We start from the raw sequence: 42,641 nt of genomic DNA on the forward strand, positions 1-42,641 counted from the left end.
CGGCTGCGCATTTGGTGGCGACTCCCGTCGGGGGTGGGTGGGGTGGTGGGCCGGGGCGGCGGCCCCCCCCCCCCGCCGCCCGCGGGCGGGGCCCCCGCCCCACGGCGTGGGGGTGTGGGCCGGTCAGCCGGCCGGGGGAGCCTGCGGGGCCGGCGGCTGGGCGACCGGGGCCGCCTGCGGGGCCGGGGCGGGCTGGGCGTAGGGGTTCTGCGCCGCGTTCGGGTTGTACTGGGCGTTCGGGTCGTACGGGGCCTGGTAGGCCGCCGGCTGCGGGGCCGCCGGGGCGTTGCTGCGGGCGACCAGGGCCTTCACGGCGTTGGCGATCAGCAGCACGGGGAGGATGAACGCCTGGAAGAACATCCGGTACTCACCGCCCTCGAAGACGAACGCGAGGTAGTACGCGTAGCCGGCGAACGCGATGCCGGCGATCACGTTGATGACCCGCCAGCCGCCGCTCAGGCCGCCGCCGACGTTGACGGCGCCGAGCACGACCATGGCGATGCCGCTGATGGCCAGCAGCACGACGTACCAGGAGAAAAGCGGGTCAACGGTGAAGTCGAGATTCACGGAGTCAATTCCTGTGGGAGGTGAGAGAAAGAAATCTTTGGGGACGAGTGGGCACAGTACTGGACCCCGCGGACAATCGCCGCCACGTTTTCGTCACGACCTCGTATACCGGCGGCGCCCCCACCCGTGGTTGGGTGGGTGAATGACTGACTATGAGGTCCTTCGGGTCTTTTGCGGCCCCGACGGCGGCCACGGGAACCCGCTCGGCGTGGTCCGCGACGGCGCCGCTGTTCCCGGTGCGGCCGACCGGCTGGCCGTCGCCCGGCAGCTCGGTTTCAGCGAGACCGTCTTCGTCGACGACGCCGAGCGCGGTGTGATCGACATCTACACGCCGAGCCTTCGCCTGCCCTTCGCCGGGCACCCCTGCGTCGGTGCGGCCTGGCTGCTTGGCGTGGACCGGCTGGTGACCGCCGCCGGCGCCGTCGGGGTGCGCCGCGACGGCGAGTTCACCCGGATCGAGGGCCGCGCCGCCTGGGCGCCGGGCCGCACGCTGAGGCGGTACGGGTCCGCCGCCGAGGTGGACGCGCTGGACGTCCCGCCGCCGGGGGAGTGGATCTACGCCTGGGCCTGGCAGGACGAGCGGGCGGGTACGGTACGGGCGCGCGCCTTCCCCGGCCGGGGTGACGGGATCGACGAGGACGAGGCCACCGGCGCCGCCGCGATCCTGCTCACGGCCGAGCTCGGGCGCGACCTGATCATCACTCAAGGCGTCGGCTCCCAGCTCGTCACCGGCGTCCGGCCCGGCGGCCTGATCGAGGTCGGCGGCCGGGCGCGGCGAGCGGCGTGACAGCCGTCACCCGGCGTTCGTCCCGGCGACCGATACTCCTTCACGAATGGTCCACACGTTCGGATATGATGCCGCCGTTGCTGGAGGTTTGGGGGCGAAGCAGCGGGACGGACATGGCCTGCGACGAGGTTCCCTCTCAGTCCAGGCGACCCATCGTCTGCCGGGCTCGGCCCGCTCTCCTCCGTGAGGTCCCCTTGCGCACTCAGCACCGCAGTCTCCTCGCTCTGGCGGCCACAGCCACCCTGGTCTCCGGCACCGCCGTCGCCGCCGCCCCGGCGGCGCTCGCCGCCCCCTCGATCACCCGGCACACCCAGGGCACCCTGGGCGCCCAGGCCCAGAACGGGCCCGTGTCGATCACGCTGAGCGGCCTGCCCGGCACCTTCACCGCCGGTGCGGCGCCGGTCGAGTTCACCGCGACCCTGAAGAACTCCGCCGACCACGCGGTCGACGCCACGACCGGCTTCACCCTGGCCGACGTCAACTCCGGCATCAAGGAGACCCAGCTCAAGCTGGAGTTCCAGTCGCCCGGCGGCACGCAGTGGAAGAACGCCCTGCTCAGCCCCGGCCAGACGGTCGGCGCGGTGTGGGAGCTGGACACCTTCGCCACCAGGATCAGCGTGCCGGCCGGTGCTTCGGTCACCTACCGGCTGCGTCTCGCCGTCACCGCCGGCGCCGTCGGCGGCACGGCCACGGCCGGGTTCCGGGCCGTGGTGTCGGACCCGACGCTGCCCCCGGAACAGCGGATCTCCACCCCCGCCAGCGAGTTCGGACGTTTCACGATCGCCCCGGTGGGCGGCCCCAGCACCCCGCCGGTGACCGCTCCCGGCCCGGCCGAGCCGAACGTCGAGGGCGTCCCCGCCTCCTTCACCACGGGCGGCGAGGCGAAGGCCTTCAAGCTGGTCCTCGCCAACCACAGCGGCAAGGACATCCGCGTCCTCCCCGAGGTCACCCTCCAGGCCGGGAGCACGCTGCCCGCCGACGCGGTCCGGTTCGAGTTCCAGACCCCGGAGGGCGAGTGGCTGGCCGCCAGGCCCCTCCCGGAGCCGGCGACGAGCAGGCTGATCCTGGGGCTCCCGTCGGGCAGCAAGGACGCCGATCTCGTGAAGCTGCACGACGGCGAGTCCCGCACGATCAACGTCCGGCTGGCCTTCGCCAAGGACGCCCCGGTCGGTGCCGCGTCCGTGCTGCTCACCGGGCACAGCATGCCGGAGGTCAGCGGGCTCGGCGTCACGACGTCCAGCCGGGCGGTCCCGTTCGGCATCGCGGCGCCGGGCGGCGCCGGTACGCCGTCCGCCACGGCGTCTGCGACGCCTTCCGCCACCGCGACCGCCACCGGGACGGCGAGCGCTCCGGCGAGCCCCGCTCCGGTGCCGACCGCGCCGTCGGCGGCCGCGGTGGTCGTCGCGCAGGTCACCGCCTCGGCGCCGAACGGCCCGGCGACCACGACCGCTCCGGTGCCGGTGCCCGTCCCCGTGCCGGACCAGGCCGCCGGGCTGGCGTCGACGGGCGGCGGTTCCTCCTCCGCGCCGATGGCGATCACCGGCGGCATGGCGATCGCGATGGGGCTGGGTGCACTGGTGGTGCTGCGCCGCCGGCAGCGCACGCAGCGCACGCAGCGCCCCGGCCGCTGACCGCCCGCCGGGCACGTCCGCTCGCCGGGCACGTCCGGCCGGCCGGGCGGAGCGAGCCGGAGCGGGCAGGCCGGTCGGAGCGGGTGGGCCGGGGAGGGCCGGGCGGATGGAGGAACCGGAGTTCGTCGCCGAGCTGACCGGCGCGGGGGAGCGGCGGATCGAGCTGCTCCGCGCCCTCCGCGCCGTGACCGGGCTGAGCCTCTGGCACGGCAGGCTGCTGCTGGACAACCTGCCCGCACCCGTGCGGGACGGAAACCTGCGGGACCTCGACGCCGCGGTGGCCCGCCTGCGGGCGGCGGGCGGGCGGGTCACGGTGCGCTGCCGGGCGTGCGGCCGGGTCGCCCCCGACGACGGGCGGCTGCTCGACCCGGGCCCGTGCGCGGTGGCGGCTCCCGGCTGCTTCTCCTGCCCGGCGAGCAGCGAGCCGCCTCAGCGGCCGTGGGAGGAGACGGGCTCCGCGTAGACGGGAGCGTGGGTCGGAGCGTGGACCGGCGTGCGAGTCGGCGTGTGGGCCGGCGCGGGGGCCCGGACGGGCGCCGGGCGGTCGGTGCCCGCGCGGCGGGGCCGGAGCAGCAGGGACCGGCAGCCGGGCACCAGGCCCAGGTGGACGATCGCCACGCCGACGACGGCGAACAGTATGTGGTCCACGTTCAGGATGTGGCCCGGGGCCCAGGAGGAGAGGAACTCCAGGGCGGTGGCCAGCAGGGCGGAGGCGCCGGTGGTGCGGAGGAAGGACGGGAGCCAGGGGGCCCGCAGGCGGCCGCCCGCGAGCGGGAGCAGGACGCCGAGCGGGGCCAGCAGCAGCAGTTCGCCGAGGACCTGCCAGGCGGTGGAGGAGCGGAGCGAGGCCAGCGGCGTCAGGTTGGCGTCGTAGACCCAGGCCACCGGCAACGGTCTCAGCACCAGCCAGCCCGCCAGGGCCAGGTGGAGGGTGAGGCCGACGAGGCCGACCAGCCGTAGGGGACGGTGGACGGCCGTCGCCGGCCCGGTCTCGGTCCGCACGCCGGAACGCTCGTCGCGTGCCCTGGTGCCATCTCGCTGCACGCGGGGAAGGACGTGAGCCGGTGGCGCGGCGGTTCCACGCCCGGCGTGAACATTCCGCCGCACGCCCGGAGCGGACCGAAACGACCCGGAGCGGTCCCGTTGGGACCCGATCCGATCGAGATGCGGCCCGGATCCCACGGAGTCGATCAGCGGCAGGTGGCCGACGCCGTCGGCGTCGGCGTCGCCACCGCGGTGAACACGTTGTCCGCCGGCGGGGTGGACGGCCCCGGGGTCACCCGGGTGACCGACGGGGACGGGCTCCCGAAGAACTTCGCCGAGGAGTGCGCGGCGGGCGGAGTCGGGCCGACCGGTGACGGTGCGGCCGGCGCCGTCGGTATCTGCGGCGCGGTCGGGCAGGCCGTCCGGCTGGCGGGCGCGCCGGCGTCCACCGGGACGGCGGTCGGGCGGATGCCGCACCCGGCGGCGAGGGCGGCCAGCGCCACCAGGGCGGCGGCGCCGAACACCCGGCCGGGGCGGGAACCACGGTCCGGGCGGGAACCGCGGCCCGGGCCGGAACCGCGGACGGCGCGGGCCCGGTCGGCCGGACCCGCCGGAACGGACGGGCGGGAGGTCACAGCGCACTCTCCTCGGAGTCGTCGGCCGACGGCGGAGGCTGGGTCCGCGGCAGCGTCAGCGTGAACACCGCCCCCACCTCCCCGTTCGCGGCCGTGATCGTCCCCCCGTGGATCTGCGCGTTGGCCATCGCGATCGACAGGCCCAGACCGCTGCCCTCCGAACGCGCCCGCCCCTTGTCCGCCTTGTAGAACCGGTCGAAGACGTGCGGCAGCACGTCCTCGGGGATGCCGGGGCCGCTGTCCGAGACCTCGACGATCACCGTTCCGACCGCCGGGCCGACCACCGGGCCGTCATCCTCCCGGCCGTCCGCCGGGCCGTCGGCCGGGCCGTCCGCCGGAGCCTGCGCGGGGCCCTCCTCCCGGACCGTCACCCGCACCGGCGAGCCGCCGTGCTTGAGCGCGTTGCCGATCAGGTTGGCGAAGACGACGTCCAGCCGGCGCGGGTCGACCACGGCCCGGACACCGCGCGGCGCGTCCAGCTCCACCGCGTCGTACCAGGCCCGGCCGTCGATGCAGGACATGATCAGGTCGGCGATGTCCACCTCGTCGGCGACCAGCTTGGCCGTACCGGCGTCGAAGCGGGTCACCTCCATCAGGTTCTCCACCAGGTCGGAGAGCCGGCGCGTCTCGTTGACCACCAGCCGCACGGCCGGCTCGATCATCGGGTCCAGCGACTCGGCCTCGTCCTCCAGGATGTCCGTCACGGCGGTCATCGCGGTCAGCGGCGTCCGCAGCTCGTGCGACATGTCGGCGACGAACCGCCGGCTCTGCGCCTCCCGCGCGCTCAGCTCCTCGACCTGCTCGTGCAGCGACTCCGCGGTGCGGTTGAACGTCCTCGCCAGATCGGCGAGTTCGTCCGAGCCCTCGACTTCGAGCCGGGTGTCCAGATGGCCCTCGCCGAGCCGCCGGGCGGCCTCGCCGAGCCGCTTGACCGGGCGCAGCACCGTCGCCGACGCGGCCTGGGCGAGCAGCGCCGAGCCGATCAGCGCCAGCAGCGTGGCGATCGCCAGCGACCAGCCGAGCGTGCTCAGGTCGGCCCGCTCGTTCTCCAGCGACTTGAACATGTAGGCCGTCGGCCCGGTCGGCACCACCTTGGTGCCGCCGATCACGAACGGCCGCCCCTCCAGGTTCTGCCGCTGCCAGTACAGGTGGAACGCGTACGGGTTGTTCTCGGTGAGCTCGCGCGGCTTCGCGACGGTGTCCCGCAGCTTGGCCGGGACGTCGGCGAGCGTGTAGGTCAGCGGGGCCGAGGAGGCGAGGCAGTCCGGGCGGGCGGGGTCGGAGACCACCACCTCGTAGCTGAGCCCGGAGCTGGCGACGCTGGCGGCGAGCTGGTTCAGCTCGGCGCAGGTGGCGTTCAGCGGCAGCTCGGAGACGTTGCGGGTGAGCGAGACCCGGAAGTCGTTGAGCGCGGTGTTCTGGGCGCGCTTGAGCACCGCGTCCCGGTTGAGCCAGTACGCGATGCCGGAGGCCGAGACGGCGGCGAGCAGCGCGACCGCGGCGAACACCGCGATCAGCCGCACCCGCAGGGAACGCAGCCGTCGCCACGGGCCCGAGGAGAAGCGGCTGGTCGTCTGAAGGTCAGTCACGGGAGCCTGTCGTTGCGGAAGATCAGGAGAGGCGGGATATCAGCAGCGGGGCGCTGCCGGGCGCGGTCACGCCGGCGGGTCCAGACGGTAGCCGACCCCGCGCACCGTGCGGATCAGGGTGGGCGCCGAGGGCACGTCCTCGACCTTCGCCCGCAGCCGCTGGACGCACGCGTCCACCAGTCGGGAGTCGCCGAGGTAGTCGTGTTCCCAGACCAGGCGCAGCAGTTGCTGGCGGGAGAGGGCCTGCCCGGGCCGGCGGCTGAGCTCCAGCAGCAGCCGCAGCTCGGTCGGCGTGAGCTGGAGGTCCTCGCCGTCCTTGGTGACGGTCATCGCCGCGCGGTCGATCACCACGGTCCCGTACGCGGAGGAGTCCGAGCTCTCCCGCTCACCGCGTCGCAGCACGGCCCGGATCCGGGCGTCCAGGACGCGCGGCTGCACCGGCTTGACGACGTAGTCGTCCGCGCCGGACTCCAGGCCGACCACGACATCGATGTCGTCGGACCGGGCGGTGAGCAGGATGATCGGCAACTGGTCGGTGCGGCGGATCCGGCGGCAGACCTCGAAGCCGTCGATTCCGGGCAGCATGACGTCCAGCACGATGAGGTCCGGCCGCTGCTCCTTGAAGAGCCTCAGACCGTCCTCGCCGGAGGCGGCGGTGGCCACTTTGTGGCCCTGGCGGGTGAGAGCGAGTTCGAGGCCGGTACGGATGGCGTCGTCGTCCTCGATCAGTAGGAGGAAAGGCACGGCCTCATTCTGGCTCACCCGGAGCGCCGAATCACCCCCCGGCACCGGTCACCGACCGGGTGGGAACCGGAACCCGAGCCACCGGCGTCCGTCACGGCGGGAGGCGATGCGGGACGAAAGCCCCGCCCCTGTGACAGCCCTGTGACAGTCGACGGACAGCGTCATCACAACCGGCGGGCAAGATTTTCCATGTCGCCGCAGGACAGCGGGCCAACTGGCCGGCTGAACGGCGGCAACAGGAACCGCTCGTACCGACCAAGGGGGCGCACGATGAACGCCAGGCTGCAGACCCGGACCAACCCGGCTGACCGCACCGCGCGTTCGTCATCGGCCACCCACCGGACCCGGTACGAGGTCAGGACCGACGAGACCTCCGGTGCCGTGACCGTGCGGGGGTGCGCGCACAGCGCCGGTGGAAACACTGTCGCCCGCCGGGTGAGCGGCGGCGGCAGGCAGGGGGAGCTGTACGGGATCGGCCACCGGGGGAACGTGGCCGACTCCGCCAACACCCTGACGCTGCGGGGGATCCTCCCCGTCCGCGTCGAGGGCAAGGACACCCTGGGGGGGAACGGGGGAACCCGGGGGATCGGGGGGAGCGGGCTGCGGAAGGTCGACTCGGGGGAGTCGGCCGGCCGCGGGGCCGCGGGGGCGACGCTGCTGCGGCTGAACCCCGCACCGACCCGCACCGCCGAGGCGGGACAGGGAGACGCGCAGGGGGAGCACCCGGCCGTCGCGGAGGACTACACCACGGAGTTCACCGCGTACGTGCGCGAGCGCCGCGCCTCCCTGTACGCCACGGCGTACCACCTGACCGGTGACCGCTTCGAGGCCGAGGACCTGCTGCAGAGCGCGCTCTTCAGCACCTACCGGGCCTGGGGCCGGATCACCGACAAGGCCGCGGTGGGGGGCTACCTCCGCCGCACCATGACCAACCTGCACATCTCCGCCTGGCGGCGCCGCAAGGTCAACGAGTACCCGACCGAGGAGCTGCCGGAGACGGTCGGCGACACCGACGCGATGGGCGGCACCGAGCTGCGCGCCGTGCTCTGGCAGGCGCTGGCCAAGCTGCCGGAGAACCAGCGCACCATGCTGGTGCTGCGCTACTACGAGGGCAAGACCGACCCGGAGATCGCCGACGTGCTCGGGATCAGCGTCGGCACGGTCAAGAGCAGCATCTGGCGCGCGCTGCGCCGGCTGCGCGACGACGAGCACCTGAACAAGTCGGGCGACACCGCCCGGGCGTTCGGCGAGCTGGTCGCCTGAGAACGGCCCCGCGAGGGGCGAGGGACTCCCGTCGGGGGACGGGTGAGGACGGTCAGGGAAACTGGCAGCGCCGGCTCGGGGGAGCGGCGTAACCGGGGGAGCCCGATGACCGTCCGGGAAATCGGCGGGCCCGGTGCGGGGGAGACGCACCGGGCCCGCCGTTCTTCGTGCGTGAGTGCGTGAGTGCGGGCGTGCGGGCGCGTGCGGAGGGCGTGCGTGCGTGGCGGCCCCCGGTGGAGCTCAGACCGCGGAGAGCTGCAGTCCGGCCGCCGCGCGGATCCGCCGGTCCGCCTCCGGGCCGGTGCAGGGGTGGGCGCCCAGTTCGACCTGCCGGCCGACGATCGAGCGCTCGGCCCGCATCAGCCGCCAGCCGCGGCGCACCAGGACGGGCAGCGACTTGCGGCTCTCCCGGACGTCCCGGCGCAGCCGCCGCCAGGCGGTGGTGAGCGCGCCGTTGCGCAGGCACAGGGCGTCGCCCAGCAGGCCCTCGGCGGCGCAGGCGCCGGCGATCTCGGCGGCGAAGATGCCCTCGGCGATGAACGCGGGCGCCCCGGCGAGGTCCAGCACCTGGGTGGAGACGCGGCCGTTGGCCGGGATCGAGTACACCGGGACTTCGGCGCGGCCGCTCTCGTGGAGGCCGCGGATCGCCGCCAGGGCCTCGTCACGGTGCCAGGCGAGCGGGGAGTCCCAGTCGACCGCGCCGTCGTCCAGCAGCGGCAGGGTGGGGTCGTCCCCGTCCTTGTAGAAGTCGTCGAGCTGGAGCACCGGCAGGCCGCTCCGCTCCGCCAGTGAGGACTTCCCCGATCCGGAGGGCCCGGACAGCAGGACCACTCGGGCACGGGCTATCGGCGCGGCATTCAGCGGGGAGTCACTCACGGGACACCAGTCTGACGCATCGGGGCCGGATGCCGAAACCCGTCGGGTCACACCTTGTGCGGCGACTCCGGTGCGGCGAGGGCGAGGTGCAGCAGCGGCAGGTACCGGCTGTCGACCTGGAGGAAGACCGGCTGCCCGGCGCCGGGTTCCAGGTAGGCGGTGGCGGCCCAGTCCTGGTCGTGCCAGGTGTCCGGCTCGGGGGCCCGGAAGGCCCCGCCGGCGGCCAGTACGACCGGGCCGGCGCCGTCGAGTTCGCGCGAGCCGAACTCGGCGCTCGCGGAGCCCGGTGTGACGCGGATCCTCCCGCTGACGTAGCGCGGCGGCCAGCCGGGACCGTCGGAGCGGGCCGAGCAGGGGATCCGGACCGGCTTGCCGGCGGCCAGCCGGCGCCGGGCGCGGGCCACGAACAGCCTGCGGACGAACCCGTCCGCGAACAGTGCCATCAGCTCGCCGGCGATCTCTCCCACGCGGTGCCCCCTCGGTGTGCGGTGTCGCCCCAGTCTGCGCGGGGGCGGGGGCCGGCCGGGAGCGGCTAAAGGATGGCGGGCCGGCGACGAAAGTCGACGGATCCGCAGCGGAGGCCGGGCGGAAAGTCGACGGACCCGCGCCAGGGGGGGAGAGGCGCGGGTCCGTCCAATGACCGTCCGGGCCCTGGGGGGGTGAGGGCACTGGGGACGGCCAGCTTGTGGAGTTGTTACTCGGTGGGCCCATCGGGCCCGGGGGTGACGAGGAGGTCAGATCCCCATCGGGTGCCAGACCGTCTTCGTCTCCAGGAACGAGAGTAGCCGGTCGGTACCGGGAGCATTGGTCCAGTCCTGGGCGAACGGGTCCAGCTCCGGACGGACCACCCTCTTCAGGGTATCCGCGGCGGCGGCTTCCAGCGCGCCCGCCGCGCCGGGACCGTCGGCGGCGATGGCGCCGGTGAGGTCCACCGCGTTGACGTCCTGGTGCGAGGCCAGGGTGGGCGCGATGTCGGCGGTCCGGCCCGAGATGATGTTGACCACGCCGCCGGGGACGTCCGAGGTGGCCAGCACCTCGCCCAGCGACAGGGCCGGCAGCGGGGCGTCCGCGGCCGCCGCGACCACCACGGTGTTGCCGGTGGCGATGGCGGGCGCGATCACCGAGACCAGGCCGAGCAGCGAGTGCCCGTAACCGGCCTGCGGGGCGACGATCCCGACCACACCGGTCGGCTCCGGGGTGGAGAGGTTGAAGAACGGCCCGGCGACCGGGTTGGCGCCGCCCGCGATCTGGGCGACCTTGTCGGTCCAGCCCGCGTACCAGACCCAGCGGTCGATGGCGGCGTCCACCAGGGCGGCGGCCTTCTTCGGGCCGACGCCCTCGGAGAGCGCCACCTCGGCGGCGAACTGCTCGCGCCGGCCCTGCAGCATCTCGGCGACGCGGTACAGCACCTGGCCGCGGTTGTACGCGGTGGTGCCGGCCCAGCCCTTGACGGCCGCGCGGGCCGCCAGCACGGCGTCCCGGGCGTCCTTGCGGGTGCCGAGCGGGGCGTTGGCCAGCCACTCGCCCTTCGAGTCCGTCACCTCGTACACCCGCCCGCTCTCGGAGCGCGGGAACTTCCCGCCGACGTACAGCTTGTAGGTCTTGAGGACATCAAGACGGCTCACGACATCAGACATCGAGGTAGGCCTCCAGACCGTGGCGGCCACCTTCGCGGCCGTAACCCGACTCCTTGTAGCCGCCGAACGGCGAGGTCGGGTCGAACTTGTTGAAGGTGTTGGCCCAGACCACGCCGGCCTTGAGCCGGTTGGCGGTCCAGAGGATGCGCGAGCCCTTCTCCGTCCAGATGCCGGCGGAGAGGCCGTAGGGGGTGTTGTTGGCCTTGTCGACCGCCTCGGCCGGGGTGCGGAAGGTCAGCACCGACAGGACCGGCCCGAAGATCTCCTCCTGGGCGATCCGGTGGGCCTGGCTGACGCCGGTGAAGACGGTCGGCCGGAACCAGAAGCCGGTGCCGGGCAGCTCGCAGGCGGGCGACCAGCGCTCGGCGCCCTCGGCCTCGCCGGCGTCGGTCAGCGCGGTGATCCGGGCCAGCTGGGCGGCCGAGTTGATGGCGCCGATGTCGGTGTTCTTGTCCAGCGGGTCGCCGACCCGCAGGGTGCCCATCCGGCGCTTCAGGGCGTCCAGCAGCTCGTCGTGGATCGACTCCTGGACCAGCAGGCGCGAACCCGCGCAGCAGACGTGGCCCTGGTTGAAGAAGATGCCGTTGACGATGCCCTCGACCGCCTGGTCGATCGGCGCGTCGTCGAAGACGATGTTCGCGGCCTTGCCGCCGAGCTCCAGCGAGAGCTTCTTGCGGGTGCCCGCGATCTGCTTGGCGATCGCCCGGCCGACCGGGGTGGAGCCGGTGAAGGCGACCTTGTTGACGTCCGGGTGCGAGGTGAGCGCGGCGCCGGTGCGGCCGTCACCGGTGACGATGTTGACGACACCCTTCGGCAGGCCCGCCTGGCGGCAGATCTCGGCGAAGCGCAGCGCGGTCAGCGGGGTGATCTCGGCCGGCTTCAGCACCACGGTGTTGCCGGTGGCCAGCGCCGGGGCGATCTTCCACGCGAGCATCAGCAGCGGGAAGTTCCACGGGATGACCTGGCCGGCCACGCCCAGCGGGCGCGGGTTCGCGCCGTAGCCGGCGAAGTCGAGCTTGTCGGCCCAGCCCGCGTAGTAGAAGAAGTGCGCGGCGACCAGCGGCAGGTCGACGTCGCGGGTCTCGCGGATCGGCTTGCCGTTGTCGATCGACTCCAGCACGGCCAGCTCGCGGCTGCGCTCCTGGATGATCCGGGCGATCCGGAACAGGTACTTGGCGCGCTCGCTGCCGGGCAGCGCCGACCAGTCGGCGAAGGCCCTGCGGGCGGCGGCGACCGCGCGGTCGACGTCCTCCTCGGTGCCCTGGGCGAACTCGGCGAGCACCTGCTCGGTGGCCGGGTTGACCGTCTTCAGGGCCTCGCTGCCGGCGGAGTCGACGAACTCGCCGCCGATGAAGTGGCCGTACGAGGTGGCGATGTCACCCGCGGCGGCGGGGGACTCGGGTGCCGGGGCGTAGCTGAAGAGGCCGCCGGTCGGCTGGGCCGCGGGCTCCTCGATGTTCTTCTTCTTGGCCATGGTGATCAGTCCACCGTCACGTAGTCGGGGCCGGAGTACCGTCCGGTGGTGAGCTTCTGACGCTGCATCAGCAGGTCGTTGAGCAGGCTGGAGGCGCCGAAGCGGAACCAGTGCGGGGTCAGCCAGTCGTCGCCGAGGGTCTCGTTGACCATCACCAGGTACTTCATGGCGTCCTTGGTGGTCTTGATGCCACCGGCGGGCTTCACGCCGACCTGGACGCCGGTCTGCGCCTTGAAGTCGCGGACGGCCTCCAGCATCAGCAGGGTGACCGGCGGGGTCGCGTTGACGGCGACCTTGCCGGTGGAGGTCTTGATGAAGTCGGCGCCGGCCAGCATCGCCAGCCAGGAGACGCGGCGCACGTTGTCGTACGTCTGCAGCTCGCCGGTCTCGAAGATCACCTTGAGGTGGGCGGCGGTGCCGTCGGGGCGCTTGCACGCCTCCTTGACGGCGACGATCTCGTTGAAGACGTCCAGGTAGCGGCCGGAGAGGAAGGCGCCCCGGTCGATCACCATGTCGATCTCGTCGGCGCCGGCCGCGACCGCGTCGGCGGTGTCGGCGAGCTTGACCGGGAGCGCGGCGCGCCCGGCGGGGAAGGCGGTGGCGACGGAGGCGACCTGGATGTCGGTGCCGCGCAGGGCGTCCTTCGCGGTGGCGACCATGTCCGGATAGACACAGATGGCGGCGACGCGCGGGGTGGCCGGGTCGGACGGATCCGGGGTCCGGCCCTTGGCGCACAGCGCGCGCACCTTGCCGGCGGTGTCCGCGCCTTCGAGGGTGGTCAGGTCGATCATCGAGATGGCCAGGTCGATGGCGTACGCCTTCGCCGAGGTCTTGATCGAGCGGGTACCGAGAGTGGCGGCGCGCGCCTCCAGGCCGACCTGGTCGACGCCGGGCAGGCCGTGCAGGAAGCGGCGGAGCGAGGCCTCGGACGCCGCAACGTCCTCAAGACCGCTGCCCGCAGCGCCGGGGGCATTGGCTGCAAGAGTGGACATAGTCACCACACCAGCATATCTACGCGCGTAGCCAACCGCTAGGGGGCCCGCTTTTCGATGCCGGACCGAGATCTCGGCCCGGTGGGCCCGGCCCGGGAGCCGCTCGCGGCCGGGGAGCGCCGGGGGGCGGCGGGGGAACGACGGGAAGCGGCGGGGCCCGGCCGCCGGGCCGGGGGCGACGGCCGGGGCCACCACGGTGATCGCCACCCCTGTAGATCACGGGGTGCATGGGGCAGAATCGTCGCCATGACCGAATCCGACGGCAAGCCCCACCAGGGCTCGGCCGGCTCCGACGGGGAGCCCGTGTACGCCGACCGCGTGTACCGCTCCATTCCCGGTGTGATCTCCGGTGTGCTCCTGCTGGCCGTGGCCGGGTGGCTGATCGGGGACGCGGTGCTGAACGGGACGGGCAGGACCCCGTACGTCGCGCTGGCCGCGGTACCGGTGTTCGCCTTCCCGGTGATCGCCTACACGCTGCGGCCGGCCGTGCGGGTGAACGACCGCCGGCTGGTCGTGCGCAACCCGCTGCGGACGATCACCGCGCCGTGGGCGGCCGTGGACGCCCTGCGCGCGGGGTACTCGGTGGAACTGCTGGCCGGGGGCCACAAGTACCAGGTGTGGGCCGTGCCGGTGTCGCTGCGCCAGCGCAAGCGGGCCAACCGGATCCAGCAGCGCGGCGGCGGGCAGCAGCACGCCTCCCGGCTGGGCACGGCCTTCGGGCGGCCGGCGCCGTCGGTGGTCGAGGGCGCGCCGGACCCGAACCGGGCCTGGTCCGACCAGGTGGTCGCGATCCTCCAGGAGACCGCCGAGCGGAACGCGGGCCGCCCCGACGCGGCAGGCCCGCTGGTCGTGCGGTGGTGCTGGTGGATCATCGCGCCGACCCTGCTCGGTCTGGTCGCGCTGATCGCCGCGATCGTCGCCTGAGCACGCCGAGGAGCACGACGAAGGGGCCCGCCGGGAACGGCGGGCCCCTTCGTCGTGCGCGGGTGGATCAGGCGTCGATGCCGGCGGCCGCGGCCAGGTCGCGCTTGATCGCGCCCAGCAGCTCGGCGGCGCGCACCCGGGCGGGGGCCAGGTCGGCGGCCGAGCCGACCGGGAGGACGACCTCCAGGTAGCACTTCAGCTTGGGCTCGGTGCCGGACGGCCGGACCACGATCCGGGCCGAGCGGACGCCCTCGCCGGCCAGGTAGTAGCGCAGGCCGTCGGTGGGCGGCAGGTCGGCGGAGCCGGCGGTCAGGTCGTCGGCCCGGGTGACCGTCAGGCCGGCCAGCACGGTCGGCGGCCGCTCGCGCAGGCGCTGCATCGCCTCCGCGATCAGCGCGAGGTCCTCCACCCGGACGGAGAGCTGGTCGGTGGCGTGCAGGCCGTGCTCCAGCGCCAGGTCGTCCAGCAGGTCGGCCAGGGTGCGGCCGGACCGCTTGAGGGTCGCGGCCAGCTCGGCGACCAGCAGGGCGGCGGTGATGCCGTCCTTGTCGCGCACGCCCTGCGGGTCGACGCAGTAGCCCAGCGCCTCCTCGAAGCCGTAGCGCAGGCCGTCGGCGCGGGCGATCCACTTGAAGCCGGTCAGCGTCTCGGCGTAGCCCAGCCCGGCCGCCTCGGCGATCCGGCCGAGCAGGGTGGAGGAGACGATGGTGGTGGCGAAGGTGCCGGTGGCCCGCTTGGCGACCAGCGCGGCGCCCAGCAGCGCGCCCACGTCGTCGCCGCGCAGCATCCGCCAGCCGGTGCCGTCGCCGTCGGCGCTGCCGTTGGCCGGGACGGCCACCGCGCAGCGGTCGGCGTCCGGGTCGTTGGCGATGACGATGTCCGGGCCGACCGCGGCGGCGGTGCGGAAGGCGAGGTCCATCGCCCCCGGCTCCTCCGGGTTGGGGAAGGCCACGGTCGGGAAGTCCGGGTCGGGCTCGGCCTGTTCGGCGACCACGGTGGGCGCGGGGAAGCCGGCCCGGTCGAAGGCGGCGACCAGGGTGTCCCGGCCGACGCCGTGCATCGGGGTGTAGACGACGGCCAGGTCGCGCGGGCTGTGCGGGTCCACGATGGAGACGGCGCGGGCCAGGTAGGCGTCCACGACGTCCTCGCCGACGACGTCCCAGCCGTCCTCGGCGAGCGGGACCTCGGCGAGCGAGCCGATCGCGTCGATCTCGGCGGCGATCCCGGCGTCGGCCGGCGGGACGATCTGCGAGCCGTCGCCCAGGTAGACCTTGTAGCCGTTGTCCTGCGGCGGGTTGTGGCTGGCGGTCACGGTGACGCCGGCGGCCGCGCCCAGGTGGCGGACCGCGAAGGCGAGCACCGGGGTGGGCAGCGCGCGCGGCAGCAGGGCGGCCCGCAGGCCGGCGCCGACCACCACGGCGGCGGTGTCCCGGGCGAAGTCGAAGGACTTGTGCCGGGCGTCGTAGCCGATGACGACGAGGTCGCCCAGGTTCTCCTTCTTCACGTACGCCACCAGGCCGGCGGCGGCCCGGATCACCACGGCGCGGTTCATCCGCATCGGGCCCGCGCCCAGCTCGCCGCGCAGGCCGGCGGTGCCGAACTGGAGGCGGTCGGAGAACCGCTCGGCCAGTCGCGACCAGGCGAGCTTGCTGTCCGACTCGGCGTCCGGGCCCTCGGCCGCGGCCAGCAGCGCGGCCAGCTCCTCGCGGGTCTGCGGGTCGGGGTCCTCGGCCAGCCAGGTCCGGGCCCGGGCGAGGAGATCGGTGGTGGGTGCCTGCGTCATGGCTGCGACTCCATGGGGAAGTGCGTCGGTTCGGTCGGCCGGAGGGTTCCGCGAGAGTGGGGCGCGCATGCGGACGGGGCCCGCGGGCGGGTGTGATCAGCGGATCACACCCGCCCGCGAACCCCGTCGCTCACGATTGTGCGTCAGAGCCGGATCAGATCCGCTCAAGGACCTTCGCGAGCAGCGCGCCCATGCGCTCGGCGGAGGCCTTGCCGGCCTCCAGCACCTCGGCGTGGTTGAGCGGCTCACCGGTGATGCCGGCCGCCAGGTTGGTGACCAGCGAGATGCCGAGCACCTCGGCGCCGGCCTCGCGGGCGGCGATGGCCTCCAGCGTGGTGGACATGCCGACCAGCTCGCCACCGATCACCCGGGCCATGTGGACCTCGGCCGGGGTCTCGTAGTGCGGGCCGCGGAACTGCACGTAGACGGCCTCGTCGAGGGTGGAGTCCACCTCGCGGCAGAGCTCGCGCAGCCGCTTGGAGTAGAGGTCCGTCAGGTCGACGAAGTTGGCGCCGACGATCGGGGAGTCCGCGGTCAGGTTGATGTGGTCGCTGATCAGGACCGGCTGGCCGGGGACCCAGCCGTCGCGCAGACCGCCGCAGCCGTTGGTCAGCACGATGATGCCGCAGCCGGCGGCGGCGGCGGTGCGCACGCCGTGGACCACGGTGGCCACGCCGTGGCCCTCGTAGTAGTGGTTGCGGCCCAGGAAGATCAGGGCGCGCTTGTCGCCGATCTTCACGGAGCGGATCGTGCCGGCGTGGCCGGCCACGGCGGGGGCGGGGAAGCCCGGGAGGTCGGTGACCGGGAACTCCGCCACGGTCTCGCCGAGGGCGTCGGCGGCCGGCACCCAGCCGGAGCCCATCACCAGGGCGACGTCGTGGCGCTCGGCGCCGGTCAGCTCGCGCAGGCGCTCGGCGGCGGCCTGGGCGGCGGCGTAGGGGTCGGCGGAGACGACCGACTGAGGAGATGCGTTCACAGGTCCGAGGATAGACGGGAATCGGCTACGCGCGTAGAAGATCCCGGTACGACGTGCCGGATCGTTACCCGGATGGCGTGAAAGTACAGCTCGCAGGCCTGCTTCCGGCGGCCCTGGTGGGAGCAAGCTACAGCCGTCCGGCGCCGCGCGGCCGCTGCCGGGCCGGGCCGGGCGGGCGCCGAGCCGCGCGCCGGCCCGGGGCGGCGGGCGCCTGGGGCCGCGGGCGCCTGGGGCGGCGGCGCGGGCCGGGGGAGTCGGGGGGGGCGGCGGTGCCGCGCGGGCCCGGAGGTCAGCAGGGGCGGCGGCGCAGGTCCAGGACGTAGTCGTGCGGCGCCCCGGCGCTCTCCGCCGCGTCGGCGACCAGGCCCAGGTAGCGGGCGGCGGGCAGGCCGCCCTCGTAGTCGTTGAGCACGTACGTCCAGACCGGGATGTCGCCGTCCAGGGTGTGCGCGCGCAGCTTGATCTTGCGGTAGATGCCGAGCTGGACGCCCTCCCAGCGGTCCAGGCCCTCCTCGTCCATCGGCGCGACGTCGTAGAGCGAGACGAAGACCTGCTCCTTCTCGTCCTCGACCACGGTGGCCAGCGAGCCCTCCCAGCCGAGCTGCTCGCCGCCGAAGGTGAGCCGCCAGCCGTCCAGCCACCCGGTACCGCGCAGCGGGGAGTGCGGAGCGCGGCGGGTCATCTGCCGAGCATCGAGGTTGGTGGCATACGCGGCGTAGAGGGGCATGGGGTGCAGCCTACGGCGACTGGGCGATCGGACAGAAGCCCCGACCCCGGCGTGGCAGCGCGCTCGGCATACGGGACAATGGTGGACGTGACTCGGATCGTGATCATCGGTGGCGGACCCGGCGGCTACGAGGCGGCGCTCGTCGCCTCCCAGCTCGGCGCGGAGGTGACCGTCGTCGACCGCGACGGTCTGGGCGGATCGGCGGTGCTCACGGACTGCGTGCCGTCGAAGACCCTGATCGCGACCGCGGAGGTGATGACGACCTTCGACAGCTCGTACGAAGAGCTGGGCATCATCGTCGCCGACGACACCCCACCGCTGGAGCGGCAGGCCCGGGTGGTCGGCGTGGACCTCGGCAAGGTCAACCGACGCGTCAAGCGCCTCGCCATCGCGCAGTCCCACGACATCACCCAGTCGGTGACCCGGGCCGGGGTCACCGTGCTGCGCGGCCGGGGCCGGCTCGGCGGCGGCGGGCAGGCCGTGGACGGCTCCCGCGAGGTGCTGGTGGACGCGCCCGACGGAAGCGTCCAGTCGCTGCACGCGGACGCGGTGCTGATCGCCACCGGCGCGCACCCGCGCGAGCTGCCGGACGCCCAGCCGGACGGCGAGCGGATCCTGACCTGGACCCAGGTGTACGACCTGGAGGAGCTGCCGGCCGAGCTGATCGTGGTCGGCTCCGGTGTGACCGGCGCCGAGTTCGCGGGCGCCTACCAGGCGCTCGGTTCCAAGGTCACCCTGGTGTCGAGCCGCGACCGGGTGCTGCCGGGCGAGGACCCGGACGCCGCCGAGGTGCTGGAGGAGGTCTTCCGCCGCCGCGGCATGAACGTGATGGGCCGCAGCCGGGCCGAGACGGTCAAGCGGGTCGGCGACCACGTCGAGGTGACGCTCTCCGACGGCAAGGTGATCAGGGGCACGCACTGCCTGATGGCGGTCGGCTCGATCCCCAACACCGCCGAGATGGGCCTGGAGGAGGCGGGGGTGAAGCTCAACGACTGGGGTCAGATCAAGGTCGACCGGGTCTCCCGCACCAGTGCCCCCGGCGTGTACGCGGCCGGTGACTGCACCGGCGTCTTCATGCTCGCCTCGGTGGCGGCCATGCAGGGCCGGATCGCGATGTACCACGCGCTCGGCGACGCGGTGCAGCCGCTGAACCTGAAGACCGTGGCCTCCAACGTCTTCACCGACCCGGAGATCGCCACCGTCGGCTACACCGCCGCCGACGTGAGTTGCGGCAAGATGGACGCGGTCGAGGTCAAGCTGCCGCTGCGGGGCAACCCGCGGGCCAAGATGCAGGGCATCCGGGACGGCTTCGTGAAGCTGTTCTGCCGCCCGGGCACCGGCATCGTGGTCGGCGGCGTGGTGGTCGCCCCGCGCGCCAGCGAGCTGATCCACCCGATCGCGCTCGCGGTGGACGCCAATCTGACGGTCGAACAGGTGGCCAGCGCCTTCACCGTCTACCCGTCCGTCTCCGGCTCGACCGCCGAGGCCGCCCGGCAGCTGCACATCCGCAAGCGGGCCGACGGCGAATCCTGAGCACCGGACGCGCAGTTGGGGGCGGCTGCCGGTCGGCGGCCGCCCTTCGCGCGGGCGGGTCCGTCACCCGGACGGCGGGCGCAGTCCCGGGTTGCTGACGGCGCGTATTGTACGGTCACGCGCCGCTCGTGCGTGAGCAATTCCCGCTACTAGCTGCAAACGCCTGAAAGCAGACGGTCACGCAGGTTACCGTCGGTTCTGTGTTTGCAGCAGAACGTCGCCAGTTGATCCTCGAAATGGTGCGCGCCAACGGAGCTGTGTCGCTCCGCGAACTGGCCCGCGTCGTCCAGACCTCCGAAGTGACCGTACGTCGTGACGTACGGGCACTGGAGGCAGAAGGGCTCCTCGACCGCCGGCACGGCGGCGCGGTGCTCCCCGGCGGCTTCAGCCGCGAACCCGGCTATCCGCAGAAGACCCACCTCTCCGCGGCCGAGAAGAGCGCCATCGCCGATCTCGCCGCGGGCCTGGTGGAGGAGGGTGACGCGGTGGTGGTCGGCGCCGGCACCACCACGCAGGAGCTGGCCCGCCGACTGGCCCGGGTGCCGGGGCTGACGGTGGTCACCAACTCCCTGCTGGTCGCTCAGGCGCTGGCGCACGCCAACCGGGTGGAGGTGGTGATGACCGGCGGCACCCTGCGGGGTTCCAACTACGCCCTGGTGGGCAGTGGCGCCGAGCAGTCGCTGCACGGGCTGCGGGTCTCCAAGGCGTTCATCTCCGGCAGTGGACTGACCGCCGAGCGCGGGCTGTCGACCACGAACATGCTCTCCGCGAGCGTGGACCGGGCTCTGGTGCAGTCGGCTGCCGAGGTCATCGTCCTCGCCGACCACACCAAGCTCGGCGCGGACACCATGTTCCAGACCGTCCCGACCGAGACCATCACCCGGCTGGTCACCGACGAGCACGCCGCCGCCGACGACACCACCGCCCGCGAGCTGGACGCGCTCGCCGACTGCGGGGTGCAGATCGACCTGGCGCCGCTGAGCGCGGCGCCGACCGGGGACGCCCCCGTGCACGGCACCGGCAGCGGGCCCGTCCACCAGACCCAGCCCGGCCCGCTGGCCCGGCGCGCGGCCCCGCCGCCCGGCGGCGCCCCGCTGCCCGGTCAGCGCCGCCCCGGCGCGCACGGCGGCCCCGGTGGGCCGGGCGGTCCGCTGCCGGCCCGGCTCGCCGAGCTGGGGGCCGTCCCGCGCGGGCGCTGACGCCGCCACCGGGCGGGCGCCGGGCCGGTGGCGGCGCCGACCGGTACCGCCGTCGCGGGGCCGGAAACGGAACCGGTCCGCACACCCCGAGGGGCGTACGGACCGGTCCGGCGGCCTGAGCCGTCAGTCCTTGATCTCGCAGAGCGCGGCGCCGCTGCTGACGCTGCCGCCGACCTCGGCCTTGAGGCCGACCACGGTGCCCGCCTTGTGGGCGTTCAGCGGCTGCTCCATCTTCATCGCCTCCAGGACGACGATCAGCTCGCCCTCGGCGACGACCTGGCCCTCCTCGACGGCGACCTTGACGATGGTGCCCTGCATCGGCGAGGCCAGGGTGTCACCGCTGACCGCCGAGCCGGCCTTCTTGGCACCGACCCGGCGCTTGGCCTTGGCCGCACCGCCGGTGGCGGCCGCCGGGGCGGACGCGACGCCCAGCGAGGACGGCAGCGAGACCTCGATCCGCTTGCCGCCCACCTCGACCACCACGGTCTCGCGGCCCTCGGCCTCCTCGCCCTCGCCGGGCGCACCGGCGAACGCGGGGATGGTGTTCTGGAACTCGGTCTCGATCCACCGGGTGAAGACCGTGAACGGCCCGTCGCCGCCGTGCACCTCGGGCGCGAACGCCGGGTCCGTCACGACCGCGCGGTGGAACGGGATGGCCGTGGCCATGCCCTCGACCTTGAACTCGGCCAGCGCCCGGGCGGCGCGCTGCAGCGCCTGCTTGCGGGTGGTGCCGGTGACGATCAGCTTGGCGAGCAGCGAGTCCCAGGCGGGGCCGATGACCGAGCCGGTCTCGACGCCCGCGTCCAGCCGGACACCGGGGCCGGACGGCGGCGCGAACAGCGTCACCGTGCCGGGCGCGGGCAGGAAGCCGCGGCCCGGGTCCTCGCCGTTGATGCGGAACTCGATCGAGTGACCCCGCACCTCCGGGTCGTCGTACCCGAGCTCCTCGCCGTCGGCGATCCGGAACATCTCGCGGACCAGGTCGATCCCGGTGACCTCCTCGGAGACCGGGTGCTCGACCTGGAGGCGGGTGTTGACCTCCAGGAAGGAGATCAGCCCGTCCTGGGAGACCAGGAACTCGCAGGTCCCGGCGCCGACGTAGCCGGCCTCCTTGAGGATGGCCTTGGACGCCCGGTACAGCTCGGCGTTCTGCTCGGGGGTGAGGAACGGCGCGGGCGCCTCCTCGACGAGCTTCTGGTGCCGGCGCTGCAGCGAGCAGTCACGGGTGGAGACGACCACCACGTTGCCGTGCTGGTCGGCCAGGCACTGGGTCTCGACGTGCCGGGGGTTGTCCAGGTACTGCTCGACGAAACACTCGCCGCGACCGAAGGCGGCGACCGCCTCGCGAACCGCGGACTCGTAGAGCTCCGGGATCTCCTCCAGCGTGCGGGCGACCTTGAGGCCGCGGCCGCCACCGCCGAACGCCGCCTTGATGGCGACCGGGAGGCCGTGCTCCTGGGCGAAGACGACGACCTCGTCGGCGCCCGAGACCGGGTCCGGCGTGCCGGCGACCAGCGGGGCACCGGCGCGCTGCGCCACGTGCCGGGCGGTGACCTTGTCACCGAGGTCGCGGATGGCCTGCGGGGGCGGGCCGATCCAGGTCAGGCCCGCGTCGAGGACGGCCTGGGCGAACTCGGCGTTCTCCGACAGGAAGCCGTAACCGGGGTGGACGGCGTCCGCCCCCGAGTCGGCGGCGGCCTTCAGGACCTTCGCGATGTCGAGGTAGCTGGTACCGGGGGTGTCGCCGCCCAGCGCGTAAGCCTCGTCGGCCGCGCGGACGTGCAGCGCATCCCGGTCCGGCTCGGCGTAGACGGCGACGCTGGCGATACCGGCGTCCGAGCAGGCCCGGGCGACGCGGACGGCGATTTCTCCGCGGTTGGCGATGAGCACCTTGCGCACTGTGGCTCCCTTCTTGAACCTGGTCGAGTTTATGGATTTCTGGGTGGTACCGGCGAGTAGCCCCAGGTTGTGAACTATCCCACACGGAGGGTGATGCGTTCGGGGACCCGGTCCGCGACCCGGTCGGGGTCTTCCCAGGTGGGTGCCGGTGCCGTCGCCGGGAGCCGTCCCGTGCGGACGGTGACGGGGCGGCGCGGCGACGCGGTGGCCTTGGCCACACTCACCCCGCGGCGGCCGCGGAGGCGGCCCGCTCGCGGGCCGGCGCGGTGATGTCGGCGGCCAGTTCCACCACATCGGGGCCGTAGGCCTTCGGGTTGACGACCTTCAGGACCAGGGCGAACGAACCGTCCTCACCGTACCGGCGGGCGAGCCGGCGGTGGTTGGCGACGAGGTAGCGGACGCCGGCGTGGTTGGCGATGCCGGTCTGGCCGGATATCAGGAAGACCGGGCGCCCGCCCTCGGGGGTGGCGAGGCGCGCCAGCAGGGCGTAGACCTCGGTGTCCCAGTCGACGGTGAAGGTCCGGTCGCCCACCACGATGACGTTGTTCGGGCCCTCCGAGCCGTTGGTGACCGTCACTCCGGGCAGCCCCCAGGCCAGGTGGGCGGCCATCCGCTCGTTGCTGCTGGGGCCGCCGAAGCAGAACTCGGTCTTGGTGCCCAGGCCGCGGTGGACGGCGTCGTGCGCGACCAGGTCGGTCCGCGCGTCGCACTCCTTCACCAGGGCGGCCAGCTCCATCAGCGCGTAGGCGTCGCGCCGGGTGACCGTCCGGGCGTGCGCCCCGACCCCGACGCTGCGGTTCACCACGATCAGGCACTCGCTGCCGGCCGGCAGGCCGAAGAAGGCGCGGACCCGCTCCAGTCGCCGGCGGCGGCGCAGGTTCTGCGCGAGCCAGGCGAGCGCGGCACTGATCGCGCTCGCCACCAGCCCCAGCAGCACGTTGAGCAGACTGTCGGTCATCGGCCTGTCCCCTCCCCGTTCGAACGGCGGCGGTCAGCCTAGCGGGCTCCCGCGAGGGCCACGGGGACGGCCGGTGAGGGGACCGGTCGGTCCTCGTGGCGGGGGAGCCGGCGGCGGGTCAGGCCCAGAGGTCGGTGATCCGGACGCCGAGGTCGGCGAGCAGCCGGCGGAGCAGCGGCAGGGAGAGGCCGATGACGTTGCCCGGGTCGCCGTCGATGCCCTCGACGAACGGCGCCGAGCGGCCGTCCAGGGTGAACGCGCCGGCCACGTGCAGCGGCTCGCCGGAGGCGATGTAGGCGGCGACCTCGTCGTCGTCCGGGGTGCCGAAGCGGACGGTGGTGGAGGCGGTGGCCGAGGACTGCTCGCCGGTGGCGGTGTCGATCACGCAGTGCCCGGTGCGCAGCACCCCGGACCGGCCGCGCATCGCCTGCCAGCGGGCGAGGGCCTCGGCGGCGTCGGCGGGCTTGCCGAGCGCCTGCCCGTCCAGCTCCAGCACCGAGTCGCAGCCGATCACCAGCTCGCCGCCGGTCAGCTCGGCGGCGACCGCCTTGGCCTTGGCCTCGGCGAGGACGAGGGCGAGCTCGGCGGGGCTCGCGGCGGTGATCGCGTCCTCGTCGACGCCGCTGACCACCACGCGCGGGTCGAGGCCCGCCTGGCGCAGCAGCCCGAGGCGGGCGGGGGAGGCGGAGGCGAGGACGAGGGCGCGGCGGTCGGTCATGCCCACCAGGGTAGGGGGTGGCCGCCGTCGCTCCGCCCGCCCGCCGGGGGCCGGGGGCCGGTCCGGGCGCCGGTCGGACCATCACCGGTCAGACCATCAGCAGGACGGCGATCAGCAGGAGGCAGGCCGCGAGCACATGGCCGGCGCGGCGGAGCCTCTCCTGCAGTCGGCGGGCCTCCGGGGAGGGCTCGTCGCGGGGGTCGGACCAGAGCACCTGTCCAGGGTGCGTCGCGCCGCCGCGGTGACGCCTGAGTACGCGTACTCAGCTTTCGGGGCAATCCGGGCGCGCGAAGGGGGTGGGACGCCGGACGGGCCGGTCTCCCACCCCCTCCCGGCGGTGCTAGCCGGCCCAGCCCGAGGTGCGCCAGGCGTTGACGCCCGGGCGGGGGGTGGCGCGCAGCCGGCGGGCGCGGTCGTTCCAGGCGGAGTCCGGGCCGGCGCCGGCCCGGCGGGCCGCCTCGGCGGCCGCCTGCGCGGCGGCGGCCCGGGACTGGACCACCGCCAGGACGGTGGCCAGCTCCTCGGGGGTCGGCTGCCCGTGCAGCACGTGGATCGGGGCCATGGCTCAATCCTCTCGCGGCAGCGCTTACAGGGGGATGTTTCCGTGCTTCTTCGGCGGCAGCACCTCGCGCTTGCCGCGCAGCGCGCGCAGCCCGCGGACGATGTGGCGGCGGGTGTCGCTCGGTGCGATGACGGCGTCCACGTAGCCGCGCTCGGCGGCCAGGTACGGGTTGAGCAGGGTGTCCTCGTACTCGGCGACCAGCTCGGCCCGGCGGGCGTCGACGTCGGCGCCCGCGGCGGCGGCCTCGGCCAGCTCGCGCCGGTAGACGATGTTGGCCGCGCCCTGCGCGCCCATCACCGCGATCTGCGCGGTCGGCCAGGCCAGGTTGAGGTCGGCGCCCAGGTGCTTGGAGCCCATGACGTCGTACGCGCCGCCGAAGGCCTTGCGGGTGATCACGGTGATCATCGGCACGGTGGCCTCGGCGTAGGCGTAGATCAGCTTGGCGCCGCGGCGGATGATGCCGTCCCACTCCTGCTCGGTGCCGGGCAGGAAGCCGGGCACGTCCACGAAGGTGATCACCGGGATGTTGAAGCTGTCGCAGGTCCGGATGAACCGGGCGGCCTTCTCGCTGGCGTTGATGTCCAGGCAGCCGGCCAGGTCCATCGGCTGGTTGCCGACGATGCCGACCGGGTGGCCCTCGACCCGGCCGAAGCCGGTGATGATGTTGCCCGCGTACAGCGCCTGGGTCTCCAGGAACTCGCCGTCGTCCAGGACGTGCTCGATCACCGTGTGCATGTCGTACGGCTGGTTCGCCGAGTCCGGCACGAGGGTGTCGAGTTCGAGGTCCTCGTCGGTGACGGAGAGGTCCGCCTCCTCGGGGAAGGCCGGCGGGTCGGAGAGGTTGTTGGAGGGCAGGTACGAGAGCAGGCTCTTGACGTACTCGATCGCCTCCTTCTCGTCCGCGGCCAGGTAGTGCGCGTTGCCGGACTTGGTGTTGTGGGTGCGCGCGCCGCCCAGCTCCTCCATGCCGACGTCCTCACCGGTGACGGTCTTGATCACGTCCGGGCCGGTGATGAACATGTGCGAGGTCTGATCGGCCATCACCACGAAGTCGGTGATCGCGGGCGAGTACACCGCGCCGCCCGCGCAGGGGCCCATGATCAGCGAGATCTGCGGGACGACCCCGGAGGCGTGCACGTTGCGGCGGAAGATCTCGCCGTACAGGCCGAGCGAGACCACGCCCTCCTGGATCCGGGCGCCGCCGGAGTCGTTGATGCCGATGACCGGGCAGCCGGTCTTCAGCGCGAAGTCCATCACCTTGACGATCTTCTCGCCGAACACCTCGCCGAGCGAGCCGCCGAAGACGGTGAAGTCCTGCGCGAAGACGGCGACCTGACGGCCGTCGACGGTGCCGTAGCCGGTCACCACGCCGTCACCGTACGGGCGGTTCTTCTCCTGGCCGAAGTTGGTCGAGCGGTGCCGGGCGAACTCGTCGAACTCCACGAAGGAGCCCTCGTCCATCAGCTCGACGACGCGCTCACGCGCGGTCAGCTTCCCCTTGGCGTGCTGCTTCTCCACGGCCTTGGCGGAGCCGGAGTGCACCGCCTCGTCGATCCTGCGCCGCAGGTCGGCGAGCTTGCCGGCGGTGGTGTGGGGGTCGTACGGGGCCTCGGTCATCGGGTGGGCTCTCCCTGATCCATGGGCCGCGGCCTGTTCGGTGGTACGCGCGTCTGGGCGGGGACACGCGCATGAGGGCAGGGCGGCGCAACGAACTACCGTCGAGTAGCGTAGCCAGCGCCGGGGCTTTCCGGTTATGGCCAGCGACACAGTGTGTCAACGCCCGTTCTGCGGGACGATATGGCGGCCTACGGCCACCGCGCGGCGGGCGGGGCGAAACCCCTAGTCTCGTGGTCATGACCGACTCCGACACCCCCCGCCGCAGTGGACTGCGCGGCTTCGGCCACGCCGGGCCGTCGCCCTGGACCGATCTGGACCGGCCGCCGCTGGACGCCGAGGCGCTGCGCCGCGACCTCGTCCGGCCGGGCGGGTTCTGGACCGCGCTGGACGTCGTCACCGAGACCGGTTCCACCAACAGCGACCTCGCCGCCCGGGCCGGGGCCGGCGCGCCGCAGGGCGCCGTGCTGGTCGCCGAGGCGCAGAGCGCCGGGCGCGGGCGGCTGGAGCGGCAGTGGACGGCGCCGCCCCGGTCGGGGCTCTTCCTCTCCGTCCTGCTTCGCCCGGACGAGGTACCCGTCGAACGGTACGGCTGGTTGCCGATCCTGGTCGGCGTCGCCGCGGCCGCCACACTGAGCCGGGTCGCCGAGGTCGAGGTCGGCCTGAAGTGGCCCAACGACCTCCAGGTCACCGTCGACGGCGCGGAGCGCAAGCTCGGCGGCATCCTCACCGAGCTCAGCGGCGGCGCGGTGGTGGCCGGCCTCGGCCTCAACGTGTCGCTGCGCGAGGGCGAGCTGCCCGTCCCGACCGCCGCCTCGCTGCTGCTGGCCGGCGCCGCGGTGACCGACCGGTCCACCCTGCTCCGCGCGCTGCTGCGCGAGTTCGCCGTCCTCTACACCGAGTGGACGGCCGCGGCCGGCGACCCGCACGCCAGCGGTCTGCTGGCCGCCTACGCGGACCGCTGCACCACGCTCGGCCGTCCGGTCAAGGTCCACCTGCCGGGCGACCGCGAGCTCGTCGGCGAGGCGGTGGCGATCGACGGCGACGGCCGGCTGGTGGTCCGCACCCCCGACGGTGCACGGCGTCCGGTGGGCGCGGGAGACGTCGTCCACGTGCGCCCCGAGCCGCGCTGAGCGGCACTCTTCACCTCTCCTTGACCCGGGCGGATGCCCCGGATCGCGGGATTCCGTGCGAACATTCCACCTGGCAGCAGTGTGAGGCGCGCCACTGCCCGGCGGGTGGCGGGCGCGTTCGGACAGGCAGGACACGAGGCAAGTGCGGCGACCGCACGGGGACGGACCGGTGGCAGAGGACGGCGGCAACGGCGGTACGGCGGGCTCCGACGACCAGACGGTCGCGCTCGACCTGGAACGCCTGATCCTGGACGCGCCACGCCGCTACACCCCGTACCAGGCCGCGCGGGCCGCCGACGTCCCGATGGAGCTGGCCACCCGCTTCTGGCGGGCGATGGGCTTCCCGGACATCGGGCAGTCCCGGGCGCTCACCGACGGCGACGTGATCGCGCTGCGCCGGCTCGCCGGTCTGGTGGAGTCGGGCCTGCTCAGCGAGCCGATGGCGATCCAGGTCGCCCGCTCGACCGGGCAGACCACCGCCCGGCTGGCCGGCTGGCAGATGGACACCTTCCTGGAGAACCTCACCCAGTCCGTCGAGCCCGGGCTGACCCGCGCGGACGTGGCCTACCCGCTGGTCGAGCTGCTGCTGCCGGAGCTGGAGCAGTTCCTGGTGTACGTCTGGCGCCGCCAGCTGGCCGCCGTCACCGGCCGGGTGGTGCAGGCCGCCGAGGACACCGAGATCACCAGCGGCCGGCTGGCCGTCGGCTTCGCCGACCTGGTCGGCTTCACCCGGCTCTCGCGCCGGCTGGAGGAAGAGGAGCTCGGCGAGCTGGTCGAGACCTTCGAGAACACCTGCTCCGACCTGATCGCCGGCCAGGGCGGCCGGGTGATCAAGACCCTCGGCGACGAGATCCTGTACGTCTCCGAGGACCCGGGGACGGCCGCCGAGATCGCGTTCAGCCTGATCGAGGCGCTGGCCGAGGACGACACCATCCCCGCGCTGCGGGTCGGCATGGCCTTCGGCACCGTCACCTCGCGGATGGGCGACGTCTTCGGCACCACGGTCAACCTGGCCAGCCGGCTCACCTCGATCGCCCCGAAGGACGCGGTGCTGATCGACGGCGAGTTCGCGGCCGCGCTGGAGCAGAACGGCAGTGTCGCCCCGGCCGACGCGGACGGGCCGGGGCTGGCCGAGGCGCTGTCGGCCGCCTCCGGACTGCCCGCCTCCGGACTCCCGGTGCCGGCGCCGGACGCGGGGCGCCGGTTCAGCCTCCAGCCGATGTGGCGCCGGCCGGTGCGCGGGCTGGGGCTGGTCGAGCCGTGGCTGCTGTCGCGGCGGCCGCGCGGCGAGTAGCGGGCGCCCCCGGACCGCCGGGCTCCCGGAGGCCGCGGGGAGTACCCGGCCGCTCACGGGGTAGGCGGACGTCCGGGCAGGGCACGGCGGAGTCCGGGCCGGCGGCACGGTCACCCGGCGGGGTCGGTGGCCGTCGTCCGAAAGCCGTACGGCTGAAACCGGTCCGGCCGGGCGGATCCGTGCGGGCAAACGGGGCATAACCGAGCGAAACCGCCCTAGTCTTGGTGCAGGCGGACGGGTCCGGTTCGCGGTGGGTGAGCCACCGCGCCGGACGGGACCGAGCACAGGGAACGGGGCGAGCCGGTGGGCAGTGAGGCGATCACGACGGACCGCGGTTGCGTGTGCGACCGCCCGGAGCTGCCGGCCGCCCCCGACCCGCGGCTGACGTCCGTGGTGGAGCTCGCCCAGGACATGGCGGGGGCGCTCACCCCGCTGGAGGCGGTCCGCGCGGCCGCCGTCCGCGCCACCGAGGCCCTCGGCGCCACCATGGCGGCCGTCTCGGTCTGGGACCGGGAGTCCGGCCGGCTGCGGGTCCTGGTCAACTACGGGGAGCTGGCGCCGGGCGAGGAGGAGCTGCCGGAGGACGAGTCCTACCCGGTGGCGGACTTCCCCGAGATCGTCACCTACCTAGAGGAGCGCTGGACCACCGGACGGCTGCCCCGCGCCTGGCTGCAGAGCGCCGAGAACACCGAACTCCACGCCGGGCACGCCCACCCCACCGCCGGGGCCTACTGCCAGGAGCGGGCCGCGGCGCTGCGCCGGCGCGGCCGGGGCTGCTGCGTGGTCGCCCCGATCGTGCTGCACGGACAGGCCTGGGGGGAGCTCTACCTGGCCAGGTCCACCGGGGCGGTGGAGTTCACCGAGGGCGACGCCGAGTACGCCACCCTGCTCGCCGCCCAGATCTCGGCCGGGCTCGCGCAGACCGAACGCCTCGCCGACCTGCGCAAGCTCGCCTTCTCCGACCCGCTGACCGGGCTGGCCAACCGGCGGGCGGTGGACGCCCGGCTGGAGAGCGCGCTGGAGGCGCACAACCGTGACGGCACGGTGGTCTCGCTGGTGGTCTGCGACGTCAACGGTCTGAAGCGGGTCAACGACCAGCTCGGGCACGAGATGGGCGACCGGCTGCTGGAGCGCTTCGCCCACCAGCTGTCGCTGGCCGCCGCCAGGCTGCCCGGCAGCCTCGCCGCCCGTCTCGGCGGCGACGAGTTCTGCCTGCTGGTGGAGGGCCAGAAGGCGGACGAGGTGGTCGCCGTCGCCGAGGAGCTGTGCGCGCGGGCCCTGGCGCTGGCCGAGGGCGAGGGCGTCGCCTGCGGGGTCGCCTCCACCGGGGACTCGATCGGCCCGGTCACCACGCCCGACCGGCTGTTCCGGCTCGCCGACGCCGCGCAGTACCGGGCCAAGGCCGCCCGCGCCGCGCACCCGGTGGTGGCCGGCCGCAGCCACGGCCCCGGCCTGTCGCCGGACCCGACCGTGCTGTTGGCCGACGCCGCCGATCCGCACCACCGGGCCGACGGCCGGGGGCGCGTCCCCGGCCGGCCGGGCGCCGGCGACCGGCGGCGGTTCCGCGGCGCCGCGCACAGCGCCGACCCGGGACAGCTGCTCACCGCCGTGCTCGCCGCCCTGGACCAGCGCGGGGTCACCCGCTCGGTCCACCCCGCCGACACCATCGGCAAGCTGGCGGTGGTCGCGGAGACGGCCTCCCGGCTGCTCGACGCGGTCGGCTGGTGGGTCTCCTACGTGCCGCCCGGCTCGCACCTGATGCGCACCGCCCAGCACGCCGTGTACCGGATGACCAGCGGACCGAGCAGCTCGCGGGCGGAGACCCAGCGGGCCCAGATCGAGGCCCCGGACGCCGTCTTCGACCTGCGGCACTACCCGATGACCCGGCAGGCGGTGCGCGGCGGGTCCTTCGCGCTGCGCGCGGGCGCGGCCGGGAACGACCCGTCCGAGGAGGCCATGCTGGTGGTCAGCGGCTACCGGGGGATGGTCGCGGCGGGCGGCCAGAACCCGGCCGGCGGCTGGCTGGTGGAACTGTTCGCCGACGACGCGACGCTGCCGCTCGGACAGGTCGCCAGCGCGATGCGGGCCCTGGTCGCCGTGGCGCTCTCCGGCCCGGCCTCCCCGCCGCCGGGCTGAGGCGGGCCCGGTTCGTGGACGGACCGGGTGGGGGGCTTGTGCCGGTTCGGTGACCGGCCTGTTCCGAGCCGGTCGCGGTCCGGTGCGGAGGCTGCCGCGGGGCTGGGCGGCGAGCCCCGGACGTGGGATGGTATCCGCCGTCGGCGGGCCACGGGGGCCGGGCCGGAACGGGGGTCGAAACCCATGCGCGCTCGTCTGACGAGCCTTGTCCTCTCCGCGGTGCTGGCGCTGGGCGGTGCCACGCTGGCCGCCGCCCCGGCGGCCGAGGCCGCGCCGCGCGCCGCCGCGGTCGGCACCGCCGCCGGTTCCGCCGCCGGTTCTTCCGCCGCGGGGGGCGCCGTCCAGGCGGCCCAGGCGGCCCCGGCCGTGGCCGGGCAGCAGGACGGCACCCGGCTGGCCGGGTCCAAGGACAAGTCCAAGTCGAAGTCGAAGAAGAAGAAGAAGGGCTTCTTCGGCAAGATCATCGGCGTGGTGATCGGCATCGTGGTGGTGCTGATCGTGATCGCCGTGATCATCGCGGTGGTCGTGATGCTCCGCCGCCGCAACCGGCAGTAGACCGCGCGGGCCCGTGGACCCGGTGGGTCCACGGGCCGGCCGCCGGACCGGTCACGGCCGCAGGGCGCGCAGGACGCCGTCCACCAGACGGTCCGCGTAGGCGTGGTCGAGCGGGCCGAGGCCGTGCAGCCAGCGGTAGTACATCGGGCCGTAGAGCAGTTCGACGGCGAGGTCGAGGTCGGCGTCGGCGGCGATCTGCCCGGCCTCGCGGGCGGTGCGCAGGCGCTCCCGGGTGACCTCCAGCAGAGGGTCCAGCAGGCGCTCGCGGTACTCCCGCAGCAGGGCCGGGTCGCGCTGGTGCTCGGAGACCAGGCCACGGCCGGTGTTGTCGAAGCCCGGGTCGGCGAGCTGGTCGGCCGTCGGCCGCAGGACGGCGCGCAGATCGGCGGCGAGGTCGCCGGTGTCGGGCAGTGCCAGACTGCCGGAGGCGTTCTCGTTGGCGGCCTGGAAGGCGTCGAAGACCACCGCGCCCTTGGAGGGCCACCAGCGGTAGATGGTCTGCTTGCCGACGCCGGCCCGGGCGGCGATCGCCTCGATGGTCAGCTTGCCGAAGCCCACCTCGGCCACCAGTTCGGCGGCGGCGGTGAGGACGGCCTGGCGGGAGCGCTCGCTGCGGCGGGCGGGATCGGGAGAGCTGCTGCGGGTCATGGGCCCATTCTAGGGCGCTGGCGAAACGAGACGTCTCGTCTTGCTGGAGGAGTCTTGCTGAAGACCGGACCGAGCCCGCACGCTCCGGGGCGGGTCGGGTCGGGTCGGCTCGCCGGTGGGGCGGGCGGTGGCCGGCCGGTCAGCCGCTGATCCGGTCCGGGCGGGTGTAGACGTTGGCGCGTTCGCCGCGCAGGAAGCCGACCAGGGTCAGGCCCAGCTCCTCGGCGAGGTCCACCGCGAGGGAGGAGGGCGCGGAGACGGCGGCCAGCAGGGGGACGCCCGCCAGCGCGGCCTTCTGGGTCAGCTCGAACGAGGCGCGACCGCTGACCAGCAGGACGTGCCCGGTCAGCGGCAGCCGGCCCGCGCGCAGGGCCCAGCCGACCACCTTGTCCACCGCGTTGTGCCGGCCCACGTCCTCGCGGGCGCAGAGCAGCGCGCCGCTCGTCCCGTCGAACAGCCCGGCCGCGTGCAGGCCGCCGGTCGAGTCGAAGGTCCGCTGGGCGGCCCGGAGCCGGTCCGCCAGCCCGTACAGCAGGGCCGGGGGGACGGTCAGCGGGTCGTCCCCGACGGGGTGGCGGACGTGGGTGCGGACGGCGTCCACCGTGTCGCGGCCGCAGAGGCCGCAGGCGCTGGTGGTGAGCAGGTTGCGGTGGGCGGAGAGCGGGAGGGCGCGGGCGCCGCGCAGGGCCGCGTCCACCACGTTGTAGGTGTTCGCGCCGTCCTCGTCCGTACCGGCGCAGTAGCGCAGGGCCGCGAGGTCCTCGGCCGTGTGCACCAGCCCCTCGCCGACCAGGAAGCCGGCCACCAGGTCGAAGTCCTGGCCGGGCGTGCGCATGGTCACCGTCAGCGGCTCGCCGCCGACCCGGATCTCCAGCGGCTCCTCCGCCGCGAGGGCGTCCGGTCGCGTGCTGCGGCCGTCCCCGTGCAGCCGCACCACTCGCCGCCGTGCCGTCGCCCGCGTCATCGGTCCTCCGCCTCCGTGCCGTCCGTCGACCCCAGCGTGCGGTATCGGGGTGGCGCTTCGGAAATCGGGGTGGGGCCGGTGGCCGGGCGCCGGTGGGGGCGACTCGTGGGCGGGCGCCCGTCACCTGATCGGCGATGCCGTGAGGCGGCCGGCGCCCGCCATCGGCGAAGGTGGCGTGGAGGTCCCGGCCGGGGCCGTCGGAGCCGGCGCGCCCTCCGGCGGGACGCGGAGGGCGGCCGCGGCCGGCTCCGTCCGGCGGGCGGGAGTCCGCCAGGTGGGATCCACTGGTTGTCATATCTTCATTCAGCTGGTGTGATGATGCATATGGATATGCACAGTGCTGTGGCCCCCGATGCGCCCCTCGTCCAGGTCGGCAAGGCCGACGTCAGCGCCGAGGACGTGCTGGCCGTCGCCCGGGGCAACGCCCGGGTAGAGATCGGTCCGGACGCGCTCGCCGAGATGGCGACCGCGCGGGCCCGGATCGAGGCCCTCGCGGCCGAGCCGCGCCCCGTCTACGGCGTCTCCACCGGCTTCGGCGCGCTCGCCGTCCGGCACATCAGCCCCGAGCTCCGCGCCCAGCTGCAGCGCTCGCTGGTGCGTTCGCACGCCGCCGGGATGGGCCCGGCGGTGGAGCGCGAGGTGGTCCGCGCGCTGATGTTCCTGCGGATGAAGACGCTGGCCTCCGGCCGGACCGGCGTGCGCCCGGTGGTCGCCCGGACCATGGCCGCCATCCTGAACGCCGGCATCACGCCGGTGGTCCGCGAGTTCGGCTCGCTCGGCTGCTCCGGCGACCTCGCCCCGCTCTCGCACTGTGCGCTGGTCCTGATGGGCGAGGGCGTGGCGACCGGCCCGGACGGCGTCGACAAGCCCTCCGGCGAGCTGCTCGCCGCGGCCGGCATCGAGCCGGTCGAGCTGCTGGAGAAGGAGGGCCTGGCCCTCATCAACGGCACCGACGGCATGCTCGGCATGCTGGTGATGGCCATCGCCGACCTCCAGCGCCTGTTCACCACCGCCGACATCACCGCCGCGATGACCCTGGAGGCGCTGCTCGGCACCGACAAGGTGCTCGCCCCCGAGCTGCATGCCCCGATCCGCCCGCACCCCGGCCAGGCGCTGAGCGCCGCCAACATGCTGGCCGTCCTCAAGGGCTCCGGCCTCACCGGCCACCACCAGGACGACGCCCCGCGCGTCCAGGACGCCTACTCGATCCGCTGCGCCCCCCAGGTCGCCGGCGCCGGCCGCGACACGGTGGCCCACGCCGCCCTGGTCGCCTCCCGCGAGCTGGCCGCCTCGGTCGACAACCCGGTGGTGCTGCCGGACGGCCGGGTCGAGTCCAACGGCAACTTCCACGGCGCCCCGGTCGCCTACGTGCTGGACTTCCTCGCCATCGCGGCCGCCGACCTCGGCTCGATCTCCGAGCGCCGTACCGACCGGCTGCTGGACAAGGCCCGTTCGCACGGCCTGCCGGCCTTCCTCGCCGACGACCCGGGCGTGGACTCCGGTCTGATGATCGCCCAGTACACCCAGGCGGCCCTGGTCAGCGAGAACAAGCGGCTCGCCGTGCCGGCCTCGGTCGACTCGATCCCGTCCTCCGCGATGCAGGAGGACCACGTCTCGATGGGCTGGTCGGCCGCCCGCAAGCTGCGCCAGTCCGTCGAGAACCTCGGCCGGATCCTGGCCGTCGAGCTGACCGCCGCCTCCCGCGCGCTGGAGATCCGCCGGCAGGCCGACGCCAGCGGCACGCCCTCGCCGGCGACCCTCGCCGCGCTGGCCGTCGCCCGGGAGGCCGGGGTCGGCGGCGCCGGCCGCGACCGCTTCCTCTCGCCGGACCTGGAGGCCGCCGCCGCGCTGGTCGCCTCCGGCGAGCTGGTGCGGGCCGTCGAGAAGGTCACCGGGCCGCTGGCCTGACGAGGCCGCCGCCGCCCGGGGCGGGCGGGAGTCAGTCCCACTCGCCCCGCGGCGGCCGGGCGCGCTTCTCCTCGCGCCGGTCGGCGGCGATGGCGGCGTAGTTGACGCCGACGATGCCGGCCCAGCAGACCAGCAGGCCCATGAAGCCGTTCGAGCCGCTGGTCGCGATGCCGGTCAGCGGGATGCCGAGGACCAGCGAGATCAGCGGCAGCTTCGAGCCGGAACGGCCGAAGGAGCGCCGGCGCAGGTGCTCCGCCGGGCCGTAGCCGTCGAGCCGCTCCGCCACCCGGCGCTCCACCCGGGCGTCGAGGCGGGCGTCCAACCGGGCGTCCAGCCGGGCGAGGAACGAGTCGACGATCTCCGACTCGTACTCCTCGCCCAGCTCCTTGCGGGTCTGCAGAGCCGCGTCGAGGTCGCGTCGCAGTTCGTCCTGGCGTGTGTCCATGGCGCTCAGCCTGGTGCAGCGCCGGGGCTCCAGTCCATCGGTTCGCGCCGGGATCGGGGCGGATCAGGGGGAAATCAGGGTCACCCGGAGGGGTGATCCGCACCGCCGGGGGGTCTCATCGGGCGTCCCGGCGTACGAGACGTCTTTGCCAGCGGCAGTCCGCTGCTGCACAGTCGTCGTCCGAACAGCTCGCACCCGGAGGTACCGCTGATGACCGCCACCGACGACAACGGCACGGTAGGCCCCTCCGCCCGACTCCTCCAGCTCTTCGAGGGCCACCGGCTCACCCCCACCCAGCGCCGGATCGCCCACTCGCTCGTCCGGCACGCCACCGAGGCGCCGTTCCTCTCCAGCGTCGAGGTCGCCGAACTGGCCGGCGTCAGCCAGCCCTCGGTCACCCGCTTCGCGGTGGCCCTCGGCTACGACGGCTACCCGGCGCTGCGCAAGCAGCTGCGCGAGCTGGGCGCGGGGGAGCCGAGCGCCCCGGAGACCCCGGACGACGTGGTGCGCAACGAGCACCAGCAGGCCGTCCTCGCCGAGATCGAGCACCTGCGGCTGCTCGCCGAGCTGCTCGCCGACCCCGAGCCGATCATCCGCGCGGCCCGGCTGCTCGCCGCCTCCCGCCCGCTGCCCGTCCTCGGCCTGCGGGCCGCCTCCGCGCAGGCCCGCGGCTTCGCCTACTTCGCGGCCAAGGTGCACCCGGACATCCGGCTGCTCGACGAGGGCGGCAGCATGCTCGCCGACCGCCTGGAACAGGCCGCCGCCGCCGGCGCCTCCGCGCTGCTCTGCTTCGCCCTGCCGCGCTACCCGCGCGAGCTGATGGACGCCCTGACGGTGGCCCGGGACTGCGGTCTGACGGTGCTGACGGTCGCCGACAGTGCCTTCGCGCCGGTCGCCAAGCTCTCCGACCTGATGCTGCCGGCCGCCGTCGGCACCGGCCTGGTCTTCGACACCGCGTGCGCGCCGATGATGCTCGGCCGGGTGCTGCTCCAGACGATGTGCGACGAACTCCCCGGCGCCGAGGCCCGGTTGGAGTCGATCGAGCAGTCCGCGACGGCTCGTGGGCTGTTTTTGGAGTAGGACCGTACCCGGGGCGGGAATCCTGTCAACAGGCCCCGGAGCAGGGCCGACCGGCAGGGGGAGCCTGTGATGCGCGTGATCCACGAGATGAAGTTCGTCGGCCGACTCGCCTCGGGCGCCGACGAATGGTCCTGCCCGGCCTGCGGACGCCGCGTCACCCTGCGGCGGCTGCCCGAACCCGAACTCGTCGTCCTCGACGCCGGTGACGAGAGCGCCGTCCACGTCGGCGTCATCGAGCCCGACGGCCGCGCCGCGGCGGCCGCCGACAAGTACGGCCTCGGCCCCGTCCAGGAGATCCCCCGCCCGCCGCGCCCGGCCGCCCCGGCCGCGCCCGCGGACCCCGACGCCGACGACCGCCGCTGGCTCGCCGAGATCGGCATCGACTGGGACGGCGACGCGGCGGCCTGACGCCGGGTCGGGTCGGCCGTCCGCCTCGCGCGCCCGCCGCGCAGGGCCGGGCGGCCCCCGCGACGATCCCGCGCGCGGGCCCGTGCCTCGCCCGGACTCCGCGGCGGCCGCCGCGGGGGCCGTCCGGGGTGTACGGCGGGGCGCGTCGCCGTGCCCTCCGCCCGGCGGCGCCTGGGCCGAGTGGCTGGTGTTCGCCCGACTCGGGGTAGCGCGGCGGGGTTGTCGCGATGCCGGCTGATCGGATGCGCTCAGGTCTGGCCGGAGACTGAATGATTGGATATATTCAGCCAAGTCGAGCTTGAATGAATTCATCCGTAGGGAGCCGGGACATGGTGCAGCAGCAGGCGAGCGGGCCGCGCGAGGTGCGGGCGGCGCGCGGTACGGGGCTGACGGCGCAGGGGTGGCAGCAGGAGGCTGCCCTGCGGATGCTGATGAACAACCTCGACCCCGAGGTGGCCGAGCACCCGTCGAAGCTCGTCGTCTACGGCGGCACCGGCAAGGCGGCGCGGGACTGGCGCTCGTTCGACGCCATGGTGCGCACGCTGGAGACGCTGAAGCAGGACGAGACCATGCTGGTCCAGTCCGGGCGGCCGGTCGGCGTCATGCAGACGCACGAGTGGGCGCCGCGCGTGCTCATCGCCAACTCCAACCTGGTCGGCGACTGGGCGAACTGGGAGGAGTTCCGGCGGCTGGAGAGCCTCGGCCTCACCATGTACGGCCAGATGACCGCCGGATCGTGGATCTACATCGGCACCCAGGGCATCCTCCAGGGCACCTACGAGACCTTCGCCGCCGTCGCCAACAAGCGGTTCGACGGCACCCTGGCGGGGACGATCACCCTCACCGCCGGCCTCGGCGGCATGGGCGGCGCCCAGCCGCTGGCCGTGACGATGAACGGCGGCGTGGCGATCTGCGTCGACTGCGACCCGTCCCGGATCTCCCGCCGGATCGAGCACCGCTACCTGGACGTCGAGGCCAAGAACCTCGCGCACGCGCTGGAGCTGGCCACCGCCGCCCGCGACCGCCGCGAGCCGCTCTCCATCGGCCTGCTGGGCAACGCCGCCGAGGTGTTCCCGCAGCTGCTCTCGATGGACGCGCCGATCGACATCGTCACCGACCAGACCAGCGCCCACGACCCGCTGAGCTACCTGCCGGTCGGCGTCGCCTTCGACGACATGGCGACCTACGCGGCCGAGAAGCCCGCCGAGTTCACCCAGCGCTCGCGCGAGTCGATGGCCCGGCACGTCGAGGCGATGGTCGGCTTCATGGACGCCGGCGCCGAGGTGTTCGACTACGGCAACTCGATCCGCGGTGAGGCCCAGCTGGCCGGCTACGACCGCGCGTTCGCCTTCCCGGGCTTCGTCCCGGCCTACATCCGGCCGCTGTTCTGCGAGGGCAAGGGCCCGTTCCGCTGGGCGGCGCTCTCCGGCGACCCGCAGGACATCGCCAAGACCGACAAGGCCGTGCTCGACCTCTTCCCGGAGAACGAGTCGCTGCACCGCTGGATCAAGATGGCCCAGGAGAAGGTGCACTTCCAGGGCCTGCCGGCGCGGATCTGCTGGCTCGGCTACGGCGAGCGCGACAAGGCCGGCGAGCGGTTCAACGACATGGTCGCCTCCGGCGAGCTGTCCGCGCCGATCGTGATCGGCCGCGACCACCTGGACTGCGGCTCGGTCGCCTCCCCGTACCGGGAGACCGAGGCGATGCTGGACGGCTCCGACGCGATCGCCGACTGGCCGCTGCTCAACGCCATGGTCAACGTCGCCTCCGGCGCGTCCTGGGTCTCCATCCACCACGGCGGCGGCGTCGGCATCGGCCGCTCGATCCACGCGGGCCAGGTCACGGTGGCCGACGGCACCGCGCTGGCCGGCGAGAAGATCCGCCGGGTGCTCACCAACGACCCGGGCATGGGCGTGATCCGCCACGTCGACGCCGGCTACGACCGGGCCGACGAGGTCGCCGCCGAGCGCGGCGTCCGCGTTCCGATGAACGAGCACGGCCCGATGGGTGAGCTGTGACCTTCGAAGAGATGTGGGCGGAGCTGCTCCCGGTGGGCCGCTCCGCCTCCACCGGCGGCTACCGCCGCTTCGCCTGGAACTCCGCCGACGCCGAGTGCCGGTCCTGGTTCGAGGAGCAGGCCCGCGGCCGCGGGCTGACCTACGAGCTGGACCGCAACGGCAACCAGTGGGCCTGGCTGGGCGACCCGGCGGGCGAGGGCGCGATCGTCACCGGCTCGCACCTGGACTCCGTCCCCGACGGCGGCGCCTTCGACGGCCCGCTCGGGGTGGTCTCCTCCTTCGCCGCGCTGGACGAACTCCGCGGGCGGGGAGCCGAGTTCGACCGGCCGCTGGCCATCGTCAACTTCGGCGACGAGGAGGGCGCCCGGTTCGGCGTGGCCTGCATCGGCTCCCGGCTGAGCGCGGGCGTGCTCGGCCGCGACCAGGCGTACGAGCTGCGCGACGCCGACGGCGTCCGGCTGCCCGACGCGATGGAGAAGGCCGGCTACGACCCGGCCGGGATCGGCGCGGACGGCGACCGGCTGGCCCGGATCGGCGCCTTCGTCGAACTCCACGTCGAGCAGGGCCGCTACCTCGCCGAGGACCAGCCGGTCGGCGTGGCCGGCGCGATCTGGCCGCACGGCCGCTGGCGGTTCGACTTCCACGGGGAGGCGAACCACGCCGGCACCACCCGGATCGAGGACCGCCGCGACCCGATGCTCACCTACGCCAACACCGTGCTCGCGGCGCGGAAGAAGGCGCGGACGGCAGGGGCGCTGGCCACCTTCGGCAAGGTCGCGGTCGAGCCCAACGGCACCAACGCGATCGCCTCCCTGGTGCGCGGCTGGCTGGACTCCCGGGCCGCCGACGAGCAGACGCTCACCGCCCTGGTCGAGGAGATCGAGCGGGCGGCGTACGAGCGCGGCGACCGCGACGGCGTCCGGGTCGAACTGACCCGCGAGTCCTACACCCCGGTGGTCGAGTTCGACGGCCCGCTGCGCGACCGGCTCGCCCGGCGGCTCAACGCGGCGGGCGCCCCCGACGGCGTGCCGATCCTGCCCACCGGCGCGGGACACGACGCCGGAATCCTGGCTTCGGCGATCCCGACCGCCATGCTGTTCGTACGTAACCCGAGCGGGGTCTCGCACTCCCCGGCCGAGCACGCGGAGACGGCCGACTGCCTGGCCGGCGTAACCGCCCTCGCCGACGTACTGGAGGACCTGGCGTGTCAGTAGGCCGTGCCGGAGGCGCGCACACGACGACTTACTGGGCGGAGCACGCCTGGCTGCCGCACGCCAACGGGCCGGTGGTCGAGCAGGACGTGCTGATCGCCACAGGCCCCGGCGGCCGGATCACCGCGGTGACGCCGGACAGCGGGCCCTGCCCGCCCGGCGCCGTCCGGCTGGCCGGGCTGCTGCTGCCGGGCCAGGCCAACGCGCACTCGCACGCCTTCCACCGGGCGCTGCGCGGCCACGTGCAGGTCGGCTCCGGCACCTTCTGGACCTGGCGCGACACCATGTACCGGTTCGCCGGGGCGCTCGACCCGGACAGCTACCTGGCGCTCGCCACCGCCGTCTACGCCGAGATGGCGCTGGCCGGGATCACCGCGGTGGGGGAGTTCCACTACCTGCACCACGCGCCCGGCGGGAGCCGCTACGACGATCCGAACGCGATGGGCGAGGCGCTGATCGAGGCCGCCGCCCGGGCCGGGATCCGGATCACCCTGCTGGACACCTGCTACCTGTCGGCCGGCTTCGGCGCCGAGCCGACCAGGCCGCAGCTGCGGTTCAGCGACGGCGACGCCGACGCCTGGGCCGAGCGGGTGGAGGCGCTCAAGCCGCGCGAGCACGCCCGGATCGGCGCCGCGATCCACTCGGTGCGGGCGGTACCGGCCGAGCAACTCGGCACCGTCGCGCGGTGGACGGACGGCCGCCGGGCCCCGCTGCACGTCCACCTCTCCGAGCAGACCGCCGAGAACGACGCCTGCCTCACCGCGCACGGCGTCACCCCGACCAGGCTGCTCGCCGACCACGGCGCGCTCGGCCCGCGCACCTCGGCGGTGCACGCCACCCACCTCACCGACGAGGACATCAAGCTCCTCAGCGACTCCTCGACCGCCATCTGCATGTGCCCCACCACCGAGCGGGACCTCGCCGACGGCATCGGTCCGGCCCGCCGGCTCGCCTCGGCGGGCTGCCCGATCACCCTGGGCAGTGACAGCCACGCCGTCATCGACCCGTTCGAGGAGGCCCGCGCGCTGGAGCTGGACGAGCGGCTGCGGACCAGGACCCGGGGCCACTGGACGGCCAACTCGCTGCTGCGGGCGGGCACCGAGGACGGACACGCCTCGCTCGGCTGGCCGGAGGCCGGGCGGATCGAGGCCGGCGCCCTGGCCGACTTCACCGTGATCGCCCTGGACTCGGTGCGCACCGCCGGGCCGCCGAGCCGGCTCGGCGCCGAGATCGCGGTGTTCGCCGCCTCGGCCGCCGACGTGCGGCACGTGGTGGTCGGCGGACGGCAGATCGTCCGGGACGGCGCCCACCAGCTGGTGCCCGACGTCCCGGGCGCGCTGCGGTCCTCGATCGCCGCGCTGAGCTGCTGAGTCCCCGTACCTCCCGGGGGCGGGCGGGGGCCGACCCCGCCCGCCCCCGGGTCCAGCCCCGAAAGGCCTGATGTGAGCACCCCGAGCAGCCCGCAGAGCCAGGGCATGCCGAGCACCCTGATCACCGGGATCGGCAGCCTGGTCACCAACGACCCCGCGTACGGGACCGGGCCGCTCGGCCTGCTCACCGACGCGGCCGTGGTGGTGGACGGCGGCACGGTCGCCTGGGTCGGGCCGGCGGCCGAGGCGCCCGCCGCGGACGAGCGGTTCGACGCGGCCGGGCGGGCGCTGCTGCCCGGCTTCGTCGACTCGCACGCCCACCTGGTGTTCGCCGGGGACCGCACCGCGGAGTTCAACGCCCGGATGTCCGGCCAGTCGTACACCGCGGGCGGGATCCGGACGACGGTGGCCGCCACCCGGGCCGCGAGCGACGCCGAACTCGACGCCAACCTGGCCCGGTTCGTGCGCGAGGCGCTGCGGCAGGGGACGACCGCGATCGAGTGCAAGTCCGGCTACGGGCTGACCGTCGTCGACGAGGCCCGGGCGCTGCGGATCGCCTCCTCGTACACCTCCGAGACCACCTACCTGGGCGCCCACGTGGTCGCCCCCGAGTACGCCGACGACCCGGCGGGCTACGTGGACCTGGTCACCGGCGACATGCTGGACGCCTGCGCGCCCTACGCCCGCTGGGTGGACGTCTTCTGCGAGAACGGCGCCTTCGACGGGGACCAGGCCCGGGCGATCCTGACCGCCGGGATCGAGCGCGGTCTCACCCCCCGGGTGCACGCCAACCAGCTCTCCTACGGCCCGGGCGTCCAGCTCGCCGTCGAGCTGGGGGCGGCCTCGGCCGACCACTGCACCCACCTCACCGACGAGGACGTGGCCGCGCTGGCCGGCTCGGAGACGGTGGCGACGCTGCTGCCGGGCGCGGAGTTCTCCACCCGCGCCGCCTATCCGGACGCGCGCCGGCTGCTCGCCGCGGGCGCCGTCGTCGCGCTCTCCACGGACTGCAACCCGGGCTCCAGCTTCACCAGTTCGATGGCGTTCTGCATCGCGGTCGCGGTCCGGGAGATGGGGATGACGCCGGACGAGGCGGTCTGGGCCGCCACCGCGGGCGGCGCCCGGGCGCTGCGGCGCACCGACGTCGGGGCGGTGACGGTCGGCGCCCGGGCCGACCTCCAGCTGCTGGAGGCGCCCTCGCACGTCCACCTCGCGTACCGGCCGGGCGTCCCGCTGACGGCGGCGGTCTGGCGGGCCGGGGTCCGCGAGGTCTGACCTTCACGGCTCCGGGGCCGGGGGGGGGGCGCGGCCCCCCCGGCCCCCCCCCGCGGGGGAACCGCCCCCCCCCGCCCCCGCCCCGCCCCCGCCAAACACCAGGGGGCGCCGCACGAGGACCCCC

General features: G+C 74.2%; 39 protein-coding genes and 1 pseudogene. 18 read left to right on the forward strand and 22 right to left on the reverse strand.

The features are described 5' to 3' along the window. Positions 1-123: 123 nt before the first annotated feature. The gene (locus tag ABT263_RS30950) at positions 124-567 is read right to left on the reverse strand and encodes a hypothetical protein (protein ID WP_352295382.1); all 444 of its coding nucleotides are present in this window, start codon (positions 565-567) and stop codon (positions 124-126) included. 142 nt (positions 568-709) lie between these two features. Here ABT263_RS30950 and ABT263_RS30955 point away from each other — a divergent pair, with 142 nt between their 5' ends. The 3 genes from ABT263_RS30955 to ABT263_RS30965 all read left to right on the forward strand — a co-directional run bounded on the left by ABT263_RS30955 (position 710) and on the right by ABT263_RS30965 (position 3,448). Continuing rightward, positions 710-1,354 carry a PhzF family phenazine biosynthesis protein gene (locus ABT263_RS30955; protein WP_352295384.1) on the forward strand — a complete coding sequence of 215 codons (645 nt, stop codon included), beginning with the start codon at positions 710-712 and terminating at the stop codon, positions 1,352-1,354. A gap of 194 nt (positions 1,355-1,548) precedes the next feature. After that, positions 1,549-2,985 carry a hypothetical protein gene (locus ABT263_RS30960; RefSeq protein WP_352295386.1) on the forward strand — a complete coding sequence of 479 codons (1,437 nt, stop codon included), beginning with the start codon at positions 1,549-1,551 and terminating at the stop codon, positions 2,983-2,985. A gap of 106 nt (positions 2,986-3,091) precedes the next feature. Continuing rightward, on the forward strand, positions 3,092-3,448 hold the full coding sequence (locus ABT263_RS30965; protein WP_352295388.1) for a ribosomal protein L7/L12: 357 nt from the start codon (positions 3,092-3,094) through the stop codon (positions 3,446-3,448). Here the strand turns inward: ABT263_RS30965 and ABT263_RS30970 are convergent. The 4 genes from ABT263_RS30970 to ABT263_RS30985 form a co-directional block, all read right to left on the reverse strand. Then, complete coding sequence (locus ABT263_RS30970) at positions 3,415-3,987, reverse strand: VanZ family protein (protein ID WP_352295390.1); 573 nt, start codon at positions 3,985-3,987, stop codon at positions 3,415-3,417. The two genes, ABT263_RS30965 and ABT263_RS30970, sit on opposite strands and share 34 nt — an antisense overlap. A gap of 188 nt (positions 3,988-4,175) precedes the next feature. After that, positions 4,176-4,604, reverse strand: a complete 429-nt coding sequence (locus tag ABT263_RS30975; RefSeq protein WP_352295391.1) for a hypothetical protein — start codon at positions 4,602-4,604, stop codon at positions 4,176-4,178. Then, complete coding sequence (locus ABT263_RS30980; RefSeq protein WP_352295393.1) at positions 4,601-6,193, reverse strand: ATP-binding protein; 1,593 nt, start codon at positions 6,191-6,193, stop codon at positions 4,601-4,603. The genes ABT263_RS30975 and ABT263_RS30980 overlap by 4 nt, the downstream gene beginning before the upstream one ends. Positions 6,194-6,259: 66 nt before the next feature. Next, entirely contained in the window at positions 6,260-6,937 is a 678-nt protein-coding gene (locus ABT263_RS30985) for a response regulator (RefSeq protein WP_329487983.1), read from the reverse strand. Positions 6,938-7,495: 558 nt separating this feature from the next. Here ABT263_RS30985 and ABT263_RS30990 point away from each other — a divergent pair. Continuing rightward, complete coding sequence (locus ABT263_RS30990) at positions 7,496-8,200, forward strand: SigE family RNA polymerase sigma factor (protein WP_502885888.1); 705 nt, start codon at positions 7,496-7,498, stop codon at positions 8,198-8,200. A 240-nt stretch (positions 8,201-8,440) separates the two neighbouring features. Here ABT263_RS30990 and ABT263_RS30995 read toward each other — a convergent pair whose 3' ends face one another. The 5 genes from ABT263_RS30995 to deoC form a co-directional block, all read right to left on the reverse strand. After that, complete coding sequence (locus tag ABT263_RS30995; RefSeq protein WP_352295395.1) at positions 8,441-9,076, reverse strand: ATP-binding protein; 636 nt, start codon at positions 9,074-9,076, stop codon at positions 8,441-8,443. Positions 9,077-9,123: 47 nt separating this feature from the next. Then, positions 9,124-9,543 carry a hypothetical protein gene (locus ABT263_RS31000; protein WP_352295397.1) on the reverse strand — a complete coding sequence of 140 codons (420 nt, stop codon included), beginning with the start codon at positions 9,541-9,543 and terminating at the stop codon, positions 9,124-9,126. 267 nt (positions 9,544-9,810) lie between these two features. Then, positions 9,811-10,713: an aldehyde dehydrogenase family protein gene (locus ABT263_RS31005; RefSeq protein WP_329487980.1), complete on the reverse strand. Its 903-nt coding sequence runs from the start codon at positions 10,711-10,713 to the stop codon at positions 9,811-9,813. Then, entirely contained in the window at positions 10,706-12,187 is a 1,482-nt protein-coding gene (locus ABT263_RS31010; protein WP_352295399.1) for an aldehyde dehydrogenase family protein, read from the reverse strand. Before ABT263_RS31010 ends, ABT263_RS31005 begins: the two co-directional genes overlap by 8 nt. 5 nt (positions 12,188-12,192) lie before the next feature. Further along, entirely contained in the window at positions 12,193-13,179 is a 987-nt protein-coding gene (gene deoC / locus ABT263_RS31015) for a deoxyribose-phosphate aldolase (protein WP_329487978.1), read from the reverse strand. 246 nt (positions 13,180-13,425) lie between these two features. Between deoC and ABT263_RS31020 the strand changes: the two genes are divergently transcribed. After that, complete coding sequence (locus ABT263_RS31020) at positions 13,426-14,103, forward strand: PH domain-containing protein (protein WP_329487977.1); 678 nt, start codon at positions 13,426-13,428, stop codon at positions 14,101-14,103. Positions 14,104-14,170: 67 nt separating this feature from the next. Here ABT263_RS31020 and ABT263_RS31025 read toward each other — a convergent pair whose 3' ends face one another. The 3 genes from ABT263_RS31025 to ABT263_RS31035 all read right to left on the reverse strand — a co-directional run bounded on the left by ABT263_RS31025 (position 14,171) and on the right by ABT263_RS31035 (position 17,589). Next, positions 14,171-15,886, reverse strand: a complete 1,716-nt coding sequence (locus ABT263_RS31025) for a phospho-sugar mutase (protein ID WP_352295401.1) — start codon at positions 15,884-15,886, stop codon at positions 14,171-14,173. Positions 15,887-16,040: 154 nt separating this feature from the next. Then, positions 16,041-16,862 carry a purine-nucleoside phosphorylase gene (locus ABT263_RS31030; protein ID WP_352295402.1) on the reverse strand — a complete coding sequence of 274 codons (822 nt, stop codon included), beginning with the start codon at positions 16,860-16,862 and terminating at the stop codon, positions 16,041-16,043. 289 nt (positions 16,863-17,151) lie between these two features. Then, on the reverse strand, positions 17,152-17,589 hold the full coding sequence (locus ABT263_RS31035) for a gamma-glutamylcyclotransferase family protein (protein WP_329487974.1): 438 nt from the start codon (positions 17,587-17,589) through the stop codon (positions 17,152-17,154). 78 nt (positions 17,590-17,667) lie between these two features. On the opposite strand from ABT263_RS31035, the gene ABT263_RS31040 reads away from it, so the two are divergent. Together ABT263_RS31040 and ABT263_RS31045 are read left to right on the forward strand one after the other, a co-directional pair. After that, a complete protein-coding gene (locus tag ABT263_RS31040; protein WP_352295404.1) occupies positions 17,668-19,122 on the forward strand; it encodes an NAD(P)H-quinone dehydrogenase in 1,455 nt (484 codons plus the stop codon). Between the two features lie 236 nt (positions 19,123-19,358). Then, the gene (locus ABT263_RS31045; protein WP_329492125.1) at positions 19,359-20,321 is read left to right on the forward strand and encodes a DeoR/GlpR family DNA-binding transcription regulator; all 963 of its coding nucleotides are present in this window, start codon (positions 19,359-19,361) and stop codon (positions 20,319-20,321) included. A gap of 123 nt (positions 20,322-20,444) precedes the next feature. Here the strand turns inward: ABT263_RS31045 and ABT263_RS31050 are convergent, their stop codons facing one another. The 6 genes from ABT263_RS31050 to ABT263_RS31075 all read right to left on the reverse strand — a co-directional run bounded on the left by ABT263_RS31050 (position 20,445) and on the right by ABT263_RS31075 (position 26,075). Continuing rightward, positions 20,445-22,220: an acetyl/propionyl/methylcrotonyl-CoA carboxylase subunit alpha gene (locus ABT263_RS31050; protein WP_352295406.1), complete on the reverse strand. Its 1,776-nt coding sequence runs from the start codon at positions 22,218-22,220 to the stop codon at positions 20,445-20,447. Between the two features lie 220 nt (positions 22,221-22,440). Next, positions 22,441-23,178 carry a hypothetical protein gene (locus ABT263_RS31055; protein ID WP_352295408.1) on the reverse strand — a complete coding sequence of 246 codons (738 nt, stop codon included), beginning with the start codon at positions 23,176-23,178 and terminating at the stop codon, positions 22,441-22,443. Positions 23,179-23,296: 118 nt separating this feature from the next. Next, entirely contained in the window at positions 23,297-23,896 is a 600-nt protein-coding gene (locus ABT263_RS31060; RefSeq protein WP_329487970.1) for a nucleoside triphosphate pyrophosphatase, read from the reverse strand. Between the two features lie 88 nt (positions 23,897-23,984). Further along, entirely contained in the window at positions 23,985-24,110 is a 126-nt protein-coding gene (gene mmpB / locus ABT263_RS31065) for a morphogenic membrane protein MmpB (protein ID WP_329487969.1), read from the reverse strand. Positions 24,111-24,236: 126 nt separating this feature from the next. Next, a complete protein-coding gene (locus ABT263_RS31070) occupies positions 24,237-24,458 on the reverse strand; it encodes an acyl-CoA carboxylase subunit epsilon (protein WP_093861821.1) in 222 nt (73 codons plus the stop codon). A 24-nt stretch (positions 24,459-24,482) separates the two neighbouring features. Beyond that, entirely contained in the window at positions 24,483-26,075 is a 1,593-nt protein-coding gene (locus ABT263_RS31075; protein ID WP_352295410.1) for an acyl-CoA carboxylase subunit beta, read from the reverse strand. Positions 26,076-26,311: 236 nt separating this feature from the next. Here ABT263_RS31075 and ABT263_RS31080 point away from each other — a divergent pair, with 236 nt between their 5' ends. From ABT263_RS31080 to ABT263_RS31095, 4 genes and pseudogenes are all read left to right on the forward strand, one after another. After that, on the forward strand, positions 26,312-27,205 hold the full coding sequence (locus tag ABT263_RS31080) for a biotin--[acetyl-CoA-carboxylase] ligase (protein WP_329487967.1): 894 nt from the start codon (positions 26,312-26,314) through the stop codon (positions 27,203-27,205). A gap of 169 nt (positions 27,206-27,374) precedes the next feature. After that, the gene (locus ABT263_RS31085; protein ID WP_329487966.1) at positions 27,375-28,499 is read left to right on the forward strand and encodes an adenylate/guanylate cyclase domain-containing protein; all 1,125 of its coding nucleotides are present in this window, start codon (positions 27,375-27,377) and stop codon (positions 28,497-28,499) included. Positions 28,500-28,910: 411 nt separating this feature from the next. Next, positions 28,911-30,053: pseudogene (locus ABT263_RS31090) on the forward strand (GGDEF domain-containing protein); the annotation flags it as partial. Between the two features lie 765 nt (positions 30,054-30,818). Further along, positions 30,819-31,190 (forward strand): hypothetical protein, encoded by a 372-nt coding sequence (locus ABT263_RS31095; RefSeq protein WP_352295412.1) that lies wholly within the window; start codon positions 30,819-30,821, stop codon positions 31,188-31,190. 51 nt (positions 31,191-31,241) lie between these two features. On the opposite strand, the gene ABT263_RS31100 is transcribed toward ABT263_RS31095, so the two are convergent. Continuing rightward, positions 31,242-31,838 (reverse strand): TetR/AcrR family transcriptional regulator, encoded by a 597-nt coding sequence (locus ABT263_RS31100; RefSeq protein WP_352295414.1) that lies wholly within the window; start codon positions 31,836-31,838, stop codon positions 31,242-31,244. 139 nt (positions 31,839-31,977) lie between these two features. Next, on the reverse strand, positions 31,978-32,802 hold the full coding sequence (gene fdhD / locus ABT263_RS31105) for a formate dehydrogenase accessory sulfurtransferase FdhD (protein ID WP_352295416.1): 825 nt from the start codon (positions 32,800-32,802) through the stop codon (positions 31,978-31,980). Positions 32,803-33,126: 324 nt separating this feature from the next. On the opposite strand from fdhD, the gene hutH reads away from it, so the two are divergent. Beyond that, positions 33,127-34,710 carry a histidine ammonia-lyase gene (hutH, locus tag ABT263_RS31110; protein ID WP_352295418.1) on the forward strand — a complete coding sequence of 528 codons (1,584 nt, stop codon included), beginning with the start codon at positions 33,127-33,129 and terminating at the stop codon, positions 34,708-34,710. A 31-nt stretch (positions 34,711-34,741) separates the two neighbouring features. On the opposite strand, the gene ABT263_RS31115 is transcribed toward hutH, so the two are convergent. Next, complete coding sequence (locus ABT263_RS31115; protein ID WP_352295420.1) at positions 34,742-35,155, reverse strand: hypothetical protein; 414 nt, start codon at positions 35,153-35,155, stop codon at positions 34,742-34,744. A gap of 210 nt (positions 35,156-35,365) precedes the next feature. Between ABT263_RS31115 and ABT263_RS31120 the strand changes: the two genes are divergently transcribed. From ABT263_RS31120 to hutI, 6 genes are all read left to right on the forward strand, one after another. Then, a complete protein-coding gene (locus ABT263_RS31120) occupies positions 35,366-36,235 on the forward strand; it encodes a MurR/RpiR family transcriptional regulator (RefSeq protein WP_352295422.1) in 870 nt (289 codons plus the stop codon). Between the two features lie 69 nt (positions 36,236-36,304). After that, entirely contained in the window at positions 36,305-36,643 is a 339-nt protein-coding gene (locus tag ABT263_RS31125) for a hypothetical protein (protein ID WP_329487959.1), read from the forward strand. A 329-nt stretch (positions 36,644-36,972) separates the two neighbouring features. Beyond that, positions 36,973-38,661 (forward strand): urocanate hydratase, encoded by a 1,689-nt coding sequence (gene hutU, locus ABT263_RS31130; protein ID WP_352295424.1) that lies wholly within the window; start codon positions 36,973-36,975, stop codon positions 38,659-38,661. A gap of 11 nt (positions 38,662-38,672) precedes the next feature. Next, positions 38,673-39,875, forward strand: coding sequence for an allantoate amidohydrolase (locus ABT263_RS31135; RefSeq protein ID WP_352295430.1), 1,203 nt, complete (start codon positions 38,673-38,675; stop codon positions 39,873-39,875). Next, on the forward strand, positions 39,866-41,242 hold the full coding sequence (locus ABT263_RS31140; RefSeq protein WP_352295426.1) for a formimidoylglutamate deiminase: 1,377 nt from the start codon (positions 39,866-39,868) through the stop codon (positions 41,240-41,242). Before ABT263_RS31135 ends, ABT263_RS31140 begins: the two co-directional genes overlap by 10 nt. Positions 41,243-41,347: 105 nt before the next feature. Further along, entirely contained in the window at positions 41,348-42,517 is a 1,170-nt protein-coding gene (gene hutI / locus ABT263_RS31145; protein ID WP_352295432.1) for an imidazolonepropionase, read from the forward strand. Positions 42,518-42,641: the final 124 nt, after the last annotated feature.

Origin of the sequence: Kitasatospora sp. NPDC001603, assembly GCF_040298365.1 — a bacterium.
Classification (GTDB): domain Bacteria; phylum Actinomycetota; class Actinomycetes; order Streptomycetales; family Streptomycetaceae; genus Kitasatospora.

Coding starts and splice junctions, on each gene's coding strand:
- ABT263_RS31095 (WP_352295412.1), top strand. CDS start 30,819: ATGCGCGCTCGTCTGACGAGCCTTGTCCTCTCCGCGGTGCTGGCGCTG.
- ABT263_RS31020 (WP_329487977.1), top strand. CDS start 13,426: ATGACCGAATCCGACGGCAAGCCCCACCAGGGCTCGGCCGGCTCCGAC.
- ABT263_RS31135 (WP_352295430.1), top strand. CDS start 38,673: ATGTGGGCGGAGCTGCTCCCGGTGGGCCGCTCCGCCTCCACCGGCGGC.
- ABT263_RS31005 (WP_329487980.1), bottom strand. CDS start 10,713: ATGTCTGATGTCGTGAGCCGTCTTGATGTCCTCAAGACCTACAAGCTG.
- hutH (WP_352295418.1), top strand. CDS start 33,127: ATGGATATGCACAGTGCTGTGGCCCCCGATGCGCCCCTCGTCCAGGTC.
- ABT263_RS31035 (WP_329487974.1), bottom strand. CDS start 17,589: ATGCCCCTCTACGCCGCGTATGCCACCAACCTCGATGCTCGGCAGATG.
- ABT263_RS30965 (WP_352295388.1), top strand. CDS start 3,092: ATGGAGGAACCGGAGTTCGTCGCCGAGCTGACCGGCGCGGGGGAGCGG.
- ABT263_RS31120 (WP_352295422.1), top strand. CDS start 35,366: ATGACCGCCACCGACGACAACGGCACGGTAGGCCCCTCCGCCCGACTC.
- ABT263_RS31075 (WP_352295410.1), bottom strand. CDS start 26,075: ATGACCGAGGCCCCGTACGACCCCCACACCACCGCCGGCAAGCTCGCC.
- fdhD (WP_352295416.1), bottom strand. CDS start 32,802: ATGACGCGGGCGACGGCACGGCGGCGAGTGGTGCGGCTGCACGGGGAC.
- ABT263_RS31125 (WP_329487959.1), top strand. CDS start 36,305: ATGCGCGTGATCCACGAGATGAAGTTCGTCGGCCGACTCGCCTCGGGC.
- ABT263_RS31055 (WP_352295408.1), bottom strand. CDS start 23,178: ATGACCGACAGTCTGCTCAACGTGCTGCTGGGGCTGGTGGCGAGCGCG.
- ABT263_RS30955 (WP_352295384.1), top strand. CDS start 710: ATGACTGACTATGAGGTCCTTCGGGTCTTTTGCGGCCCCGACGGCGGC.
- ABT263_RS31025 (WP_352295401.1), bottom strand. CDS start 15,886: ATGACGCAGGCACCCACCACCGATCTCCTCGCCCGGGCCCGGACCTGG.
- ABT263_RS31040 (WP_352295404.1), top strand. CDS start 17,668: ATGGTGGACGTGACTCGGATCGTGATCATCGGTGGCGGACCCGGCGGC.
- ABT263_RS31045 (WP_329492125.1), top strand. CDS start 19,359: ATGGTGCGCGCCAACGGAGCTGTGTCGCTCCGCGAACTGGCCCGCGTC.
- ABT263_RS31070 (WP_093861821.1), bottom strand. CDS start 24,458: ATGGCCCCGATCCACGTGCTGCACGGGCAGCCGACCCCCGAGGAGCTG.
- ABT263_RS31115 (WP_352295420.1), bottom strand. CDS start 35,155: ATGGACACACGCCAGGACGAACTGCGACGCGACCTCGACGCGGCTCTG.
- hutI (WP_352295432.1), top strand. CDS start 41,348: ATGCCGAGCACCCTGATCACCGGGATCGGCAGCCTGGTCACCAACGAC.
- ABT263_RS31080 (WP_329487967.1), top strand. CDS start 26,312: ATGACCGACTCCGACACCCCCCGCCGCAGTGGACTGCGCGGCTTCGGC.
- ABT263_RS31010 (WP_352295399.1), bottom strand. CDS start 12,187: ATGGCCAAGAAGAAGAACATCGAGGAGCCCGCGGCCCAGCCGACCGGC.
- hutU (WP_352295424.1), top strand. CDS start 36,973: ATGGTGCAGCAGCAGGCGAGCGGGCCGCGCGAGGTGCGGGCGGCGCGC.
- ABT263_RS31060 (WP_329487970.1), bottom strand. CDS start 23,896: ATGACCGACCGCCGCGCCCTCGTCCTCGCCTCCGCCTCCCCCGCCCGC.
- ABT263_RS31100 (WP_352295414.1), bottom strand. CDS start 31,838: ATGACCCGCAGCAGCTCTCCCGATCCCGCCCGCCGCAGCGAGCGCTCC.
- deoC (WP_329487978.1), bottom strand. CDS start 13,179: ATGTCCACTCTTGCAGCCAATGCCCCCGGCGCTGCGGGCAGCGGTCTT.